This is a genomic window from Mycobacterium sp. RTGN4 (assembly GCF_033804635.1).
Classification (GTDB): domain Bacteria; phylum Actinomycetota; class Actinomycetes; order Mycobacteriales; family Mycobacteriaceae; genus Mycobacterium.
The window spans coordinates 343949-401435 of record NZ_JAPZLB010000001.1 but is presented as its reverse complement, the minus strand read 5'-3'; the positions used below and the strand labels follow the sequence as shown (position 1 = coordinate 401435).

Sequence of the window (57487 nt, the reverse complement as noted above, 5' to 3'; positions counted from 1 at the left end):
CCGGCGTCAAGCTGCACAAGATGCGCGAAGACATCTGGAACGAGACCATCGACGTCAACCTCGGCGGAGTCTGGAAGACCGTGAAGGCCGGGGTGCCGCACCTGCTCGCCGGCGGCCGTGGCGGGTCGGTCATCATCACCAGTTCGGTGGGTGGCACCAAGGCTTATCCCCATGTCGGTCACTACATCGCGGCCAAACACGGCGTCGTCGGCCTGATGCGGACGTTCGCGGTGGAACTCGGTGCGCAGAACATCCGCGTCAACTCGGTGCACCCCACGCACGTCAACACTCCGTTGCTGATGAACGAGCCCACCTACAAACTGTTCCGACCGGACCTCGAGAACCCGGGTCCGGACGACCTGGCGCCGATCTGCCAGTCGTTCCACTTCCTGCCGATCCCGTGGGTCGAGCCGGTCGACATCAGTAACGCCGTGCTGTTCCTCGCCTCCGACGAAGCCCGCTACATCACCGGCGTCACACTGCCCGTCGACGCCGGCAGCCTCCTGAAGTAGAGGGAACATGACCACCGCCAGTGAAACGGACCTCTACTACGACCCGTACGACCTCGACATCTCCTCCGACCCGTGGCCGACCTACGCAAGGCTGCGCGACGAAGCGCCGATCTATCACAACGAGAAGTACCGCTTCTGGGCCATCTCGCGGCACAGCGACGTCGAAAAGGCGCTGTCGGACTGGGAGACGTTCTCCAACTCCCGTAGCGACATCCTCGAACTCGTCAACTCCGAATTCGACATGCCCAAGGGCGTGATGATGTTCGAGGACCCACCCGTGCACACCATGCTGCGCGGGCTGATGGGCCGGGTGTTCACGCCGCGCCGGATGGCCGAGATCGAAGACCAGATCAGGGCGTTCTGCGTGAATTGCCTTGACCCGCATGTCGGTTCCGAGGGGTTCGACATCATCTCCGAACTCGCGTCGATGATGCCGATGCGCGTCATCGGCATGCTGCTCGGCATCCCCGAGTCCGAACAGGTCATGGTCCGCGACGCCAACGATGCGAATCTTCGCACCAAACCCGGCGCACCCATGAAGGTGTCCAACGCCGACAAGATCGCCGACGGGCGGATCTACGCCGACTACGTCGAATGGCGCTCGAAGAATCCCTCCGACGACCTGATGACGGCGTTGCTCAACGTCGAATTCGAAGACGAGGACGGCGTCACCCGCAAGCTGCACCGCAAGGAGGTGCTGCACTACACGCAGGTGGTCGCGGGCGCAGGCAACGAAACCACCGGACGGCTGATCGGATGGCTGGCCAAGGTGCTCGCCGAGCACCCGGACCAACGCGCCCAGGTTTATGGGGATCGCTCGCTGCTGAACCGCGTCGTCGACGAGACGTTGCGTTACCAGCCCACCGGCCCGCACGTCGCGCGGTATGCGTTGCGGGACTTCGAGATGTACGGCACCACGGTGCCCGCGGGCAGCGCGGTGCTCCTGCTCTTCGGCGCCGCAAACCGTGACCCGCGTCGCTACGACGACCCCGACACGTTCGACATCAACCGCAAACACGGAAGCCACCTCACGTTCGGCAAGGGCCTGCACTTCTGCCTCGGCGCCAACCTCGCGCGGCTCGAGGGCCGGGTGGCGGTCGATGAGCTGCTCAACCGCTGGCCGGAGTGGGGAATCGACTACGACACAGCCGAAATGGCGCCGACGTCGACCGTGCGCGGCTGGGAGCGGCTGCGGATCGTGTTGCCCTGACATGACGGATCTCCGCTTTGACGACCACGTCGCGATCGTCACCGGAGCAGGCCGCGGGCTGGGCCGCGAGCATGCGCTGCTGCTAGCCGAACGAGGGGCGCGCATCGTCGTCAACGACGTCGGCTCGTCGGTCACCGGCGACGGAACCGACCGCAGTGCAGCCGAATCCATGGCCGCCGAGATCCGCGCCAAGGGTGGCGAAGCGATCGCCAACGCCGACAGCGTCGCCACCGAACACGGTGGTGCGGCCATCGTGCAGGCCGCCTTGGACGCGTGGGGGCGGGTCGACATCGTCGTCAACAATGCGGGCTTCGTCGATGACGCCGCCTTCGACGACATGACGGCCGACCGTTTCGAGCCGCTCATCGACGTGCACCTCAAGGGTGCGTTCTTCGTGACCCGTCCTGCGTGGAAGGTGATGCGGGCACGCGGCTACGGGCGCATCGTCAACACCACGTCGGCTGCGGGCATCCTCGGCTCCCCGCGCATGAGCAACTACGGCTCCGCGAAGACCGGGCTCATCGGCTTCACCCGGGTACTGGCCGCCGAGGGCGCCGAACTCGGCATCAAGGTCAACGCCGTCGCGCCGATCGCCAACACGCGCATGCTCGAGCGGTCGATGGCCAGTGTCGCCGAACTGGCCGACGCCGAAGCGCTGGCCTACGCGCAGGAACTGATGCAGCCCTTCTTCGCCAAGATCGACCCCGCTCTGGTCGCACCCGTCGTGGCGTTCCTCGCGCACGCCGACTGTCCGGTCACCGGCGAGATCTACACCGTTGGCGCCGGCCAGGTTTCGCGGTTCTTCATCGGCCGCACGCGTGGCTACTTCAATCCGGCGCTGTCGCCCGAGGACGTCGCGGCGAACCTCGATGTCATTCGCGACGAGACGGGTTACACCGTGCCCGCCGGACCCGCCGACGAGATGGCCGAGTTGTTCGCGGCCATCATGCCGGGGTAGCCGCAGGCCGACGATCACCACGTGCGAACAATGGGATCGTGGTGAACCGCATCCAAGCCCTGCTGGGCGTTGAGTACCCCGTCGTCCAAGCCCCGATGACGTACATCGCCCGGGCCTCGTTGGCCGCCGCGGTCTCCGAGGCCGGCGGGCTGGGGATGATCGAAACCCTGACCCCGGAAGGTCGCGCTGACCTACTCCGGGTGTGCGAGCTGACCGACCGGCCCGTCGCGGCCAATCTGATGATCCAAGGTTGGAAGAGGGACCCGTCGATCGTCGACGTCCTGGCCGGTGCAGGTGTGCGCCACGTCTTCACCTCGGCGGGCGATCCGGCGTTGTTCACCGCACGGCTGCACGATGCGGGCATGACGGTCGTGCACGTCGTCGGATCGTTGAAGGGCGCCCAGAAGGCCGCCGACGCCGGAGTCGACGCGCTGGTGGTCGAAGGCGTGGAAGGCGGTGGGTTCAAGGCGCTGCTCGGCGCGTCGACGATGGTGCTGCTGCCGCTGGTCGCCGAACACATCGACCTTCCGATCATCGCCGCGGGCGGGGTGTGTGACGCCCGCTCCGCCGCGGCCGCCGTCGTGCTGGGCGCCGAAGGCGTTCAGATGGGCACGCGGATGCTGGCCAGCCAGGAGGCGGCCGTGCACGCGAACTTCAAGAACGCCATCGTGTCGGCCGACGATGCGGGCACGGTGATGCTCGACATCCCCGGCAACCCGACCATGCGCGTGCTGCGCACGGGTCTGGCGGCGCGGGTCGCCGCTCATGAGCCCGGCGCCCAACTGCTGGGCCGCATCACCGAGCTCTACTTCGACGGAGATCTCGACGCCAGCGTGGCCAACACCGGTCAGGTGTCGTCCCGGATCATCGATCTGCCGTCCGTGGCGGACATCGTCCACCAGACGTGGGGGGACATCGGGGCGGCCTTGGATTCAGCGCGGCCACGAGTGGGAACTCACTGACGATGAGCGACGGTAACGACTTCAACGCCAAGAACATCGCGGAGTTCCGGGCGAATCACGGACGGGTCGGCGGCCAGTTCGACGGGGCGCCGCTGCTGATCCTGCACACGGTGGGCGCCAAGAGCGGCCAGCCCCGGACCAACATCATGATGTACCTCGCCGACGGTGACCGATACCTGATCTTCGCGTCGAAGGCGGGTGCCGACACCAATCCGGCCTGGTACCACAACGCGATTGCCAACCCCGAGATCCGCATCGAGGTCGGTGACGACACGTTCGACGCCGTCGCCACCGAACTGACGGGCGCGGAGCGCGACGAGAAGTACGCCGAGCAGGTCCGGCGCTATCCAGGATTCGGCGACTACGAGCGGAAGACGACCCGGATCATTCCGGTCGTCGCGCTTGCACCCGTGTCCTGACCGGACTCAGCCGACCCGACCGCGTTACTAATATGGTGGTAACCGTAATACCGACATCGTTACCGTAAGGGGTTGTGTTGATCAAGGTGATGGAGGGCGTGCGCGTCCTGGAGATGGCCCAGTTCACGTTCGTGCCTGCCGCGGGGGCGATCCTGGCCGACTGGGGCGCTGACGTCCTCAAGATCGAGCACCCGGTGCGCGGAGACACTCAACGCGGCTTCATCAACATGGGCGGACTGGCGCTCGACCCCAACCGGCACCCGCTGATCGAGCACCCCAACCGCGGAAAGCGCAGCGTCGGCATCGACGTATCGACCGCCGATGGACAGGAGGTGCTCTACGAACTCGCCAAGACCTCCGATGTCTTCCTGACCAACTACATGCCCCAGGCCCGCCAGAAGAACAAGTTCGACCTGGAGCACATCCGCGCGGTCAACCCGAACATCATCTACGCCCGCGGCAGCGCGTACGGCGACAAGGGTCCGGAGCGGCTGTCCGGCGGATTCGACGGCACCGCCTTCTGGACGCGCAGCGGCGTCGGCCACGCGTTGACCCCCGAGGAGCTCGGCGGCGCACTGTCCCAAGGGATCCCGGCTTTTGGCGATTCGATCGGCGGAATGAACATCGCGGGCGGAATCTCCGCGGCGCTGTTTCATCGCGAACGCACCGGCGAGGCCGTCGAATTGGACGTGTCGCTGTTGAGTACCGCATGGTGGGCGGCCGGAGCCAGCGTGACGCAGGGCATGGAGACCGGAGAGACGATGCGGTCACCGATGCCGAATTCGGTTGGTCCGACGGTGAATCCGTTCCTCGGAAACTATCTGACCTCCGATGGCGGCACCATCAACCTGTGCATCGTCAGCCCGACCGGGTACATCCGCGACGCCTTCGAGCACCTTGGCTTGCCCGAGTTGGCCGACGACCCGCGGTTCTCGGACGTGATGCCACTGATTACGAACGCCGCAGCTGCCGCGGAAATGATCGCGGACTCGATCCGCAGCAAGCCATTCGACTACTGGCGCCAGCACCTCAAGACGATGAGGGGCCAGTGGGCGCCGTTCCAGAGCCTCATCGACCTGGCCTCCGACGAGCAGGCCATCGCCAACGACATGATTGTCGAGGTCGAGGCGAACGACGGGGGAGCGCCGTTCAAGGTCGTGCGCGGCCCCGTCCAGTTCAACCACGAACCGCTCGAAACCACCCGTGCGCCACAAGCTTCCGAGCACACCGAGTTGGTGTTGATGGAGCTCGGCATGGACTGGGACCGCATCGAAGCGCTCAAGGAGGCAGGCGCGATCGCCTAGTCCAGCAGGTTCAAGTCGCCGTAGAGGTTCGGACGCTCGGCTCGCGCGTCGGGCAGCGGTGCGTATATCGGGTAGTCGTGGAGCAGTCCTTGTCGCATCCGGAAGCCGATGTGCGGAATTCCTTCGGCGCGCACGCGATCCTGCAGGCGCAGCGCATCGATGGTGAGCAGGTCGCGGGAGGAACTGTAGACGGAGGTCGGCGGTAAGCCCTCGAGCGAACCGAACAACGGGCTTACCAACGGGTCTCGCGTGTCCAAGTTGCCTGCCCAGGACTTGCCGTACCTCACGCTGTGTGCGACGTCGAGCAGCGGGTCGTCGACCTCCGCAAGGCGGGCGTCGCTCATCGACACGTCGAGCCATGGTGCCAGCAGCACGAGCCGACTGGGCGTCGTCGAACCCCTTCGGACGAGCTCTTGGACCGCGAGTAGCGCCAACCCGCCGCCCGCCGAATCGCCGAGGACGCTGACGTTTTGATCGCCGTGCTCGCCGATCACGTCGGAGATGAAGTCGGCGATCCGCGGCACCTCGGTGTCGGCGCTGCCGACGGGAGTGAGCGCGTAGTCGGGTACGACGACCGTCGCGCCCGTTTGGCGAGCCATGTCGGTATAGGTCCACCAATGAAAGATGGTCGCTGCGCCGGCGTATGACCCGCCGTGGACGGCGACGACGACCTTGCCGCTGGGTTCGGGGGGTGTGAAGACCCGGACTGGCAGCCCGTCGGAATCGACGTCCGTCAGCACCAGTCCGTGCTTGAGGAAGAACGGCGGAACGCCATCTGTCAATAAGGGAATCTTCAACGGGACGAAGGCGAGCACGCCTCCGACGGGCGTCAACAACGTTCCCAAGCCCTTTGCGCCAAGCGCGACGATCGCGTGACGGAGCGACGGCTTGCCTGTGTACACGATGCCCCCATTCTGCGTCAGCTACGGCTGCAACGACTCCATCGCACGAACCACCCGGGGATACAAGATCGCGGGGCCCAACCAGCGCGCCACGAAGCGCCGCAGCGCTGGGCCATCCCGCGGGGGCTGCCCCGGGTCGATGAGAATCGAATGCAGCGTGCGCAGACTCAATTCCGCGAGCTCGGAGAGCGCCGCGTCGTCGAACCCTTCGCGCTCCCAGTCAACATCGAATCGGTGCAGGACTGATCGGCCAAATGCCAGTGCCGTAGGGGAGGCCAACGATGCGAAGCCCTCGCCCGGGGCGTTGAGCATGTCCTCGAATTGGCGGTCCCCACCGAGGACTTCGGCCGCGTAGGCCACGCTTTCGATCAATGCCGCGGCTGGCTCCGTGTAACCGCTCATGTGGGCGGCCAGCCGATCGATGAACCCGTCGGCGGAGCGCATTCTGCTCGCGACGAGTAGCTCTTCGGAGCCACGGAAGTAGCGATAGATCGTTTGCCGCGTGACCCCGAGATGGCTGGCGACGTCGGTCAGTCGTAGCGCGGCACCTCGTTCGGCGACGAGATGGTCCGCCGCGTCCAGAATCCTACGGACGGCTTCCTCGTCCGACTTTGGTGCATTGCCGGACCATCCGTGGCTACGCACGTGATCGAACGCTGAACTCGATGGGCAGGCTCATTGGCCCGGTCATGCCGAGAATCGGCTTCCATGGAGCAGGTCCGGTGCGGCGCGGTGCCGAGGGAATCCGCTGAGTGAGGATCTTCAGCGCTTCGGCGAGTTCGCGCCTGGCAAGGTTGGCGCCAAGGCAGTAGTGCACACCGCCGCCGAAGGTCAGGATGGCGGGTGGCGCCTCACGGGTGATGTCGAAGCGGTCCGCATCCGCGTAGATGATCGGATCGCGATTTGCGGCGAACGTGTTCACGTACACGAACGTTCCTGCGGGAAAGGTAAATCCGCCGAATTCGATGTCCTCGAACACCATGCGAGGTGCGGCGCAGACCGCTGGCGAATGCCGCATGGTCTCCTCGACCGCGGCCATGGCGAGTTCTGGATGGTTGTGCAATTTCGTCCACTGCTCAGGGTGATCGCACAGGACGTCCACCGATGCGGCCAGTTGGTTGCGGGTGGTATCCGTGCCCGCCATCAGCAGGCTCGCTGCCAGCATGCGTAGCTCGTCGGAGTCGAGCCGATCGCCGTCGTCCTCGGCGCGGATGAGGTCCGAGAGGAGGTCGTCGGTGAGCTGGTTCCGACGCTGAGCGACCATGTCGTCGACATAGTCGTCGAGTTCGGACCACGCTCGCATGATGTCGTCGACTTCGTCGACGAGCTGAGGATTGAAGCCGAAGGCCTTGAAGATGTCGCCCGCCCACAGCGAGAACTGTTGCCAGTCTTCGCTCGGCGCGCCCAGGAGCGCGCAGATGATCGGAACGGGGTACAACAGCGCGACGTCGGTGACGAAGTCGCAGTGTCCGACGTCGGCGACTCGGTCGACGAGTCCGTTGAACACGGTTTCCATCGTGTCCTCCAATCGCGCGGTCGCCCGCGGAGTGAAGGCCTTGGAGACAAGGCTCCGAAGTCGTTGGTGCGCTTCACCTTCCACGCAAAGCAAGGAGGTGACCACCTTGTCCCACAGCGGTCCGGCGCTGACGCCCTGGGCCGTCAGATGAAGCCCCGGCGGGATGCCGAACCGAGTATCTCGCAGCACGGCACGGGTCAGTTCGTAGCCGAGGATCTCGGGTCCGAGTGGGCCGATGGCGATGGGGGAGTCCCGCTGCGCAAGCCGAATCCGCGGATAGACCTCGGCCGGACTCTCGGTGTGGTCGTAGCGCAGTGTCGGCAGTCCTGCGTCGAAGACGCTGGGCAATGCGGTACCTACGGCCACGATGAACTCCCTACGTGCACGTTTCCTCGAGTGAACAGAGATGTCAAGAATGTATGGCCACGTTTGGGCACTGTCAACGAATTAGCGGATCCTGTGGTCGCGGCACCAACGATCACCATACGTTGAACGCCGATGCGTAAAGCGACAGAAGTTGCTATCTCATCCAGCCAGTCGCCGCCGCAGGATGGGCAAACCCGGCCCGTCCAGCTGGTGGACGAGGGCATCCCGCCCCAACACCGTCATCATCAATGCGGCCGCCGATCCGTGAACCTCCGGACGACGTCCCCACGTTCGATCAATGTCGTTGGCGTGCAGGGTTATCCCATGCAGCCGTGACCTTGGCACGAAGCCGAATGGGCTGGGGCCCGTCAGGAAGTCGAGTGTCAGCGCAACGAGCTGGGGGTCGGGGTCGAACGGCAGGCCAAGGGGGATGCGGATGTCGCCACCGTGCGCCAGCACGTCGGTCAGCCCGGAGCGCGACCCGGTGACCGGAGGACTCAACCGATGGTCGGCGTGCTCGCGCAGGGTTCGCGCGATGTCGGTGGCGGGCTGTTCAGCGCGCCGTCGGGCAAGGTCGTCGATCCCGCGATGCACACTGCCGCGGCGAATCGCTGCCCGCTGAAATCCCCAGAAGCCATCGGTGAAGTCGCTGACCAGATGTGCGAACACCGTCTTGACGTCCCACCCCGCGCACAGGCTCGGAGTCGCCAACTGAGTTTCGTCCAGGGACTCCAGCAAGGTCGCCAGCCGACGGCGCTCGTCGGCGACGGCGGCAAAGACGAACTCGCGATCCACTCGCATGCGATGCTTCAGGGCTGGCTGGTGGCTACCGCGTCGGCCAACAGCGTGGGGTCGTGTGCTGACACGATCAACAGGTCCGGTTCCTTGCGTGCGTAGAGCTCAGCGAGCCGGGAATGGTTGTCGCGCACACGCTTCCGGTCGAATGCAACCATCATTTCGGGCAGCTTGATGGCCAGCGGGACGGGCGTGTGCCCATCCACGGTGCCGCGGTAGTAGAAGGCATCCCCACAATGCAGCACCCAACGGTGACCGGCATCGACCGCGATGCACGCGTGCCCGCGAGTGTGGCCGGGCAGCGACACGAGGACGATCCCCGGCGCGATCGCGTCGAGCTCCTTTGCGGCTGCGAAGCCCCGCCACTGTTCGCCATCGGGCTGGTGTTCGACGAGTTTTGGGCCATGCGCCCACTGTCTCGGCTGAAAGCGGAACCGCTCCGATCGGGTGGGCGGCCTCGTCGCGCCGAGCACCTCGGCGGCGGTCACGTGCACCTGAGCGTCGGGGAAGTCGGAGAGTCCGCCGATGTGGTCGATGTCGAAGTGCGTGGTGATGACGTGGCGGACGTCGTCGCGATGGAAGCCGAGCCGCTCGACCTGGTGGGCGGCGGTCTCCTCCACGTCGAATATCGGGTTCAGCACATGCCGGCTCGGGCCGATGCGCGACGGATCGGCGCAGTCCTCCAGCCCGTACCCCGAATCGACCAGCACGAGTCCGTTGTCGGTCTCGACCAAGAGCACGTGGCACACCGCCGGCGCCCCGGGGAAATTCATGGTGCCGCAGTTGAGGTGGTGGACCTTCACGGCTGAATCCTCTTCGTCAGGACGTCCTCGATCTCGATGCGGCATGCGTCGAGATCAAGCTCGTCGTCGAGCATTGACTGCAGAGCGACTCCGCGCAACATTCCGATGATCACCGTCGCGGCCGCTCCGGCGTCGGACGATAGCGCGAACTCGCCCGTGGCGTGCCCACGTTGAATGCGTTTCGCGAGTTCTTCCCGGAACGCGCGATCCGACGCGAGCATTGCGCTGCGCACGTCGGGCGCGCCCGTGGCCACCGCGTCGGCCCACAGCACCAGGCGTGCGCGGTTCGCGGGCCGGGCCTGCGCGAGCTCGTGAAAGTAGGCCCGCACCAGGCCCAGCGCTTGGTCGAGCACGGTGTCCGACGTGCTCTCGAGGAACACTTGCTCGCGAAACTCGGTCGTCACGGAGTCGACGAGCCGCTGCATCATGGCGCCCTTGGACCCGAAGTGGTGCGTGGCCAAACCTCGGCTGTAGCCCGCGCGCTCGCCGATGGCGGCGAGCGTGACCCCGGACGGCCCTGCCTCCGCGATGAGCTCCGCAGCGGCCGCGAGTAGGCGCTGCTCGGCCTCGGTGCGGCGCTCCTCCTGGGTGCGCCGGTGTTCGCTCACGAATCGAGTTGGCCGACGAGCGCGAGCAGTTCGCCACGACCGATTTGGGTCACCAGGCTGGCTGAGTCGAAGTAGATCCGTTCGTTGACGACGCGGTCGCCGTCGAAGAAGAACACCGCGATGATCGGGACCCGAAACGACTTGCCGGTCGGCGGCAGGCCGTAGAACTCGCCGAGATTGGTTCCCAGTAGGTCGAATTCGACAATCACTGCGTCATCGGTGACGTGAAACCTGGAGTTGTCGTGGCGCTGATCCGGGAACGCCGTGCGAGTGGTGCGGTAGTAGGTCATCACTGCGTCGTCGCCGTCGTAGACCTGCCCGGTCGCCATGATCTCGTAGTGGGGATGGCCGTTGAACGTCGCGAGCGTGCGGTCGAATTCATGGGTGACTTCGGTGTCCATGTGCTCGCGGATCACCGCGAGGCGGCGCTGCCGGAGGTCGTCGTCGATCATGCGGTCCACTCCCTGTCTGGTCACTAACTTGTCAACCAACAAGTTAATAGACCGGCGATGGATCGTCAATGGCCGTGTTCATCCGCTGTTCGCCCGCCGACGGTACGAACGAGGCGTGGACGAATCAGAAGGTGACGACACCACCGGCCGCACCGTCTCGCGTCGTGTCGCCATCGGCGCGGGCCTCGCGGCCGCAGTCGGTGGCGCTGCACTCGGCGCGGGTGGCGTGGCATTGACCCGATCGCCGGGACCATCGGACGTCGATGCGTGGACCAGGACCGACCGCGGGGGCGCGCCTCGAGTAGGCGGTCTGCACCTTCAATTCGGTGCCGACGCGGCGACCGAAGTCGTCGCTTCGTGGCACACCGCCGAGGCGATCAGCAATCCGCGCGTGCTGTTGGGCACCCCGGACGGCGGCTTCGGCAAGACAGTACCGGCTCAGACCCGCACCTACCGTGATGCGAAGTCGGGCAGCGAGATTCGGATCAACCACACGCGCCTTGCGGGGCTGACGCCCAATACCGACTACGTGTATGCAGCCGTCCACGACGGCGCGGCGCCAGAATTGGGGACCTTCCGCACGGCGCCGCGGGGGCGTGCGGCCTTTACCTTCACCAGTTTCGGGGATCAATCGACGCCGACGTTGAACACGCCGCAGGGCCCGACGTCGTTCACCAGCGACCACCGTGGGTCGCCTGCGGCGGGTGACGTCACCACCGGCGTCGAACGCATCGCGCCGCTGTTCAACCTGGTCAACGGCGATCTCTGCTACGCCAACCTGGCCGCGGACCGGATCCGGGCGTGGTCGGACTGGTTCGACAACAACAGTCGATCGGCACGCCACCGACCGTGGATGCCAGCTGCGGGCAATCACGAGAACGAACTCGGCAACGGGCCAGTCGGTTACGGCGCCTATCAGGCGTACTTCGCGCTGCCCGAGTCGAACTCGGACCCCGAATTGCGCGGGCTCTGGTACGCGTTCACCGTTGGCGCCATGCGGGTGATAAGCCTGAACAACGACGACATCTGCTATCAGGACGCCGGAAACTCCTACGTGCGGGGCTATTCCGGGGGAGTGCAACGCCGCTTCCTTGAATCCGAACTGGCTGCGGCCCAACAGAACACCGCGATCGACTGGATCGTGGTCTGCATGCACCAGACGGCGATCTCCACGGCGGCCAAGGCCAACGGCGCCGACCTTGCCATCCGCGAGGAGTGGCTGCCACTGTTCGACCGCTACGGCGTGGACCTCGTGGTCTGCGGCCACGAGCACCACTATGAGCGCTCCCATCCGATCAGAGGAGCGCAGCCGACCGACACGATGACGCCGATCCCGGTCGACACCACGCCAGGAGGGATCGACACCACGAAGGGCACCGTGCACCTCGTGATCGGGGGCGGTGGGACGTCGGTCCCGACGAATGGTGTGCTGTTCGGAGATCTTCGTTGCCGCGTGCTGACCGGCATTGGGGGCGTGGACCCGGCCACCGGCCAGCGCACGCCGATCTACGTCACCGAGGCTGCGCCGTGGTCAGCCTTCCGCGATCCGGTGAATCCCTATGGCTTCGTGGCCTTCTCGGTGGATCCGGGTAGCGGGCCGGGCGCTCAGACGTCGATCGAGGCCACCTACTACGCGGTGAAGGGCGGCTACGGCGCCATCGAGCCGGTCGACACGTTCAGGTTGGTCAAGCCGCGGCGCGACTAGTGCCGCGGGCCCCGCATCAGCGATGCGAGCGCCGCCAGCCCGGCCAGAATGGCCGAGGCAATGAACACAACCGCCAGCCCGTGCTCGAACGGCGCCGCGATCAGATGGGGAAAGAACTCGCGGCCGATGATCGTCTGCTGATTCGCCTCGGGCAGCGCCGCCAGCGCACCCGTGGGTGCCAAGAGGTGCTCAAGCGGGTTCACGCCGAGCACGGCCGAGAACAGGGTGGATACCGGAGGTAGCGCACCGACCTGATGGGCGACGTCGGGCGGAATGCCCTGTTGGATCAAACCGCCCGACATTGCTTCGGGCAGCCGGGTGGAGAGGCCGACGACCATCAGCGAGAAGAACACCCCGATGGACAAGGCCGTGCCCGAGTTCTGGAACGTCGCGCGCATACCCGATGCGACACCACGCTGCTCGGCGGGAACGCTGCTCATGATCGACGACGTGTTCGGCGCGGAGAACATGCCGCTGCCAATGCCATTGGCCGTGATCAACAGTGCGAATGCCCAATAGGGAAAGTCGATGGGCAGCATCATCAGGCCGATGAACGTCAATCCGAACAACGTCATCCCCGCGGTCGCGAGCCCGCGCGAGCCGAAGCGGTCGGACAGTGTGCCCGCGACCGGTCCAGACACCAGGAAGCCTGCCGTCAGCGGCAAAAGGAAGATGCCCGCCCACAGGGGAGTGTCTTCGTAGTCGTAGCCATGCAACGGCAGCCAGATGCCCTGCAGCCAGATGATGAGCATGAACTGCAACCCGCCCTGGGCCAGCGACGAGGCCAGCGTGGCGGCATTGCCCGCCGCGAACGCCCTGTTGCGGAACATCGCCAGCTGCACCATCGGGTCGGCCACCCTGGATTCGACGACGAGGAACGCAATCAGCAGCAGCACCCCAACGGCCAGCACGATGTGGACGACCGGGTTGTTCCATCCGGTGGGATGGCCGCCGTGCGGCTGCAGACCCATGGTGATCGCCACCAAGATCGCGCTGAGGCCGATGGCGAACGTCGCGTTGCCCCACCAGTCGATCCGCCCGGAGTGACGTGCGCCTGCGGGCTCGCGCAACTTGCGGTACGCCCATATCGTCCCGAAGATCCCGACGGGCACGTTAACCCAGAACACGGCACGCCAGTCCCACGCCGCGAGGAGTCCGCCCGCCACCAGCCCGATGAACTGGCCGGCGAGCGCGGCAACCTGGTTGAAGCCCAACGCGAAACCGCGTCGTTCAGCCGGAAACGCGTCGGTGAGGATGGCCGCCGAGTTCGCGGTGAGCATCGAGCCGCCGGTGGCCTGCAGCACCCGCCACCCGATCAGCCACAGGGCGGCCTGGCCACCGCTGAACGGATCGAACGACAACATGATCGACGCGAATGTGAAGACCGTGAAGCCGGAGTTGTAGACCCGGACCCGGCCGAACATGTCGCCGAACCGACCGAGCGACACGACGAGCACGGACTGCACCAACCGGTAGCCCATGATCATCCAGAGCAGGTAGCCGATGTTCGACGGTGCCAGCGGATCGAGGTGGATGCCGCGGAAGATCGCGGGCAGCGAGATGATGACGATCGAACCGTCCAGCGCCGACATGAATACCGCGGCGGTGGTGTTGGTCAGGACCACCCATTTGTAGCGGTCGCCGGTGGCTGCTTTCGGTGGCGTCGAGACCTGAGTCATCTAGAGGGTGTCGGCCAATCGCTCGATCAGCGGTGTGGTGGCCAGAATCCGCTGCACCTCGCTCTTCGTGAATCCCTCGAGGGCAGTGGCGATTTGCTCGACGCGCACACCCCGCCGCTTGTTGACGAGATGGAGGCCGGCGTCGGTGACGGACATGACGACGCGGCGTCCGTCGGCGGGATCGGCGCTGCGCGTGACGAGTCCGCGGGCCTCGAGCCCGGCGAGGGTGGCGCCCATCGACTGGGGGCTGATCTGTTCAGCGCGGGCCAGTTCGGCCGATGTCGCAGGTCCGCCACGTTCCAGCCGTGCGAGCGCGGAAACCTCGGGAAAGGTCAGTTCGGCTGGCGAACCCGACGCCCGAAGTCGCCGTCGCAGTAGGCCCATGGACACGAACAACGCACGCGCGGCGCGCTCGCGATCGGATTCTGCCGGGCCGGACGAAGTCATCAGGGTTAACTTATCAGTTTCAACTGATGGGTGTAGAAGTCGGCGGCAGCGTCCTCGACGCGTACTGGTTCTGTGGCTGTCCGCCAACGCACTGGAAGGACCGGCCTGGGTCCGACGCGAGCGCGATGAATGAAACCGAGGTCATCGCGCGGCTTATCGTGAGAACTGTGGGACTACCCGACGAGGTCTATGCACGACTGCTGATGCTGCGGACGGACTTACGCCGCTTCGAGCGGTGGAGTGCTGAACAAGCGCAGTCAGCGGGACTGACTCCCATGCAGCACCAGTTGCTGCTGGCCATCCGCGGACACGCCGACCGCCGTGGCCCGACGATCGGCGAGGTCGCCGAGTATCTCCTGCTGAAGCACCACAGCGCTGGCGGATTGATCGAACGGGCCGAAGCGGCTGGGCTGGTTGACCGGACGCGCGACGGCCAGGATCACCGTGTGGTCCGTTTGCAACTCACCGATGCGGGGGCGCACTGTCTCGAGTTGCTGACCGCCGCTCATCTCGACGAGTTGAGCCGGCTCGCCATCCAGTTGCCTGCGCCGCCCCAGGACGATCGAGGCTGAATGGGCGGCGGCTCATTGTGCGGAGCCGCGCCGTCGAAGGGGGAGCGACCGAAGTGGGTGCAGAAGGACGGGATGGCGACAGCGGGCGCACGAAGCCAGTGGTTGGTTCGACGACGAGCTCGCGGCATGACCGCAAGATTCGCATCGGACGATGAAGAACTGGCCGATCATCCCGAGTAGTCCGTAGTAGATCGCCGCCGTGGTCGCTGCCGCCAAGACGACGACTAGGGCAACGGTAAGGACCTCGTAGACCTCCACGATGAGACACCTCCACGCTCTGAGTTGGGCGGTCAAGCCCTCCCACCATATATCGTATTGCGATATATTTCAGCTTGACCACCCGCCTCCGATTGACGGGGTGCCGTGCTCTCGTCGGCGTGGCCCCTCCGTGGAGAGCTTCGCGCCGAAGCGGCTATCGAAAAACCCTGCGCTAGTTCATAATTCGGTATGACTAGACCGCTTTCACGTACCGCTTGCTGACGACCCGTTGAACCAGCCCGGTGAACGGTCCGGCGAGCCGGCTCCACCACGTGCCGTGCCGCGAGAACGCGATCACCTCCGCGGTCACGGCATCGCTCGTCGGGTCGTATCGGACGGCGAACAGTTCCTCACCCGTCTCGGCGTGGCCCGGCAGCGTGCCGTAGGCGAACCCGCGGTGGTTCGGTTCGTCGACGACGTAGACGACACGACACGGCACGCGAACGGGACCCAGCCGCACGATCACCTCCGAGCCGACATCGGCGACCTCCGTCGTCGCCTCGACGCGGGCACCTGCGCCGCGCAACATGCCCCAGCGCATCACGGCCCGCGCAGCCTCGTCGAACCGCTTGCGGCCGTGGCCGATCACCGCTGATTCGTGAACGTGGTGATAGCCCTGCGGCAGTACCCCCGCGGTGGCGCCAACTTCGCTGTACGTCAAGGGGAGTGCGGCAAGGTCACTGAGCTTCACCTGATCACCTTCGCATCATCGGAGTAGGTTCGATCGGGTGACTACGTCATCCATCGCACACGAATCGGGAACGTTCGCCATCGGCGGCGACCTGACCGTCAACCGGTTGGGCTACGGGGCCATGCGCCTAACCGGAAAGGGCGTGTGGGGTCCGCCGGCCGATCACGATGAGTGCATCCGCGTACTGCGCCGCGCAGTCGAACTGGGCGTCAACTTCATCGACACCGCCAATTCCTACGGGCCGTACGTATCCGAGGAACTGATCCGCGAGGCGCTGCATCCGTACGCCGACGGGCTCGTCATCGCCACCAAGGCGGGCCTGGTCCGGACCGGTCCAGACGAGTGGCCGGTACTTGGCTTCCCGCCCTACCTTCGGCAGGAATGCGAACTGAGTCTGCGCAGGCTCGGAGTCGATCGCATCGACCTGTTCCAACTGCATCGCATCGACGACAAGTTCCCGCTCGAGGACCAACTCGGCGAACTCGTCGCGTTGCAGCAGGAAGGCAAGATTCGGCACATCGGACTATCCGAGGTGAGTGTCGAACAGCTTGCCGCCGCGCAGAAGGTGGCAACCATCGTCTCGGTGCAGAACATGTACAACCTCACCGTGCGCTCCTCGGAGGCGTTGCTGGACAAGGTCGCCGAGGAGGGCATCGCGTTCATCCCGTGGTTCCCGCTCGCGGGCGGACCGCTGTCGGCACCCGACGGGCCGCTGCAGCGTATCGCCGCGGACCATGACGCCACCCCGTCGCAACTGGCGCTCGCGTGGCTGCTGAAGCGTTCCCCGGTCGTGCTGCCGATCCCAGGCACGTCGAGCGTGGCTCACCTGGAGGAGAACGTGGCCGCCGCAGGCATCACGCTGTCGGACGCGGAGTTCGAGACGTTGAGCAAAGCCGGTGCGGCCGGCTGAACGAGCGGGCCATACGGTAGTTGGCGTGGCCGCTGAACGAGACGACGTCGACGAGCCGGTCGGTGGCGGCTTCAATCCGCCGGTACCGACCAAACGCGGTGGACCCGACTACGGGCGCTTCGTCGAGGCGGTCCGAACGCTGCAGGACCTGACGCGCGGGGCCGACGCCCCCGACGACGTCGTCACGCGCGTGGCCGAACTCGTCGAGTCTGCAAACGAGTTGCTCGGACCATATGAGACCGACGAATGGCACGCTCCCTCCGGACGGCGGTTCGATCTACCCAACCGTGGCAGCATCCTGTCGATCCCGATGGACTTGACCGTCACCGAGGACGGCCGCATACGCGGTACCGCGTTGTTTCGCCGCTTTCATCTCGGACGAAACGGGGCCGTTCACGGCGGTTCCTTGTCCCATCTGTTCGACTCATTGCTGGGCTTCACGGCGTTCAAGCTCAGCGAGAGTCGGAAGCAGCGCACCGCCTACCTGCACGTCAACTACCGAAAGATCGCACCCATCGACAAGGAGTTGCAGGTCGAGGCAGGGATCGACCGCATCGAGGGCCGCAAGATCTTCGTCGTTGGCCGCTTGCTCGACGGCGACGATGTGCTGTGCGATGCCGATGCGCTTTTCGTCATGCTGAAGCCGGGACAGCCGTGAGCAAGGCCAGCGTCCTCAAGCGACGCTGGGCGCGGTGGCGGGATCGCCTGCGCGAAAAGCGGGCGGCAGATCTGACCTACCGCGTGGTGGTGGGAGTCGTCGGACTGGCGGTGCTTGGCGTCGGGATCCTCGCGATCCCGTACCCAGGCCCCGGTTGGGCGATCGTGTTCGTGGGCCTGGCCATCCTGGCCACCGAGTTCGAATGGGCACACCGACTGTTGAAGTACACCCGCCAGCGCTACGACCGCGTGATGACCTGGTTCAAGGCTCAGGGGCTGTGGGTTCAAGCCCTGGGATTCGTGCTCACTGCGGCGGTCGTGGTGGGCACACTGTGGTTGCTGGGCGGGCTGTCCTGGTTTGCCAACCTCGTCGGTGTCGAGCAGTCGTGGCTCAAGAGCCCCGTCGGCATAGGGTCCTAGCGGCCCTCACAGATAGCATGGTCGCGTCCCGAACGCCTGATTGGCTTGATCCCCCTGTCGAGGAGACCCACCGATGACCGCCGTCGCCAGCCCCGCCTCAGTAGCCCCGATCCGGGTCGCTGCCGGGACCACCGCGGGCGCTGCCGTGCGTGACGCCGGGTTGCCCAGTCGCGGCGCCTCCGACGCGGTGGTCGTCGTGCGGGATTCCGAAGGTCGATTGCGCGATCTGTCGTGGGTACCCGAGGCCGACGCGGAGGTCACGCCCGTCGCCGCCGACACGGAGGACGGCCGAAGCGTCATCCGGCACTCGGCCGCGCACGTGCTGGCGCAGGCCGTGCAGGGGCTCTTCCCGGAGGCCAAGCTCGGCATCGGCCCACCGATCACCGATGGCTTCTATTACGACTTCGACGTGCCGCGGGCGTTCACCCCGGAAGACCTTGCCGCGCTGGAGAAGCGCATGCGGCAGATCGTCAAGGACGGCCAACTGTTCGATCGGCGGGTCTACGAGTCGAAGGATCAAGCGCGCGAGGACCTCGCCGACGAACCCTTCAAACTGGAGTTGGTCGACGACAAGTCGGGCGACCCCGACGTCATGGAGGTCGGCGGTGACGAGCTGACCGCGTATGACAATCTCAACCCCCGTACCCGGGAACGGGTTTGGGGCGACCTATGTCGGGGCCCGCACATCCCGACCACCAAGTACATTCCCGCCTTCAAACTGACCCGCAGTTCGGCCGCCTACTGGCGGGGCAACCAGGACAACGCCAGCCTGCAGCGCATCTACGGCACCGCGTGGGAGTCCCAGGAGGCGCTCGACGCCTACCTCGAGCTTCTCGAGGAGGCGCAGCGGCGCGACCATCGCAAGCTTGGCGTCGAATTGGACCTGTTCAGCTTTCCCGACGAACTGGGGTCCGGGCTGCCCGTCTTCCACCCCAAGGGCGGCATCATTCGGCGTGAGCTCGAGGACTACTCGCGCCGCAAGCACGAGCAGGCGGGCTACGAGTTCGTCAACACTCCGCACATCACCAAGGAGCAGCTGTACATCACGTCCGGCCACCTCGAGTGGTACGCCGACGGGATGTTCCCGCCCATGCACATCGACGCGGAGTACGACGCGGATGGCACGGTGCGCAAGCCTGGGCAGAATTACTACCTCAAGCCGATGAACTGCCCGATGCACCATCTGATCTATCGGGCTCGCGGGCGGTCCTATCGCGAACTTCCGTTGCGGCTCTTCGAATTTGGTTCGGTGTACCGCTACGAGAAGTCCGGTGTGGTCCACGGTCTGACCCGGGTTCGCGGCATGACCCAGGACGACGCCCACATCTACACCACCCGCGACCAGATGCGCGGCGAGCTCACCTCGCTGTTGCGCTTCGTGCTCGACCTGCTCGCCGATTACGGCCTCGACGAGTACTACCTGGAGTTGTCGACCAAGAATCCTGAGAAGTACGTCGGCTCCGATGACGTGTGGGACGAGGCCACCGAAACGCTGCGCGAGGTCGCCGAGGCGTCTGGCCTTGACCTGGTGCCCGATCCGGGTGGCGCGGCGTTCTATGGGCCGAAGATCTCGGTGCAGGTCAAGGATGCGCTGGGACGGACCTGGCAGATGTCGACCATCCAGCTGGACTTCAACATGCCCGAACGCTTCGAGCTGGAGTACACCGCCGCCGACGGCACCCGGCAGCGGCCGGTGTTGATCCATCGCGCGTTGTTCGGCTCGATCGAACGCTTCTTCGGCGTGCTGACCGAGCACTATGCGGGCGCCTTCCCGGCCTGGCTGGCGCCGGTGCAGGTCGTTGGCATACCGGTGGCGGAATCTCACGTTGCCTACTTGGAAGACGTTGCTGCACAACTGAAGACGCGAGGCATCCGGGTCGAGGTCGATGCCAGTGACGATCGGATTGCCAAGAAGATCGTCAACCAGACCAACCAGAAGGTGCCGTTCATGCTGCTCGCGGGCGACCGCGACGTGGAGGCCGGTGCCGTGAGCTTCCGGTTCGCCGACCGCACCCAAATCAACGGGGTGTCGCGCGACGACGCGGTGCAGGCCATCGTGGACTGGGTGGGCCGCCGGGAAAATGCCGTTCCCACAGCGGATCTAGTCGAGGTGGCTGCTTCGTCGTGACCGAGCCTGACGACCAGACGATCATCGACCATGGGGCCGGCGACGCCGACCACCTCCAGCGGTTGTGGACGCCGCACCGGATGACCTACATCGCCGGGGCCATCAAGGGTGGTCCGGGTTCCGCCGGGTCGTCGGAACCATTCACCGACATTCCCAACATGCCCGACGAGGAGGGGTTGGTGGTCGCGCGCGGCGAACTCGTCTACGCGGTGCTGAACCTTTACCCGTACAACCCCGGCCATCTGATGGTGGTGCCCTATCGCAGGGTGGCCGAACTGGAAGAGCTCACCGACGCCGAGAGCGCCGAGCTAATGGCGTTCACGCAGAAGGCGATTCGCGTGATGAAGGGCGTGTCGCACCCGCACGGTTTCAACGTGGGGCTGAACCTCGGAACCTCGGCAGGGGGATCGCTGGCGGAGCACCTGCACATGCACGTGGTCCCGCGCTGGGGTGGGGACGCCAACTTCATCACCATCATCGGCGGCTCCAAGATCATCCCGCAGTTGCTGCGCGACACCCGCGAGTTACTCGCCACGGAATGGGCACGGACGACATGAGCGACGTCTACCTGTTGACGCGGGCGGCGTACGCGAAGTTGAGTCGCCCGGTGGCCAAGGTGGCGCTGCGCCTGGGGTTGACCCCGGACAGCGTGACGATCCTCGGCACGGCAGGCACCGTGATCGCAGCACTGACGCTGTTCCCGATCGGCCAGCTGTGGTGGGGAGCATTCGCGGTATTCGTCTTCGTGCTCGCCGACATGCTCGACGGGGCGATGGCCCGTGAACGCGGCTTCAGCACCCCGTTCGGCGGCGTGCTCGACGCCACCTGCGACCGGATCAGCGACGGCGCGGTGTTCTGCGGCCTGCTGTGGTGGGCCGCCTTCGGCATGCACAGCACCGCGCTCGTGGTGGCGACGATGATCTGCCTGGTCACATCGCAGGTGATCTCCTACATCAAGGCCAGGGCGGAGGCCAATGGCCTCAAGGGCGACGGCGGAATCATCGAACGCCCCGAACGGCTCATCATCGTGCTGGCCGGTGCCGGGCTCTCCGGGGTCGGATTCCTGCACGTGCCGTGGCTGGTGCACGTCGCGATGTGGCTGCTGGCCGTCGCGAGCATCGTGACTCTTGGTCAGCGCCTGCACTCCGTTCGGACCTCACCGGGCGCCATGGACCCCTTGACGACGAACGCCAAACCCGCGAAGGACGACGCGGAGCCGGGCGAGCAGTGAGCACGCCAACTTCGGGACTGCCGAGCATCCGAGGTATTCGCGTCCCGTTGGGTGGCCAACTCGCCGATCTGGGCTACGCCGCGGGCTGGCAGCTCGTGCGCGCCATGCCGGAGTTCGCTGCCCGCAACGCCTTTGATGCCGGTGCGCTGTACGCGGCGCGCGGCGGCGGGCCGGATCAGCTGCGCAAGAACCTGGCGCGGGTGCTCGGCGTGCCGCCGGCCAAGGTGCCGGCCAGCCTGATTCGTGCTTCGCTGGCCTCCTACGCCCGATACTGGCGGGAGGCGTTCCGATTGCCGTCGATGAATCACGAAGCGGTGGCCCGTCAGGTCCAGGCGACGAGCAACGGCAGCGAGCACGTCGTCGAGGCCCTACGCGCAGGTCGTGGCGCGATCCTCTCGCTGCCGCACAGCGGAAACTGGGACATCGCGGGCGTGTGGCTGACCAACACCTACGGCAAATTCGCCACCGTCGCCGAGCGTCTGAAACCCGAATCGCTCTACAACCGGTTTCTCGCCTACCGTGAGAGTCTTGGCTTCGAGGTGATCCCGCTGACCGGCGGGGAGCGGCCACCCTTCGAGATCCTCGCCGAGCGACTGCGCGGCAACGGACTGGTGTGCCTGATGTCCGACCGTGACCTGACGCGCTCCGGCGTCCAGGTCGACTTCTTCGGCGAGCCGACCCGGTTTCCCGCCGGACCGGCCAAGCTCGCCTTGGAGACAGGTGCCGCCCTGTTGCCCATTCACAGCTGGTACGAGACTCGCGACTCGCGACTCGACCTCTACGCACCGCTCGACACGTCTTCGGGCGACGTCGGGGTCATCACCCAAGCTCTGGCCGACCGCTTCGCCACGTGCATCGCCGCGCACCCCGCCGACTGGCACATGTTGCAGCCGCAGTGGCTCGCCGACCTCTCCGACGAACGCCGGGCCCGGCTCGGGGAGGGCTAATGCGTATCGGCATGGTCTGCCCCTACTCGTTCGACGTGCCCGGCGGCGTTCAGGCGCACGTACTGCAACTCGCCGAAGTGATGCTCGGCTACGGGCACGAGGTCAGCGTCCTGGCGCCGTCCTCGCCGCACGTGACCCTGCCCGACTACGTCGTCTCTGGGGGCAAGGCCGTGCCCATCCCGTACAACGGGTCCGTCGCGCGGCTGCGATTCGGGCCCGCCACGCATCGCAAGGTGAAGAAGTGGATCTTCGAGGGCGCCTTCGACGTCCTGCACGTGCACGAGCCCAATGCGCCGAGCCTTTCGATGCTGGCCCTCATGGTCGCCGAGGGACCGATCGTCGCAACCTTCCACACGTCGACCACGAAGTCGTTGACCCTCAGCGTCTTTCAAGGCATCCTGCGGCCCTGGCATGAGAAGATCGTCGGCCGCATCGCCGTTTCCGACTTGGCGCGGCGTTGGCAGATGGAGGCGCTCGGTTCGGATGCCGTGCAGATTCCAAACGGGGTGGACGTCGCGTCGTTCGCGTTGGCGCCGAAGCGCGACGGTTATCCGCGAGCCGGAAAGTCCGTGCTGTTCCTCGGCCGGTTCGACGAACCGCGCAAGGGCATGGAAGTGCTGCTCGGTGCGCTACCTGCGTTGGTCGAGGCGTTTCCCGACGTCGAGGTCCTCGTCGTGGGACGCGGTGACGAGGACTCCCTGCGCGAAGAAGCCGGTGAGTTGGCCGGACATCTGACGTTCCTCGGGCAGGTCGACGACGCGGCGAAGGCCTCCGCGATGCGCAGTGTCGACGTGTATTGCGCCCCGAATACCGGCGGCGAGAGCTTCGGCATCGTGCTGGTCGAGGCGATGGCCGCCGGTACTGCGGTGGTGGCCAGCGACCTGGACGCCTTCCGCAGGGTGCTCGAGGACGGTACGGCGGGCCGGCTGGTGCCGGTCGACGACGCGCCCGCGTTGGCCACCGCGCTGGTCGAGATGCTGTCCGACGACGCGATGCGGCAGCGCTACGTCGACGCCGCGTCCGCCGCGGTCCATCGCTACGACTGGTCGGTCGTCGCGCGCGAGATCCTGCGGGTATACGAGACGGTCGCAGGTGCGGGCGTGAAAGTGCGGGTGGCTGGCTCTACCAGCAAGAGCGAAGCGGCTAGGGGCACGGCGTGATCACCTGGATCGTCCTCGGTGCCCTGGTCGGGCTTCTGGTCGCCGTCGTGGTCGTGACGGGCGCGTGGGCGCTGCAGACCGCAAGCAGGCTGAACCGACTACACGTCCGATACGACCTGTCGTGGCAGGCGCTCGACGGCGCACTGGGGCGACGCGCGGTGGTGGCGCGGGCAGTCGCCACCGATGCCTACGGCCGCACCCCGCCAGGCAAGCAGTTGGCCGCGCTTGCGGCGGCCGCCGAACGGGCGCCCAGATCGGGTCGCGAAGCCGCGGAGAACGAGTTGTCGGCGGCCCTGGCACAGGTCGATCCCGCATCGCTTCCTGTCGCACTGGTGGCCGAGGCGGCCGACGCCGAAGCGCGTGTGTTGCTGGCCCGGCGGTTTCACAACGACGCCGTCCGTGACACCCTCGCGTTGCGCGAGCGACCGCTGGTGCGCTGGTTCCACCTCGGCGGAACCGCGGCGATGCCAACCTATTTCGAGATCGCCGAGCTCGCGGCCCAAGACACCGTCGGGCAGGTGAGCCGCCGCACGTCAGCGCGCGTCGTGCTGCTCGACGAGGACGGGCACGTGCTGCTGTTCTGCGGTTCGGACCCGGCCGCGGAGTCCGACGAGGCGCCGCATTGGTGGTTCACCATCGGCGGTGCCGTCCAGCCGGGGGAGCAGCTGCCGCAGGCCGCCGCCCGCGAGCTCGCAGAGGAGACCGGCTTGCGAGTCAGTCCGGCCGACCTGATCGGGCCGGTGTGGCGACGCGATGCGGTGATCGACTTCAACGGATCGGTAGTGCGCAGCGAGGAGCTGTTCTTCGTCTACCGCGTCGCGCGGTTCGAGCCGTCGACGAGCGGCCACACGACGCTGGAACGCAGCTACATCCACGGCCACCGTTGGTGTGACGCGTTGGCCATCCGTGCCCTGGTCGACGGCGGCGAAGCGGTGTATCCGGTGCAGCTTGGCGAGTTGCTCGCCGACGCCGTGGCCATGGCCGACCAGCGGCTAGGGCAGCAACCACGGCAACTGCAATCGATTCGGTGAGCTGCGGATTAAAGCGATTTGGACCGGCTACTAGACTGGTTCAGTACTTATTTGGAGGAGTTAGCAGTGGATATCGGCGGGCAGGAGCGCAGCGACCGGGGAATCAGCGGCGCCGCTGACAGGAACGGGTCCGCAGAGGGCAACCAGACCGGCACCGCGCGTGTGAAGCGTGGCATGGCCGAGATGCTCAAGGGTGGCGTCATCATGGACGTCGTCACCCCCGAGCAGGCCCGCATCGCCGAGGGTGCGGGCGCGGTGGCGGTGATGGCACTCGAACGCGTGCCCGCCGACATTCGGGCCCAGGGTGGCGTTTCGCGGATGAGCGATCCGGACATGATCGAGGGCATCATCGCCGCGGTCACCATCCCGGTGATGGCCAAGGCCCGCATCGGTCACTTCGTCGAGGCGCAGATCCTGCAGAGCCTCGGTGTCGACTACGTCGACGAGTCCGAGGTGCTCACCCCGGCTGACTACGCCAACCACATCGACAAGTGGAAGTTCACCGTGCCGTTCGTCTGCGGTGCCACCAATCTCGGTGAGGCATTGCGGCGACTCACCGAGGGGGCGGCGATGATTCGCTCCAAGGGTGAGGCGGGTACCGGCGACGTGTCGAACGCCACCACGCACATGCGCAAGATCGGCGGGGAGATCCGCCGGCTCACGTCGCTGTCGGAGGACGAATTGTTCGTTGCGGCAAAGGAACTGCAGGCGCCTTACGAGCTTGTGGTCGAGGTCGCGCGGGCGGGCAAGTTGCCGGTGACGCTGTTCACCGCCGGTGGTATCGCCACTCCTGCTGACGCCGCGATGATGATGCAACTCGGCGCCGAGGGCGTCTTCGTCGGATCGGGCATCTTCAAGTCCGGTGACCCTGCTGCGCGTGCTGCGGCGATCGTCAAGGCCACCACGTTCTTCGACGACCCCGACATGTTGGCCAAGGTGTCGCGCGGATTGGGTGAGGCCATGGTCGGCATCAACGTGGAGGACATCGCGCAGCCGCATCGCCTCGCCGAACGCGGCTGGTAAGCCAAACGGATGGCGATCGAGCAAATCCTCGATCTCGAGCAGCTCGAGGTCAACATCTATCGCGGTGGTGTGTTCAGCCCCGAATCCGGCTTTCTGCAGCGCACCTTCGGCGGACACGTCGCAGGACAGTCGCTGGTGTCAGCGGTGCGGACGGTGGACCCGAAGTACCAGGTGCACTCGCTGCACGGCTACTTTCTGCGGCCCGGCGATGCCAGGGCGCCCGCCATCTATCTCGTCGAGCGACTTCGCGACGGTGGCTCGTTTGCCACCCGACGGGTGAACGCCATTCAGCATGGCGAGACCATCTTCTCGATGTCAGCGTCGTTTCAGACCGACCAGAGCGGCATCGAACACCAGGACGCGATGCCGGCGGCGCCGCCGCCGGACGATCTTCCCGGCTTTCGGTCCGGTGCGGCGTTCGACGACGCCGGGTTCGCTCAGTTCGCGGAGTGGGACGTGCGGATCGTCCCGCGCGACCAGGTGGCGCTGCTGCCAGGCAAGGCCAGCCAGCAGCAAGTCTGGTTCCGGCACACCGATCCGCTGCCCGACGATCCGGTGCTGCACATCTGTGCGCTGGCGTACCTCAGCGATCTGACGCTGCTCGGCTCGGCGCAGGTCAACCATCCCGACGAGCGCAAGCATCTGATGGTCGCGTCGCTGGATCACGCGATGTGGTTCATGCGACCGTTCCGCGCCGACGAGTGGCTGCTGTATGACCAATCGTCGCCGTCGGCGTGCGGCGGGCGCGCCCTGACCCAAGGCAAGCTGTTCAACCAGTACGGAGAGCTGGTCGCGGCGGTAATGCAGGAAGGGCTGACTCGCTACCAGCGCGACTTCACGCCCTCCACCAAGTGACCGTCCGCGTCGGAGTCCTTGCGCTGCAAGGGGATACCCGTGAGCATCTTGCGGCGCTGAGCGAAGCGGGCGCGGACGCCGTTAAGGTGCGTCGGGTATCGGAACTGGATGTCGTTGATGCCCTTGTCATTCCCGGTGGGGAATCGACGGCGATGAGCAAGCTACTGCGAGAGTTCGAATTACTGGAGCCGCTGCGCACCCGGCTGGCCGACGGCATGCCCGCGTACGGGTCATGCGCAGGCATGATCCTGCTCGCCACCGAGATCGTCGATGCGGGCGTGCCGGGTCGCGAGGCGTTGCCGTTGGGTGCCATCGACATGACCGTACGACGCAATGCCTTTGGCCGACAGGTCGATTCATTCGAGGGTGACATCGCATTCGACGGACTCGATGAACCCGTGCATGCGGTATTCATCCGGGCTCCGTGGGTGGAGCGGGTCGGACCCGAAGTCGAGGTGCTGGCGCGGGCGGCCGGCCACCCCGTTGCGGTGCGGCAGGGTCGCATGCTGGCGACGTCGTTCCATCCGGAGATGACCGGCGACCGCCGCGTGCACCAGTTGTTCGTCGCCTCCCTCTGAGTGATTTCGGCGCGCTTTTCCGGGCTCACCTCTGAAAAGCGCGCCGAAATCGCTAAGGGGTGGCGAGGGTGGGGAGCAGCAGCCGGGAGCTCGAGCGGATGGTGTTCAGGCTGCTGGTGCCAACGCTGGCATGCCGGAAGTTCATGATGGCCGGCGTCTCGGGGTTCTGATCGTCGCTGGTGATGACCAGCCGGATCCGATCGCCGGCAGCGAAACGACGTGCATTGCCCACCAAAGGAATTCGGTATTCGACGTCCTCGCCGATCGGCACGGCCACGGCGGCGCGGCATGGCAACACGGGCGCACCGGGCACGCTGGCGGGCTCGTCGACCCCGCGAAGGCTGGCCCGCAGCCAGCCGGCGGTGACGTCTTCGACGGTGCCGTCGGCAGCGACGTGTTGCAGTGTGGCCATCCACGCGGTGTCGGCCGCGGTGGCCGAGGCGATCAATCGCAGTTCGACGTCGCCGACCACGTCGAGCGTCTCGGTCAGTGGGGCGGTGGTCCACGTCAGCAGCGCGGGCGGATCGATCGGGCTCGGCTTCACCCGGCCAAGGCCCCCGCCGAGCACCATGAACTCTTGCGAACCAGGTGCGCCCTCATCGGTGGACAACACGCCATCGGCACGAAGTGCCCACTCTGTCAACGATGTTCCCGTAGGCGGCCACTGATCGGCAGTGTGCCAGGTCGCTTCGCTGGACCTTCCCGTCGCTTCGCTCGCCCCACTACCAGGCAGCACGTAGCGGATCGGCGGCCCGTCCATGATGCCGGTGTCGCGGCCCTTGAGCCAGTGGTCGTACCAGGCCAGCGCTTCGGTGTGCAGGCTCTCCCACGGCCAGGTGAGCCCGAATTGCCCGAGCATCCCCATCCGCGCGTTCGGATTGTGTGCCAAGCCCTTCCACGCGATGAACGTCGACGGCAGGTGAAGCGGGACGTTCTCCCAGTCGCAGCCGAGGTAGACCGGAATGTCGATTTGGTCGAGCAGGCCTGTGAGATCCCTTTCGTCCCACCATGTGTCGCGTACCGGGTGCTTGACCATGGCATCGGTCCACAGATCGTCCCACGGGTGTGGGTCGTGGGGGAGCTTGAGCATCAGGCGCAGCCCGGTAACTGCTGCCTCGCCGTTCATGGTGCCGAACTTGCGGTGCAGTGGCGGGGCGTTCAGCACCTTGCGGGCCACCTCGACGGGCAGGCTCCGCCAGAAGTCATCGCCGCGGCCCGAGGTCAGGCCTGCCATCGACAGGAAGGGCGTGATGAACGATGCGCTGGCCAACCCATGGTGGGTGGCCGCCTCGTACAGGTCGGCGGTGACGGCGACCGGGAAGATCGCCTTGAGGTGTGGAGGGCGCTCGACGGCGGCCTCGAGCTGCGTCATGGCGAAATAGCTGATGCCGATCATGCCGACGTTGCCGTCGCACCACGGCTGCGCCGCGGCCCACTCGACGAGGTCGTACATGTCCGTGCGTTCCTGCGCGTCGAAGAAGCCGAACTCCCCGCCCGACCCGCAGGTGCCACGCACGTTGGCGATGACGTGGACATATCCGCGCGACACCCAGAAGGGAGTGTTGCCCGCCTCGATGAATCCCATTGGTGCGCCGAGATCCTGGATCTGACGCGGGTAGGGCGAGGCGGCGATGAGCGCCGGGAAACGGCCTTCGGTGTTGGGCCGGTGGACGTCGGCGAGCAGCGTCGTGCCGTCGCGAACGACGATCTCGACGTTGTTCTCGCGCCGGACGCGATGTTGCGGCTCACTCAGATTGCGGTAGTCACGCCCCGTCGTTTGCGGCCCGTTGAGAAGCTTCGTGTTCATGAGTCTCACGCTACGGTGAAATTAGTTTCAACGCAAGATGAGACTCACGCTATGATGAGATTCATGGTGAAGAAGTCGATCACACCGGGTCCCCGAGACGAACGTGGCGTGTTGGCCGCGCGAATACTGACCGCGGCGCGCGCCGCCTTCGCCGATACCGGCTTGGCGGGCACCACAATTCGGGCCGTGGCGCGCGAAGCCGACGTCGACCCTGCGCTCGTCTATCACTACTTCGGGTCGAAGGAGGGTCTGCTCGAGGCGGCCACTGCTCCGCCGCAACGGTGGCTCGAGAGTGTCGCGCAGACGTGGACGACACCGGTGCCCGAGCTTGGCAGTGCGCTGTTGCGCTTGATGCTGGGCGCCTGGGCCGACGACGAGATCGGTCCGGTGCTGCGTGCGATCCTGCAGACCGCGGCCCACGACCCGGGCACTCGCGAGAAGCTCCGCAAGGTCGTCGAGGGAAGCCTGATGGGCGTCTCGCATCTGGGGACGGACGAACGTGACCGCCTCGTGCGCAGCGGCCTCGTCGCCTCGCAGCTCATGGGGCTGGCGATGATGCGCTACGTGTGGCGGATCGAGCCGGTCACCTCGATGCCCGACGACGAGCTAGTGGCGGCCATCGCGCCCAACCTGCAGCACTACATCGAGGGTGACCTCGAACAGCGCTAACGTCCCCGTAGACTGGTCGATCGGACTTTCGCAGTAGTGAAGAAGTAGGGAAGAAGAGGTAGTACCTGCATGAGCGGCCATTCCAAATGGGCGACCACCAAGCATCAGAAGGCCGTCAAAGACGCGCGCCGAGGCAAGGAGTTCGCCCGGCTGATCAAGAACATCGAGGTCGCGGCGCGCACTGGCGGTGGCGACCCGTCGGGTAACCCGACGCTGTACGACGCGATCCAGAAGGCCAAGAAGACGTCGGTCCCCAACGACAACATCGAGCGGGCCCGCAAGCGTGGTGGCGGCGAGGAAGCCGGTGGCGCCGACTGGCAGCCCATCACCTACGAGGGCTACGGCCCAAACGGCGTCGCGGTGCTGATCGAGTGCCTGACCGACAACAAGAACCGGGCTGCCAGTGAAGTGCGCATCGCCATGACCCGCAACGGCGGCAACATGGCCGATCCCGGCTCGGTGTCCTATCTGTTCACCCGCAAGGGCGTGGTGACGCTGGACAAGAACGGCCTCACCGAGGATGACGTGCTGACCGCCGTGCTTGACGCCGGCGCCGAGGACGTCGTGGACCAGGGCGAGAGCTTCGAGGTCATCTCGGAACCCACGGACCTGGTTGCCGTGCGGACCGCGCTGCAGGACGCCGGGATTGACTACGAGTCAGCCGAGGCCAACTTCCAGCCGTCGGTCAGCGTGCCCGTCGACCTGGAGGGTGCACGCAAGGTGCTGAAGCTGATCGATGCGCTGGAAGACAGCGACGACGTGCAGGACGTATGGACCAACGTCGATATTTCCGACGACGTCGCCGCGCAACTCGACGAGGACTGACCGACGGGCTCAAGCCTGCTCGACGTTAGCGGTGCCCGCCGCCATGGTGGAAGATGATCGGCCCGCCGAAGTCGCCGAAGAGGAACGGGTACTGCTGCGGATAGGTGACAGGCGGCGGGGTAGAGCTGAGTTGCACGTTGCCTGGTGTTTCGCACGTGGTGCTGTTTCCCGAGACGTTCGTGCATTCCAGATGATTGTCGGATGCGGCTGCCAGCGGTGCTCCAAGGATGGCCGTGGCGGCGCCTGCTGCCAGCAATGGTGCGGCGAGGCGAAGGGCGATGCTCATTTTTGCTCCTATAGAAACTGAACGTACAGTTTCTAAATAGAGCAGCGTCGCAGCTGGAGCGGATCATCCCGTCGCAGATGTGAGGTGGGTCACACCATGAGGCCCTGCATTACTCCGTCGATCACCGCATCGGCAGCTGCTTCGTCAAACGGCGCGTAGCCGGTCATCAGCCGATACATAGCTGGCCCGAACACGATGTCGATGCCCACCTCGGGATCGACGTCGCCGCGTAGTTCACCGCGCACCACGCCGCGGTCCCAGATGGTCCGGCTGACGTCTCGCCGGGAGTGGATGAGCCGGTCCTGCAGTTCGGCGGCCACCACCGGATCGAACTGCGCCTCGCCGACCAGCTGCGCGAAGACGCGCCCGCTAGCGCTGGCGTAGAAGTGCGCCAGCCCGCGAAGCGTTATGCGGAAGTCCTCGGCTGCCGAGCCGGTATCCGGGTCAGGCGACTCGACGCGAAGCTCGGAGAGGAATGCCTCCACTGCCACCGCGTACTTGTTCGGCCACCATTTGTAAATCGTGGCCTTGCTCGCTCCGCTCCGGCCGGCGATCTCCTCAGTCGTCATGGCCCGCAGGCCGACCTCGTGCATGAGCTCGGCGGCGGCCCGAAGGACGGCCGTGCGCGATCGCTCGCTGCGCGGACGGCCCACCCGCGACTGTGATTCATTGGCCACGGATCCGGTCTCGATCATCGGTCATCTCCCGGTTTTCTGAACGTGACGTTCAGTATGGCCCAGGGTGCTCGATTCAGCTGGTTAAGAACTCGCCGATTGCGTGGGCGGTTTGCTGGGGCTGATCCAGCATGATCAGCACGTTCGCGTCATCGACATAGCGCAGTTCGCCCGCCGTCAGATCGGCCAAGCGGATCGCATGCTCGTCGGGCATGACGGGGTTGTGACTCCACAACACCAGCACGTCGCCGTGAAAGTCCTTGAGCCGGTTGGTCGCCCGAGTCAGCTCCGCGTCGACGAACTTCGTGCGCGTGTACTTGATCAGGTCTGTGCGGATGCGCTTGTCGCGCAACCCCACATCGAACCAGGCGTCCACGAGGTGTTGGGGAATCGGCTTCTTGGCCATCATTCCGAACATCAGATACTGCCTGCGTAGCCAGCCGATTCGCATTTGTCGCATGGCCACCGCGACGGTCCACGGGGTCCGGCTAGCCAGCCACGTCACCTTGCCGGGAAACCCGGGCGGAAAGTTCTCGAAGGCCTCGGACGGGCAGATCACCATGCGTGCGACGCGCTTGTCGCGGCCCATGTCGGTGAGGAAAAGCGGTCCGCCCCAGTCGGTCACGATGAGCGTCACGTCGGTGAGGTCCAACCCGTCGAGGAAGTCCGCGACGATTCCGACCATGCCCGGCATGGTCAGGTCGGCGTCGGCACGCATGGGCAACCGATGGCCGCCCAACGGCAGGACCGGCCTCAGGTAGCGAAACCCCGCAGGGGGAAGTGGCAGCACCGCGTCCCACACGTTCTCGTTCATGAACAGCCCGTGCAGGAGCACGACGGGCGCTCCGGCCGGATCGCCTTCCTCGCAGTATTCGAGGGTGCCCGCGGTGACGTCGACCGATTTCATTGCCCAACCTCCACTAGAACATAGATTCTAGAACGTATGCTCTAGTGTGTCGGGAGGAGGCGACGTTGGCAAGGTCGACGAGAGAATCGATCCTGACCGCTACGGCGGAACTGATGCGGCGAAACGGCTACGCCGCCGTCGCGATGAAGGACGTCGTCAAGGCGTCGGGCGCCCCCATCGGCTCGCTCTACCATCACTTTCCCGGCGGCAAGCTCCAGCTGGCGCGGGAGGCGCTGATCAACGCGGGGGCGGCGTACGGACTGCTCATCCCCACGCTCGTCGACCCCTACGGCGACCTCGGCGAGGCCATCGAGGCCGTCTTCGGCCAGGCGGCCGAAGACATGGCGCAGACCGGGTTCGCCAACATGTGCCCGGTGGCCAGCGTGGCGGCGGAGGTCGCCGATACCGTCCCAGAATTGCGCGATGCCACCGCCGACATCTTCACGGGCTGGCTCGACGGCGCGACCGCATACTTCCGCGCCCGCGGGCTGCAAGAGCCGATGGCCCGCGACTTCGCGGTCGTGCTGATAGGTGCACTCGAAGGCGCGTTCGTACTGGCCCGGACGCTGCGCAGCACCGAACCACTGCTCGCGACCGGCCGGGTGCTCGCTCCGCAATACCGCGGCGTGGCGCTTGCGGACTCGAGCCCCCTGCAAGCAAGTGCCGGTGGCGTGTCCCTACCCGGTCCCGTCCCTGGCGAAGGCTAAGGTATCGAACAGCTGTTCGGGAAAATGACGGGATGTGAGGAGCCGCAGTGCGCGTGATGGGCGTCGACCCCGGTTTGACGCGTTGTGGGCTGTCGGTCATCGAGAGCGGACGCGGTCGACAGGTGATTGCGCTGGATGTCGACGTGGTCCGCACGCCGGCCGACCAGCCACTGCAGAAGCGGCTGCTGGTCATTAGCGAAACGGTCGAGCACTGGCTGGACACCCATCACCCGGACGTCCTGGCGATCGAGCGGGTGTTCGCCAACCAGAATGCGAACACGGTGATGGGTACTGCACAGGCGGGCGGGGTCATCGCACTCGCCGCGGCACGGCGTGACATCGACGTGTACTTCCACACGCCAAGTGAGGTGAAGGCGGCCGTCACCGGCAACGGCCGCGCCGACAAGGCCCAAGTCACCGAGATGGTCACCAGAATCCTTGCGCTGCAAACGAAACCGACTCCGGCGGATGCCGCCGACGCGCTCGCGCTGGCCATCTGTCACTGCTGGCGCGCCCCGATGATCGCGCGGATGGCCGAGGCCGAGGCCATGGCTGCAGAACAGCAGCGCAAGTACCGCGCCAAGCTCAAGGCGGCCAGATGATCGCGTCAGTTCGTGGCGAGGTGCTCGACATCGCGCTCGATCACGTCGTCATCGAGGCGGCCGGGGTGGGCTACAAGGTCATGACGACACCGGCGACGCTCGCGACGCTGCGGCGTGGCAGCGAGGCCCGACTCATCACCGCGATGATCGTGCGCGAGGACTCAATGACGTTGTACGGCTTCGCGGATGGGGAGTCGCGGGACCTGTTCAGCACACTGCTCGGGGTCTCCGGCGTCGGCCCGAAGATCGGGCTTGCCACGTTGGCGGTCTACGACGCCCAAGCGCTTCGGCAGGCGCTCGCCGACGGCGACGTCACCGCACTGACGCGGGTGCCCGGCATTGGCAAACGTGGCGCCGAGCGCATGGTGCTCGAGCTGCGCGACAAGATCGGTGCGGTGACGCCGGGGGGACTGGCTGGCGGTGGCGGGCACGCGGTGCGCACCCCAGTCGTGGAAGCGCTTGTCGGACTTGGGTTCGCGGCGAAGCAGGCCGAGGAGGCCACCGACAAGGTGCTGGCGACCGAGCCCGACTCCACCACGCAGAGCGCGCTGCGCGCCGCGCTGTCGATCCTGGGTAGGAAGTAATAGCGTGGGCCGCTTCGACGACGACGACGACCACGAGGACACCACCGATCGCGAGGTCTCGGCAGCGTTGACGGTCGGCGAGGGCGACGTCGACGCAAGCCTGCGGCCGCGCTCGCTCGGCGAATTCATCGGTCAGCCACGTGTCCGCGAACAATTGCAACTCGTCATCGAGGGCGCCAAGAACCGCGGCGGCACACCGGATCACATCCTGCTGTCAGGGCCGCCGGGGCTCGGCAAGACGTCGCTGGCGATGATCATCGCCGCCGAACTTGGAACCTCGCTGCGGGTCACCTCGGGCCCCGCGCTCGAGCGCGCGGGCGACCTCGCCGCGATGCTGTCGAACCTCGTCGAGCACGACGTGCTGTTCATCGACGAGATTCATCGGATCGCCCGGCCCGCTGAGGAAATGCTGTACCTGGCAATGGAGGACTTCCGCGTCGACGTCATCGTGGGCAAGGGCCCTGGGGCGACGTCGATTCCGCTCGAGGTAGCACCCTTCACCCTCGTCGGGGCGACCACGCGCTCAGGCGCACTGACGGGCCCACTGCGCGATCGGTTCGGATTCACGGCGCACATGGACTTCTACGAACCGGCGGAACTGGAACGCGTGCTGTTCCGCTCGGCGGGCATCCTGGGCATCGAGCTCGGCGCCGAGGCCGGGGCCGAGATCGCGCGCCGCTCCAGGGGGACGCCTCGCATCGCCAACCGGCTGTTACGCCGGGTCCGGGACTTCGCAGAGGTGCGCGCCGATGGCGTCATCACACGCGACATCGCGAAGTCCGCGCTCGCGGTCTACGACGTCGACGAGTTGGGTCTGGACCGGCTGGATCGCGCCGTGCTGTCAGCGCTCACGCGCAGTTTCGGTGGCGGTCCGGTCGGGGTATCGACGCTTGCCGTCGCGGTCGGCGAAGAGGCCACGACGGTCGAGGAGGTATGCGAGCCTTTCCTGGTGCGGGCCGGCATGCTTGCCCGCACCCCGCGTGGTCGGGTCGCAACCGCGCTCGCGTGGACGCACCTCGGCCTGACGCCACCCAGCGGAGCGAGTGGTATGGGGCAAGTCGGTTTGTTCGAATAGAAGGACACCAAATGATTACTGCCGGACTGATTTTCGCGGGGCTCGCCGCCGCGCTTCACGTGTACATCTTCGTGCTCGAGTCGTTCCAGTGGACGGCGCCGCGAACGCGCGCGACGTTCGGTACGACACCCGAAGAGGCCGAGACCACGAAACTGCTGGCCTTCAATCAGGGCTTCTACAACCTGTTCTTGGCGATCGTGACCGTGGTGGGAGTGGTCTGGATGAGCTCGGGCGGAATCTTGGTCGGCGCGGCCCTCGTCTTCGCAGGCGTCGGGTCGATGCTCGCGGCCGCCGTCGTGCTCGTTGCGTCGTCACCGGACAAGGCTCGCTCCGCACTAATCCAAGGTGCGCTGCCGTTGGTGGCCGTGGTGCTGCTCGCGATCGGATTGTCGACGGCGTAGTCGATGTCGGGCTGCCCGACGACGTACACCTGGTGGCCGCCCGAACGCTTGGCTTTGTACATGGCCCGGTCGGCCGAATGAACGAGGGACTCGGCGAACGTTCGGACGTCTGAGTCGGGGACCCAGGCGCACGGCGCACTGTCGATGCCGATGCTCGCCGTGATGCCGCCTGGCAACAGCGCGATCTCGCTGCGTAACCATTCTGCGAGGCTGATCGCGTATTGCTCGCTTCCGACCACTGCGATGACGAACTCTTCGCCGCCGATCCGAGCTATCACGGAATCGACGCTTCTGGCGTGACGCAGAATGTCGGCGACCGCCACCAGGGTGCGGTCGCCCGCTGCGTGGCCCGCGGTGTCGTTGATGCGCTTGAAGTCGTCGAGATCGATCATGACGATCGCCAGCCGGGACGGGGTGATACCGAGCGGAGCGATGATCAAACCGCGCAGCGACCGGTGGAAGCCGCGTCGGTTGGGCAGTCCCGTCAGCGGATCGGTGTCGGAGTTGAGCGCGTCGACGCCAAGGACGTGGATGAGCACCTGCGCGGAGAACGGCACCGCCAAGACGCTCACCAGGAGCACGATGAGCTTGCTCGACGCCAGCGCGAAGTCCACCTGGGAACTCACCCGGAAGCTGCAGACCGCCGCCGTGAGCATGGCCACCGTCAGGGTGAAGGCAAGGAGTCGGGTGCTGTGAAAGAAGGCGACGTAACCCGCGAGGGCCGCGAATGCGGCACAGGTCTGGAGGCCGGATCCGGGGTATGGCTGCGCCAGGCACGTCGCGGCGATGCACGCACTTGCCACGACAGCGAACAACGTGGACTGGCCGCGAGTTGGCCAACGCGCCATCCATAGCGTGGCCATCACCGCACACGACGTCGCGACGGCGACCGCAGTCGCGGTGAAGGCAACGCCGCGTGGGCCCGTGGTGCTCCACAACATGAGCAGCGGTACCGCGCCCATCAAGATGGCGATGACAGCCATCATGTAGCGGGTGAATCGTTGTAAATGGCGGGTAGCAAGGTATGTGGACAGCCAGACATAGTGATCAGGTTGTCGCCACCAACGACACATCCAGTCCACTCTCGGGCGCTCACCTTGCGATCGATGGCCGAAGACTCGTAACGGCACGGGAATTATTATGCTGACGTCGGCGTAGACCGACATGCAGGATTTGAATAGTACATGGAACTAGTAGCGTTTGCTGCGCTAATTTGCAGACCTACCGAATGACAGGTAGTGGTGCCAATTGCAGCGCCTCGTTCCCGGCCACGTCGACGGCGGTGTCCTTGTCGCCGATTGCAGGTCGCGGTCGGCTGCGATACGGGTAAAGCGCACATCCGCACCGCCCAGGGGGTTCGCCTCGTCGCGCTTCGTCTTGGCAGGTGAGCTACGCCGACGACCGTGCGAGGTTGGTGCATCGGCGAAGTGGGTAAGCACTTCGTTGACCAGGGAGGTTGACGTGAACGATATTGATACCCGTACCCGTCTAAGAGGTGGACGCTTGCGAATGCCGAGGAGTCGCGGCGCCGCGACGGGGGTCCTGCTGATCGTGCTCGGCGTCTGGGGCGCGGCGGCGCCGTTCGTCGGCCCACACCTCGACTTTTCGTTCAGCCCCAGCCAAGAATGGTCGGCCGCCCGCGGCTGGCTCGAGGTGTTGCCCGGGGCCGTAACGGTAATCGGAGGAAGTTTGCTGGTTCTTTCTAAGAACCGGATGACAGGGATGCTCGGAGGTTGGCTCTCGGTGATTGCTGGAGCCTGGTTCGTGATCGGCAGGGCCGTTGCCGGTCCGCTTGAACTCGGCAACGTTGGCACGCCCGTAGCGTCGACCGACACTCGACGACTGTTGCTCGAACTGTCGTACTTCCACGGGCTGGGTGCGCTGATCGTATTCCTGGGCGCGGTTGCTCTGGGTCGGCTCTCGGTTCGCTCGTTCCGCGACGTCGAGTACGCACGCGGACCGGTCGCACACTCTGCCGAACTGCCTGAGTCGGACGTCGAGCCTTCGTCGCGGCGGCGGCAGTGGGCGATGCCGTTCGGGCGTCGCGGAAGTCACGCTCACTAGCGGCGGATCAGCTCGTCAGGTGTCGGCGACGGGGTCGCCTAGCCGGTGTAGACCATCACGTGCTTGACGCGGGTGTAGTCCTCAAGCCCGTACATCGACAGGTCCTTGCCGTGCCCGGACGACTTGAAGCCGCCGTGCGGCATCTCGGCGACCAGCGGGATGTGGGTGTTGATCCACACGCAACCGAAGTCCAGTGCATTGGACATACGGATCGCGGTTGAGACGTCCTTCGTCCATACCGACGACGCGAGGGCGAACTCCACGCCGTTGGCCTTCTCCAGCGCGTCGTCCTCCTCGGTGAAGGACTGCACCGTGATGACCGGACCGAAGATCTCGGTCTGGATCATTCGGTCGTCTTGCCGCAGCCCGCCGACAACCGTCGGCTCGATGTAGAACCCCTTGCCGCCCTGGCGGTTTCCGCCGACGACGACCTTGGCGTGGCTGGGCACGTCGGCGAAGAAGTCCAGCACCCGCTCCATCTGATTCACGTTGTTGACGGGCGGCACCCACGCGTCCTCGTCGTCGGCGGCCTTGCCGAACGTCGTCTGGGCGCCCTTGGCTTGTTCGGCCAGCGCGGCCGTCAACTCGTCGACCACCGATGCGTGTGCGAGCACCCGGGTGGCGGCGGTGCAGTCCTGCCCGGCGTTGAAGTAGCCGGCGGTGGCGATGCCCTCTGCCGCGGCAGCGATGTCGGCGTCACCGAACACGATCACCGGGGCCTTGCCGCCGAGCTCGAGGTGTGTGCGCTTGAGGTGACCGCCTGCGCTGACCGCCACCGCGCGCCCCGCCGCCACCGATCCGGTGATCGACACCATCTGCGGGGTGGGATGAGCAACGAGGGCTGCGCCGGTCACGCGATCGCCGGTGACGACGTTCAGTACGCCCGGCGGAAAGTGTTTGGCGGCCAACTCGGCGAGCATCACCGTGCTGACCGGAGTGGTGTCACTCGGCTTGATGACGACGGTGTTGCCCGCGGCCACCGCCGGACAGAATTTCCAGATCGCCATCATCATCGGGTAGTTCCACGGCGCAACCTGGCCGATCACGCCCACCGGCTCACGCCGGATCCACGACGTGTGATCGGCCATGTACTCGCCGGCCGACTTGCCCTCCAAAACCCTTGCGGCTCCGGCGAAGAAGCGGATCTGGTCGACCATGGGCGGAATCTCTTCGGCCATCGTCACGTGGTTGGGCTTGCCGGTGTTGCGACCTTCTGCCGCGACCAGGTCCCCGGCCGCCTGCTCGACCTCGTCGGCGAAGTCGAGCAATGCCTTCTGCCGCACCGCCGGCGTGGTCTTCTTCCAGTCCTTGAACGCCGTGGCGGCCGACGCGTACGCGTTGTCGATGTCCTGTTCGTTGGATATCGGCGCGGTGCCGTACTGCTCGCCCGTAGTCGGATCGACCAGAGGCATCGTCGCCCCGGTGACTGAATCGACCAGCTCGCCGCCGATGAAGTTCTTGACGGTGGTCACGAAAATCAACTCCCGTTCAGTTGAGCCTTAGAGGTCCTTGAGCACCAGGGCAAGCACGTCGAGACCTTCGTCGAGCAGTTCGTCGCTGATGCTCAGCGGAGGGAGGAAGCGCAAGACGTTGCCAAAGGTGCCGCAGGACAACACGATCACGCCTGCGGCATGGGCGCCCGCACACAGCGCCTTGGTGAGGTCGGCGTCGGGCTCGGTGGTGCCCGCCTTGACCAGCTCGACGGCGATCATGGCCCCGCGACCCCTGACGTCGCCGATGCGGTCGTCGTCGGCCTGCAGCCGGCCCAGGCGGTCCTTCATCAGGACCTCGATCTCACCGGCGCGCGCCACCAATCCGTCGGCCTCGATGGTCTCGATGGTCGCGAGCGCCGCAGCGCAGGCAACTGGATTGCCGCCGTAGGTGCCGCCGAGCCCGCTGACGTGCGGCGAGTCCATGATCTCCGCGCGACCCGTCACCGCCGAGAGCGGCAAGCCGTCGGCAATGCCCTTAGCCGTCACGATGAGATCGGGATCGATGCCCTCGTGCTCGCACGCGAACATCGCTCCGGTGCGCGCGAATCCGGTCTGCACCTCGTCGGCGATGAACACGACGTTGTTCTTGCGGCACCAGTCCAGCAGCGTGGGCAGGAAGCCCTCGGCGGGCACGATGAAGCCGCCCTCACCTTGAATCGGCTCGATGATCACCGCGGCGAGGTTGTCCGCTCCGACCTGCTTGTCGATGACGCTCAAGGCGCGTCGTGCGGCGAGTTCGCCGTCGGTCGCGAGTTCCTTGCCGAACTCCGCATCGCGGAACGGATATGACAGCGGGGCTCGGTAGATCTCGGGCGCGAACGGGCCGAAGCCGTGCTTGTAGGGCATCGACTTGGCGGTCAACGCCATGGTGAGGTTGGTGCGACCGTGATAGGCGTGGTCGAACGCCACGACGGCCTGCTTGCGGGTATAGGTGCGGGCGATCTTGACGGCGTTCTCGACGGCTTCGGACCCGGAGTTGAACAGGGCTGAACGCTTTTCGCCCTTCACCGGCGTGAGTCGGTTCAGCTGCTCGCAGACCGCGACGTACTCCTCGTACGGCGTGATCATGAAGCAGGTGTGCGTGAAGTTGGCGGCCTGTGCAGCCACCGCCTCGACCACGCGCGGCGAGGCGTTGCCGATGGTGGTGACCGCGATGCCGGACCCGAGGTCGATGAGTCGATTGCCGTCGACGTCCTCGACGATGCCTCCGCCTGCTCTGGCCGCGTACACCGGCATGGTCGTGCCGACGCCGCTCGAGACGGCAGCGCTCTTGCGCTCGATCAGTGCCTTGGACTTCGGACCGGGAAGGGCAGTAGCCAGGTAGCGGCTCTGTTCCAACGTGCTCACTTCTGACTCCTGCGAGATGGACAACGGGGTGGCCTGGGGGAGTGCAATTCGATGCGTCGACTTCGTGTCAGAGCCTAGTCGCCGGGCCTAGAGGTGCGACCGGAATCGTCGGCGCATTCCTGGAAGCGCGATGGAATGCGAACTAGACGAGCATGAATTCTTCGCAATCGGTCGTGTTCGAGACGCGCCGTGCCGTTCACTCGCGGGCCGGTGAATTCGAGCAACGGCGACAGTGCGTCGGATTACGTCTGCGCTGCCCTCAGACCGGCGACAGTGACGTCGAGGTGACCAAGCACTTTGGGGCGCTAACAGCCGTTCCAGGTCAAGGGTGCAATCGGTTGCCATGTGCCGTGATGGCACACTGGACCCCGACGAGGCAGCCCAGTGACCCAATATCGTTCGGGGCTGCCGTGACCACATACCGACGAAAGACAGTGACGTGGACCTGTTTCTGCCCCTTCTCCTGCTCATCGTCCTTGGCGGCTTCATGTTCATGGCCCAGCGCCGCCAGAAGAAGGCCATGCAGGCCACCATCGACCTTCACGATTCGCTGACGATCGGCGATCTCATACACACCAGTTCGGGGCTGCAGGGCACGATCGTCGGCATCGGAGACGACACCATCGACCTCGAGATCGCTCCCGGTGTGGTCACCACGTGGATGAAGCTCGCGGTTCGCGACCGCATCGAGCCCGACGACGATGATGATGACGACGAGCACGGCGAAGACCACTACGACATCGAGTCCAGTGCCCGGGACGAGGCCGACCCGGCCTCGCCACCGAAGACTGACAGCTGAGGGCTGCGTTCCACCACGTACCCTGTGCTCTTTGCGGACCTGACGTACTGACCTGAGGAGACTCAAAAACCGTGGCATCGTCTTCGTCGCCGGTGCACCCCTACCGCTACCTGACGCTTTTCCTGGTTCTGCTCATCGGCGTGTACGCGCTGGTGTTCCTGACCGGGGACAAGCAGGCCAAGCCGAAACTCGGCATCGACCTTCAGGGCGGGACTCGGGTCACCCTCACCGCACGGACCCCCGACGGATCGCGACCGACGCGCGACGCGTTGATTCAGGCCCAGGACATCATCACCGCGCGCGTCAACGGCCTCGGCGTCTCGGGCTCCGAAGTCGTCGTCGACGGTGACAACCTGGTCATCACGGTGCCCGGCAATGACAGCAGTGAAGCTCGCGACCTCGGGCAGACGGCGCGGCTCTACATCCGCCCGGTGATTCACGCCATTCCCGCCCAGGCCCCAGGGCAGCAGGCCCCGCGGGGTCAGGCCCCGCAGGGTCAGGTACCTGGGCAGGCCCCGCCCGGACAGGTTCCACCCGGACAGATTCCGCCGGGCCAAGCGCCGCCGCTTGGCGTGCCCGGGCTCGCGCCTGCCGCACCTGAGCCGGCCCCCGGAGCGCCGCAAGCGCCCGAGGCAGTCCCCGTCGCCCCAGACGCGCCTGCCGCACCGCAGCCGCGGCCCTATCCCGAAGAGCCGCCTCCCACCCCAGGGCCGACGCCCGCGCCTGGCCCGGCTCCAGGTCCGTCACCCGCTCCCGCCCCACCGGGCGGCAAGGCCGATCTCGTTCAGCGCATCGCCGAGGAGAAGGCGCTCCGCCAGAGCACCGATCAGAGCATTCAGGTGCTGGCCCTTCAGTTCCAGGCGACCCGTTGCAACGAAGAAGACGTGCTCGCGGGCAACGACGACCCCAACCTGCCACTGGTGACCTGCTCGCAGGACCACAAGACGGTGTATCTGCTGTCCAAGTCGATCATCAGCGGCGAGCAGATCGCGAATGCTTCCTCTGGGATGAACCAGCAGAGTGGCGAGAACATCGTCGACGTGGAGTTCAAGAGCGACGCCGCCAGCATCTGGGCGGACTTCACCGCGGCCAACATCGGCACTCAGACCGCGTTCGTGCTCGACTCCCAGGTGGTCAGCGCCCCGGAGATCCAGGAAGCCATCCCGGGTGGTCGCACGCAGATCACCGGACGGTTCACCGCGGACACGGCGCGCGACCTCGCCAACGTGCTCAAGTACGGTTCGCTGCCGCTCTCGTTCACCTCCAACGAGGCGCAGACCGTCTCCGCGACGCTCGGGCTGTCATCGCTGCGGGCCGGCCTGATCGCCGGCGCGATTGGACTGGCCCTGGTGCTGCTGTACTCGCTCTTGTACTACCGAGTGCTGGGTTTGCTCACCGCGCTGTCGTTGATCGCCTCGGGTGCGATGGTGTTCGCGATCCTCGTACTGCTCGGCAGATACATCAACTACACGCTCGACCTGGCGGGTATCGCCGGTCTGATCATCGGCATCGGCACCACGGCGGACTCGTTCGTCGTGTTCTTCGAGCGCATCAAGGACGAGATCCGAGAAGGGCGAACCTTCCGTTCGGCGGTGCCCCGCGGTTGGGCGCGAGCGCGTAAGACGATCATGTCCGGGAACGCGGTCACGCTACTGGCCGCCGTGGTGCTCTACGTGCTGGCCATCGGCCAGGTGAAGGGTTTCGCGTTCACGCTCGGGCTCACCACCGTCCTCGACGTGGTCGTGGTGTTCCTGGTGACGTGGCCGCTGGTATTCCTGGGCTCGAAGACGACGCTGCTGTCGAAACCAGGGCTCAACGGGCTGGGTGCCGTCCAGCAGATCGCACGTGAACGTCGGGCCGCAACGGTCGTGACGGCGGAAGGGAGGTAGGACATGGCAAAGCACGGAACTGACGTCGACGCCGCCGACCTCGCACCGACAGGCGAGGAGCTGACCGCCGCGGCGCCGCGGCACGGCTTCTTCGTCCGGCTGTACACGGGCACCGGAGCGTTCGACGTCATCGGCAAGCGCAAGATGTGGTACGCCATCAGCGGGCTCATCGTGCTCATCGGGATCATCAGCATCGTCGTGCGCGGCTTCACGCTCGGTATCGACTTCGAGGGCGGCAACGTGATATCGCTGCCCGCCGCCGGCACGGGCGGCTCCGTGTCCACCGAACGCATCGAAGAGGTGTTCACAAAGGCCATCGGCAAGGCTCCCGAGTCCGTCATCGTGGTCGGCAGCGGCGACTCGGGGTCGGTGCAGATTCGTTCCGAGAAGCTCGACAACGGGCAGATCGAGAACCTGCGGACACAGCTGTTCGACGCGTTCCATCCCAAGGGCGCCGATGGCCAGCCGAGCAAGCAGGCCATCAGCGACTCGGCGGTGTCGTCGACGTGGGGCGGCCAGATCACGCAGAAGGCGCTCATCGCGCTGGTGGTGTTCCTGGTGCTTGCCGCTGTCTACATCACCGTGCGCTATGAGCGCTATATGGCGATGTCGGCGCTGACGACAGTGGTGTTCGACTTGTTGGTCACCGCAGGGATCTACTCATTGGTCGGGTTCGAGGTCACCCCTGCCACGGTCATCGGCCTGCTGACGATCCTGGGGTTCTCGCTGTACGACACCGTCATCGTGTTCGACAAGGTCGAGGAGAATACCCACGGCTTCGAGCACACCACCCGACGGACGTTCGCCGAACAGGCCAACCTGGCGATCAACCAGACGTTCATGCGGTCGATCAATACCAGCCTCATCTCGGTGTTGCCGATCGTTTCGCTGATGGTGGTGGCCGTGTGGCTGCTTGGCGTCGGCACCCTGATGGACCTGGCGCTCGTCCAGCTCGTCGGCGTAATCGTCGGTACCTATTCGTCGATCTACTTCGCGACCCCGCTGCTGGTGACCCTGCGCGAGCGCACCGACCTGGTCCGGACCCACACTCGTCGCGTCAACAACCGGCGCAAGACGGCAGCGAAGCCCAGTGGCGAACTGCAGCAATCGGATTCCGACAGCGAGCCGGTCACCGCGTCGGCGCTGACGGCCCCCGTCGTGGCGCCCGACAAGCCGGTACCCGGAGCGAAGCCCACCCGTCCGACCGGTCGGCCATCGGGTAAGCGGAATTCCCGGCGGTAAGGCCTGATGCCTGCCCGATCCCGGCGAGCCGCGATCCTGGCGGCCATCCTGTCGCTTGTCGGCTCCGTGGCGCTATCCGCATGTTCGGGCAGCGCGGACACCATCGACTACGCGGTCGACGGATCACTGGATACGTACAACACCAACACCGTGGCGGGCGCGGCATCGGGCGGCCCGCAGGCGTTCGCCCGCGTGCTCACCGGGTTCAACTATCACGGACCCGAAGGGCAAGTCGTCGGTGACCGCGACTTCGGCACCGTCCTTGTGGTCGGGCGGGCCCCGCTGATACTCGACTACCAGATCAGCGACAACGCGGTCTTCTCCGACGGCAAGCCCATCACGTGCGACGACATGGTGCTGGCATGGGCCGCGCAGTCGGGGCGATTCCCCGGATTCGACGCCGCCAGCCGGGCCGGCTACGGCGACGTCGCCTCGGTCGACTGCGCGCCGGGGCAGAAGAAGGCCCGTGTCTCGTTCGCACAGGACCGTTCGTTCGTCGACTATGGCCAGCTGTTCGCGGCGACGTCGATGATGCCGTCCCACGTGATCGCCGACGAGCTGGGACTCGGTGACGGCGGAGTGACCACCGCGCTGCAAAGCGGCGACCAGGCCACCGTCGGCCGGATCGCCGCCGCCTGGAACACCATCTGGAATCTGACGCCCGACCTCGATCTCAAGAGATTTCCGTCCTCAGGCCCGTACAAGCTCGACTCGGTCACCGATGACGGTGCGGTCGTCCTCGTCGCCAACGACAAGTGGTGGGGGCCCAAGGCCCTCACCGGACGGATAACCGTCTGGCCGCGCGGCGCCGACATCCAGGACCGCGTGAACACGGGTGCATACGATGTCGTCGACGTCGCCGCGGGTTCGACGGGCACCTTGAGTCTGCCGGACGACTATCTCCGCACGGACTCGCCGTCGGCGGGTATCGAACAGCTCATCTTCGCCCCGCAGGGCCCGCTTGCCGGCCCGGCCGCACGTCGCGCCCTGGCGCTGTGCACGCCCCGGGACGTCATTGCCCGCAACGCCGAGGTGCCGATCGCCAATACCCGGCTGAATCCGGCAGCAGAGGATTCGATCACGGCCGCCGAGGCGCAGGCCGAGGCGGGGCAGTACAGCGTCGCGAACCCCGGTGCCGCGCGCGACGCGATTGGTGGACAGCCGCTCACCGTGCGCATCGGGTACCAGAAGCCCAATGCGCGGCTGGCCGCCGCGGTGGGAGCGATCGCCAAGTCGTGCGCAGCGGCCGGCATTACCGTCCAGGACGCCGCGTCCGATTCTGGAGGCCCACAAGCGTTGAAGGACAACCAGTTCGATGCCTTGCTTGCCAGTACGGGCGGCGCCACGGGTAGCGGATCCAGTGGTTCGTCGGCCATCGACGCCTACGCCCTGCATAGCGGGAACGGCAACAATCTCTCGGGCTACTCGAACGAAGTGATCGACGGCGTGATCGGAGCGCTCGCGGTGACGACGGACCCCAAGGAGTTGGCGCGGCTGCTGGGGGAGAGCTCGCCGGTGCTCTGGGGCGACATGCCAACGCTTCCGCTCTATCGTCAGCAGCGGACCTTGCTGACGTCGAAGAAGATGATCGCGGTGAGCAGCAATCCGACGCGCTGGGGTGCGGGGTGGAACATGGACCGATGGGTGTTGAACCGGTGAGTGATGCCAGCGCAGCGGCAGCCGTGATTGCGTCGTTGATGCGGGAAGTGCCCGACTTCCCCGAGCCCGGAATCCAGTTCAAAGACCTCACCCCCGTACTGGCCGACGCACATGGGTTGGCGGTCGTCACCGATGCGCTGGCCGAGGTGGCCGCGGGTGCTGACCTGGTCGCGGGCGTCGACGCCCGCGGCTTCCTCCTCGGTGCGGCCGTCGCCACCAGGCTTGGCACCGGGGTGCTGGCGGTCCGCAAGGGCGGCAAGCTGCCGCCGCCCGTACACAGCCAGAGCTACGCACTCGAGTACGGCACCGCGACGCTGGAGATCCCGGCCGACGGCATCTCCATCGCGGGCCGCAACATCGTCGTCATCGACGACGTGCTGGCCACCGGCGGAACATTGGCCGCGGCGGTGCGACTGCTCGAACTCGGCGGCGCCAACGTCGTGGCGGCGGGCGTCGTGCTGGAGCTCACTGCGCTTGGCGGGCGTGGACAGTTGCAATCGGTGCCGGTCACCAGCCTCTACTTAGTGTGAAGGATATCCTCGACTGGGCACACGCATTGGGTAGGAGGTGGAGACGTTGGCCGACGATCAGGCGTTGACGCAGACGCAGCCCATGCCCATCGTGCCGCCGGACGTGCTGCCGACGGATCTGCCCAAGCCCTCGTCGAGCGCGTCACGCCGGGTACGGGCGCGGCTAGCCCGCCGAATGACCTCCCAGCGCAGCACGGTGAACCCGGTGCTCGAGCCGCTCGTCGCGGTGCACCGAGAGATGTATCCGAAGGCCGACCTGGCGATCCTGCAGCGGGCCTACCAGGTCGCCGAGGCCCGCCACGCCGACCAGATGCGCCGGTCCGGCGATCCGTACATCACACATCCGCTGGCGGTGGCCAACATCCTGGCCGAACTCGGCATGGACACCACCACCCTGGTGGCCGCGCTACTCCACGACACCGTCGAGGACACCGGTTACACGCTCGAGGCGCTGACGGCTGAATTCGGCACCGAAGTGGGCCATCTCGTCGATGGCGTCACCAAGCTCGACAGGGTCGAGCTCGGCAACGCTGCCGAAGGCGAGACCATCCGCAAGATGATCATCGCCATGGCGCGGGATGGGCGCGTACTGGTCATCAAGGTGGCCGACCGCCTGCACAACATGCGCACCATGCGGTTCCTTCCGCCGGAGAAGCAGGCCCGCAAGGCCCGCGAGACGCTGGAAGTCATTGCGCCGCTTGCCCATCGGCTGGGCATGGCGACCGTCAAGTGGGAACTCGAGGATCTGTCCTTCGCAATCCTGCACCCTAAGAAGTACGAGGAGATCGTGCGCTTGGTGGCGGACCGGGCGCCATCTCGCGACACCTACCTGGCCAAGGTGCGCGCCGAGATCGGCGCGGCGCTGGGCGCCATGAAGATCGATGCGTTGGTGGAGGGCAGGCCCAAGCACTACTGGTCGATCTATCAGAAGATGATCGTCAAGGGCCGCGACTTCGACGACATCCACGACCTGGTCGGCGTGCGCATCCTGTGCGACGAGATCCGCGACTGCTATGCCGCTGTGGGCGTGGTGCATTCGTTGTGGCAGCCCATCGCAGGCCGGTTCAAGGACTACATCGCACAGCCGCGGTACGGCGTGTACCAGTCGCTGCATACGACGGTCGTCGGGCCGGAAGGCAAGCCGCTGGAAGTGCAGATCCGTACCAACGACATGCACAAGACGGCGGAGTACGGCATCGCCTCCCATTGGCGTTACAAGGAGACCAAGGGGCGCAACGGGATTCCCGCCGGGCATGCGGCGGCCGAGATCGATGACATGGCGTGGATGCGCCAACTCCTGGACTGGCAGCGGGAAGCTGCGGATCCCGGCGAGTTCCTCGAGTCGTTGCGTTACGACCTTGCGGTGCAGGAGATCTTCGTCTTCACCCCCAAGGGTGACGTCATCACCTTGCCCACCGGGTCGACACCGGTCGACTTCGCCTATGCCGTGCACACCGAGGTCGGTCACCGGTGTATCGGGGCCAGGGTGAATGGGCGACTGGTGGCGTTGGAGCGCAAGCTCGAGAACGGCGAAGTCGTCGAGGTCTTCACCTCCAAGGCGGCCAACGCGGGTCCGTCGCGCGACTGGCAGGGCTTCGTGGTTTCGCCGCGGGCCAAGGCGAAGATCCGGCAGTGGTTTGCCAAGGAGCGCCGCGAAGAGGCTTTGGAAGCGGGCAAGGACTCCATCGCGCGCGAGGTGCGCCGCGGCGGGCTTCCGTTGCAGCGCTTGATGAATGGCGACTCAATGGCGTCGCTGGCCCGCGAACTACGCTACGTCGACGTCTCGGCGCTGTACACCGCGGTCGGGGAGGGGCACGTCTCCGCCCGTCACGTCGTCCAGCGGTTGCTGGCTCAGCTGGGCGGTGACGACGAGGCCGAGGACGAGATCGCCGAGCGGGCCACCCCTGGCACCATGCCGGTGCGGCAACGCACCAACGACGACGTCGGAGTGGCGGTGCCTGGCGCGCCAGGTGTGCTGACCAAACTTGCCAAGTGCTGCACGCCGGTCCCCGGCGACAACATCATGGGCTTCGTGACCCGCGGCGGCGGTGTGAGCGTGCACCGCACCGACTGCACCAATGCCTCGTCGCTGCAAGAGCAGGCGGAACGGATCATCGAAGTCCTGTGGGCGCCGTCGCCGTCGTCGGTCTTCCTGGTGGCCATCCAGGTGGAGGCACTCGACCGACACCGGCTGCTGTCCGACGTGACGCGGGTGTTGGCCGACGAGCGGGTGAACATCTTGTCCGCATCGGTGACGACGTCCAACGACCGTGTGGCGATCAGCCGCTTCACGTTCGAGATGGGCGATCCCAAACACCTTGGCCACGTGCTGAGCGTGGTGCGCAACGTCGAGGGCGTCTACGACGTCTACCGGGTGACGTCCGCGGCTTAGCCCGCCGAACGTGGATTACCGCAACGGTATTCGGATCGACGCCGTGGCAAAGTCCACATCCGGCCAACGTTCAAGCCGGCAGGGCGCGCGGGCGCGTGGTGACCGCGCCGACGCCTGCGGCGATCAGGCACGCGACGGCCACCGCGCCCGCGAACCACGGGAACACCGACCCGAGCGGCCATTTCGTTGCCGCCCAGCCCGCAACGATGGTGGGCACCGCCATGGCGGCGTACGCGATCAGGTAGAAGGCCGACATTGTTTCACCACGCCGGTCGGCGGGCACGACGTGCGACAGGTGCCGCAGCGAGCCACCGAAGCCCAGGCCGAACGACGCGCCTAGTGCGGCAGCGGCCGCGAGCACCAAAGGCCAACTGTGCGTTGCCAATACCGGAACGGTGAGAATGAGCGCGATCGCCATCCCGACGTCGCCGACGATAGCCGACCGGCGTGCGGGCAGCCGGGTCGAGAGCAGCTGGGCGATCGCCGCCGAGAACGCCGTCATTCCGACCACGGCGCCGCCGAACACCAGATTGTGGACATGCGTCTGCTGGGCCGCCAGCGAGGGATAGAGCGAGAGCAGCACGCCGAGCACGGACCAGGACGCCGTCACCCCGAGCGCGGCGAACCAGAAGTCACCGCGTATCTCGGCGGGCACGGCGGGTTTGGCGATCCGGATCGGTCCGCGGGTCCGCGAGAGATGCGGTTCTCGCAGCGCGAGCACTCCGACACCGAGCACGGCGCAGATCACCGCGACGATCGCGTAGGGCGTGCGCATCGGGTGCGGCGCGTACTGGGCGAGCAGCGCCGAGCCGAGGATCGCGACCGTCATCCCGATGTTGAAGCTCACTCCGCTGAGCTGACCGGACCGGACCCCGTGGTCGGGGCGCAGGTCCAGCAGAGCGGCCGCGCCTGCCACCACGATCGAGCCAACGGCGGCACCGTGAATGATCCTGGCGACCATCAGCATCGCCATGTTGTCGGCGACCAGGAACACGCCGAGCCCGACGATCATCGCCACCAGGGCACCGAGCAGAACCGGCTTGCGACCGACGACGTCGGAGATCTTGCCCGACACCAGCACCGCGCCCAGTGCGGCGACCGCATAGACGGCGAAGACCAGGGTGGTGGCCAGCGGGGAGAGGTGCCACTGCTCCTCGTACATCCCGTACAGCGGCGCCGGCAGGCCGGAAACACCCAACGCCACCCCGCTGAGCACGAGCAGCAGCGAGTAGGCGCCGCGCTGGGTCTCGCCGGTGATTCGGTCGACCGCGACCGCCGTCACGGGGCCTCCTAGCGAGGTAGGTTTGATGAACGTCGAACCCGGTTGAGCGTACGCTCGGTTCGATGGTCATCAAACTTACGGTGATGGAGGGCACAGCGTGACGGCACCGCAGGCCGGCGAACTCACCGCGCCCGTCGTGGCCCGCGTGCAGCAGGTGCTCGTCGCCCTCGCCGACCCGGTCCGCCTGGAGATGGTCCGGCGGTTGCAGAACGCCGCGGTGCCGGTGTCATGCGCGTTGCTGTACGACGGCATCAACAAGTCGACGGCCACCCATCACTTCAAGGTGCTCCGCGAAGCGGGGCTCACCGAGCGGGTGGTGATCGACGGGCACACCCATCAACGGCTGCGGGCCGACGAGGTGGACGCGGTTATGCCAGGACTACTGAATTCCATTGTGGCAAAGGCGAACCAGGAAATGGAATCGAGTTAGCCCCACCCAAGGTCAGTTGAGTTGCACGGACTCGATGGTGACGCCCGTGACCGGCTTACCGTCGTCCCCGCCGCCCTGCACGCCGCCCGTGGCGACCTTGTCCAGCGCGGTCAGTCCCGCGCTGTCGATCGAACCGAACACGGTGTAGCTCGGCGGCAGTTGCGAGTCCGCGTAGACGAGGAAGAACTGGCTGCCATTGGTGCCCGCGCCCGAGTTGGCCATCGCCAGGGTGCCCCGCGGGTACAGCACCGGCTGCTCCAGCGCGGGATCGGTGATGCGGTACTGGTTGGTCGGATACTCGTTGGGGAAGCGGTAGCCCGGGCCACCTGTCCCACTTCCGGTCGGGTCACCACACTGCAGTACCCCGAGCGTGGCCGACGTGGTCAGCCGATGGCATGTCGTGTTGTTGAAGAAGCCCTGCCGCGCCAGGCTGGTGAAGTTGTTGACCGTGCACGGCGTCTTGGCGTTGTCCAGCGTTAGCCCGATGACGCCGACGTTCGTGGTGATCTTCGCGGGGATCGTCTGCGGTGTGGTGGCCGAGGCGCCGGTCTTGGGCGGCGTGACGGGCTTGCTGGCCGGTTCCGTGGTGGACGGGTACTGACAGTTGGAGCCCAAGGTGGCCGGCGGCTTGAACGGCGGCAGGTTTTCCCCCGGCGCCGGAAAGGCCGTGGCACTGGGGTTGCGCGGGTAGGGGGAGTCGTATCTGGTCAGGTCGTCGGCCCAGCGCATCATCGCGAAGGTGAAGACGATGCCGATGACCAGGGCGATCACCGACAGGATCGTCACCACGTAACCGATGGCCAGGCCGGCGATGGCGAGGCCCTTGCCCTCCTCGTTGGTCCGCTTGAGCTGCGACAGCGAGATGTGTCCGAAGACGATGCCCAGCGGTGGGAACAGAAAAGCCGAGACCAGCGAGACGATCGCCATGGTGTTCGTCCCCCGCGCTTGCGGGTAGCCCGGAAAGCCGCCGTAACCCGGGTATCCACCCTGGCCCGCCCCGTACGACGGCGGGGTCGGGGGGAACTCGCCGTATGGGGGTGGGTTGGTCACGGCGGCCGGCCGTCAGTCCAGCTGAATCGTCTTGATCTGAACGGGAAGCTTGGGCTTGCCGTCACCTTGGCCGGAGGCCGGATCCACGCCCGCCGCTGCGATCTTGTCCAACGTCGCGAGCCCGGTCTGGTCGATGGTGCCAAACGCGGTGTAGTTCGGCGGCAGCGTGGAGTCCTTGTAGACGAGGAAGAACTGGCTGCCGTTGGTACCTGGTCCGGCGTTCGCCATCGCGAGCGTGCCGCGCGGATAGATCACCGGGTTCTGCAGGTCGGGGCTGTCCGGCTGGTACTGGTCGGAGGGGTACTCGTTGGCGAACTGGTAGCCCGGGCCGCCGGAGCCGTCGCCCTTCGGGTCGCCGCACTGCAGCACGGACAAGCCTTCACCCGTGGTCAACCGGTGGCAGGTGGTGTCGTTGAAGTAGCCCTGCTGGGCCAGGCTGGCGAAGCTGTTCACCGTGCACGGCGCCTTGGCGTTGTCCAGCTGAAGGCCGATGTTGCCCTGATTGGTGGCCATGCTGACGCTGACCTGAGCGGGATCCGTCGGCACCTTGCCCGCGCGGGGTGGAGTCGCCTTCTTCGCGGCCGGATCGGTCGAGGCCGGGTACTGGCAGTTGTCGCCGAGTCCGGCAGGTGCCGCAAACGCCGGCAGCGGCTTGGGTGCCGCGGGCTGCCCTGGCGCAGGCGGAGCATCTTGCGCCGCCGACGTGCTGGTGGCCGCCGACGCCGCGTTGGTGCCGGAGCCCTTGTTGAAATACAACACGGTCGCCACGACGGCTCCGATGACCAGGAGGGCGCCGACGCCGGCGCCGATGATGGTGAAGAGTCGCTGTCTGCGCGCCTGGGCCGCCCTGCGCTCGAGCTGCCGCTCGAGTTTCCGCTTGGCCGTCTCTCGCCGTTGCTCGTTGGTCGGCACCGCCGCTGTCCTCCTCGTGGTCATCGCTTTCGTGACACCGACACCGCCGGGAGGCGACGTCGCTCACAGTCGGCAACGAGTGTGCCAGGAATGGCTGAGTGTGGGCGCCGCGACCCACGTGAACGCGAGATGGGAAACTGGTCGGTGTGTTGATCAAGGGGTTCCCAGCGGGCGTGTTGCAGTGCAACTGCTATGTGCTGGCCCCGCACGACGGTGCTGACGCAATCATCGTCGATCCAGGTCAGCGGGCCATGGGGCCGCTGCGACGCATTCTCGACGAGCATCGCCTGACCCCTGCCGCGGTGCTGCTCACCCACGGACACATCGACCACATGTGGTCGGCGCAGAAGGTGTCCGACACGTACGGCTGCCCGACCTACATCCATCCCGAGGATCGGTGCATGCTGACCGACCCGATCAAGGGCTTCGGCCCGAGGCTGGCGCAGATGGCGTTCGGCGCGCTCTTTCGCGAGCCCCGCCAGGTGGTCGAACTGGACCGCGACGGCGACAAGATCGAGTTGGGCGGCATCACGGTCGCCGTCGATCACACCCCAGGCCATACCAGGGGCTCGGTCGTCTTCCGGGTCACCGATGGCCCATCGGAGTTGGCGTTCACGGGTGACACCCTGTTCAAGCAGTCGATCGGGCGCACCGACCTCGAAGGCGGCAGCGGCCGCGACATACTCACGTCGATCGTGACCAAACTATTGGTGCTCGACGACGACACCGTGGTACTACCGGGACACGGCCCGAAGTCCACGATCGGCGCCGAACGACGCACCAACCCATTCATCGAAGGCCTCAGTGACTGACTTCAAGGCGCCCAAGGGCGTCCCGGATTACCTGCCGCCGGACTCCGCGCAGTTCGTCGCCGTCCGCGACGGCCTGCTCGAGGCTGCCCGCCGCGCCGGCTACGGCTATGTCGAGCTGCCCATCTTCGAGGACACCGCGTTGTTCGCACGCGGGGTCGGCGAGTCGACCGACGTCGTATCCAAGGAGATGTACACGTTCGCCGATCGCGGCGATCGGTCCGTCACCCTGCGGCCCGAGGGCACTGCCGGCGTCATGCGTGCGGTCATCGAACACGGCGTCGACCGCGGGCCGCTGCCGGCCAAGCTGTGCTACTCGGGACCGTTCTTCCGCTACGAGCGCCCGCAGTCGGGGCGCTACCGCCAGCTTCAGCAGGTGGGTGTCGAGGCCATCGGAGTCGACGACCCCGCACTGGATGCCGAGGTCATCGCGATCGCCGATGCGGGTTTCCGTTCGCTCGGGCTGGATGGGTTCCGCTTGGAAATCACCTCGCTGGGTGACGACACGTGCCGCCCGCAGTACCGGGAGTTGTTGCAGGAGTTTCTGTTTGGGCTGGACCTGGACGAAGAGACTCGACGACGGGCCGAAATCAATCCGCTGCGGGTGCTCGACGACAAGCGCGAAGAGGTCCGTGCGCTCACGGCAAACGCACCGTTGATGCTCGACCATCTGTCTGATGCGGCCAAGCAGCATTTCGACACCGTGTGCTCGCACCTCGATGCGCTCGGCGTGCCGTATGTCATCAACCCGCGGATGGTGCGCGGGCTGGACTACTACACGAAGACCACGTTCGAGTTCGTCCACGACGGACTCGGCGCGCAGTCCGGCATCGGCGGCGGCGGCCGCTACGACGGGCTGATGCAGCAGCTGGGCGGGCAGGATCTCTCGGGCATCGGATTCGGCCTCGGCGTCGACCGGACCATGTTGGCGCTGAAGGCCGAAGGCAAGACCGTCGGCGAGACGGTACGTGTCGAAGTGTTCGGAGTGCCACTTGGCGACGAGGCGAAGCTCGTGCTCGTCAAACTCGCCGGCCAGCTGCGGGCCAACGGCATACGCACCGACCTGGCTTACGGCGGCCGTGGGGTGAAGGGCGCAATGAAGGCGGCCGACCGGTCCGGGGCGCGCATCGCGCTGGTGGTCGGCGACCGTGACGTCGAGGCGGGCACCGTCGGCGTCAAAGACTTGTCGACGGGGGAGCAGGTCGACGTCGCCACCGACGCCGTCGTCGCCGAGCTCACCTCAAGACTGAGGTGACACCCGAGCGATGGCGGCAGTCAGCACCTGATCAACGTCGCCGATGCCTCCGTCGAACGGGTTGCCACGCTTGAGCACCCGGGTGCTGCGCGGCAACACCGCGACCAACTTCGGTGAGCTCGAACCGATTTGCATCCGGCGCTCGAAGCGAACCTGATCCAACGGCAGGATGGCTCCGCCTGCGTAACTGAACAAGCCGAGTTTGCGATCGATCACCGCGACGGAGTTGCAGGCGTTCAGCGGCTGCGCGCGCCTGCGCCGAAACGTCCGCACTGCCAGGCCGGTGCCGACGGCGCCCACGACGCCCACCGCGAGGAAGGCGGCGCCGACCGCGGCCGACAGGCCGAAGAGCGCGACTGCGCCGAATCCGATGAGGATGATGGCGACTATCCCGAGCACGAATGCCGTCACCGCCAACGCGCCGGTGCCGCGGTCGAAGACGAGCACCCGCCTGCCGTCGTCGGTCACGACGAGGCCGCCGGTGTCCGCCAGGATGCGTGGCTCTGTTGGCGTGGTCATCGGGGTAGCTTGTCACGCTGACCGTCCGCCGGCGGACGGTTCGGCAGGCCTGCCGTCAGCGGCGCCCGAACGTCATCCGGGACAGCATGCGGTCGCGCAGCGTCAGGGTGTGCAGTAGCACCGCACTAACGTGCGCTGCGATGACGGCCACCAGAAGGAAGGCCAGCACCGTGTGCGTTTGGCGCAGCCAGAAGAACAGGTCCGCATCGAATGGTGCGATGCGCGGCAGATGGTGCCCGCCAAGGATCACCGGTGGTCGCCCCGATGCCGAGATCATTGCCCACCCGACGAGCGGCTGAGCAAGCAGAAGCGCGTACATCGCACGCTCGGAGAGGGTGACGAGCTTGCCCTCGAGCCTGCCCACAGTGGGTGGCCAGTTGGGCGGATGCGAGGTGAACCGGTTGACGAGCCGCACGGCGACGACCAAGAGGATGGTCACGCCGAGCGTCATATGAATGGCGACCAGGGCGGCGTAGGAGTCCAGCGTGTTGACCATCGTGAAGCCGATCAGCAGTGCTGCGAAGACCAGGATTGCGGTGAGCCAATGCAAGATTCGCGACCGCACGGGGAAGCGGTTGACGCTCGTCACGAAGCCACCTCGTCGACTTGCACCGCAGAGGCCGACTTCGGTTCGCCAGTGCGCAGCCGATAGCTGGCCGCGTACACCGATGACCGGGCGCTCAGTATTGGATCGTCGGACGGCTCGATGCCGTCGGGCAGCGCGAGGGGATCGAAGTTGATGTCGCGCGCATTGCCCGCGGCTTCGGTTTCCACCGACGTCAACGTCAGAGTGCCTGCGTTGATGACGCGGCGGTCGGTCGGCCACGGCACCGTCGGATCGATGGGATCCTGCTCGGTGCCCACGTTGAGGTGCAGATCCCAGCTCACTGGGCCTGCCTTCAGCTGCCGCACCAGCGCGTCGAAGAGGACGTCGGGGCCACTGCTTGACGCGGGACGTGCGGCCTGGCGCGGGACGAACGCCCAGCGCACCGGGGTGGCGGTGCCGGAGTCTGCGATGAATCGGAACGTGTTGAGGCCGGAGAACGTGCTGTCGGCAAAGCCCGGCGTCGGCGGGTGCGCCTTGATCACCTTCATCGCGGCGGCGGTCGCCGGATACTTCGCGAGGAAGGCCGCCATGGTGTCGGGATCGGGCTTTCCGGTTTTCGGATCCGGCTTGGACGCGAGCAACTGGTCGTAGAACGCCTCGGGCGTGTTGACCGGGAAGACCGGCGCGTTGATCATCGCCGTGCGCCACTGCTGTCGGCCCGCAAAACCTATCGCGAGCCCCAACCCGCGCACCGTTGTCGGGTCATCGGGTGCGGCGGGATTGCCGCCACCAAGCGAGAACCGGCCGGCGACGGGGAAGGTGCCTGCGGCGAACACAGTGGCGGCGGACAGTTCGCGCCCGGCGCCGTTGCTCTCGAAGTGGCCCGACACCGCGACGCCCTTCGCGTGGTTGCGTCGGAAGCCGAGATGCAGGCCGAAGATCGACTGGAACCGGTCGATGATCGCCTGCCGGGAGAAGCGGTCGCTGCCGATCCAATTGTTCGCGTACGCGATCGCGCCGAGGTCGACGGCAAGGAACGCGCCGACGGCGCCGATTCCCAGCAGCATCGAACGTCGGGTAAGGCGAGTCCCGTGCCAATTCAGGCCGGTCGGTGGGGGCTGGTCCACGACTACCAGAGGTACCACACGCAGCCGAGTTCGACCGGGCGATACATGTGACGGAAGTGTGGCAACATCGGCGACCGTGCGTGTCCTGGTGCAGCGCGTGACGTCCGCTCGGGTGGTCGTCGAGGGCGAGGTGGTTGGTTCGATCGCGCCCGCACACCAGGGGCTTGTGGCGTTGGTGGGCGTCACGCACACCGACGACGGGGCGCTCGCCCGCAAGATGGCCGAAAAGCTTTGGCAATTGCGGATTCTCGACGGCGAGGCGAGCGCTGCTGACGTCGGAGCGCCGATCTTGGTCGTCAGCCAGTTCACGCTGTACGCGGACACCAGAAAGGGCCGCAGGCCGTCGTGGAACGCCGCGGCGCCGGGGCCCGTCGCCGAACCACTCGTCGAGCAGTTCTGCGCTGATCTGCGCGACCGCGGCGCGCACGTGCAGACCGGGGTGTTCGGGGCGGACATGCAGGTGGAGTTGGTCAACGACGGGCCAGTCACGGTGCTGCTCGAACTC

The 57487-nt window shown here is 66.3% G+C and carries 60 protein-coding genes and 1 pseudogene (2 of these 61 cut by a window edge); 38 read left to right on the top strand and 23 right to left on the bottom strand.

All coding sequences use genetic code 11. The features are described 5' to 3' along the window. From SLQ30_RS01940 to SLQ30_RS01915, 6 genes are all read left to right on the top strand, one after another. Positions 1-512: the 3' portion of a mycofactocin-coupled SDR family oxidoreductase gene (locus SLQ30_RS01940; protein ID WP_319445150.1), read on the top strand. It extends 325 nt beyond the left edge of the window; only the last 512 of its 837 coding nucleotides appear in the window; its start codon lies beyond the left edge, outside the window; its stop codon occupies positions 510-512. A gap of 7 nt (positions 513-519) precedes the next feature. Then, entirely contained in the window at positions 520-1722 is a 1203-nt protein-coding gene (locus tag SLQ30_RS01935; protein WP_319445149.1) for a cytochrome P450, read from the top strand. A gap of 1 nt (position 1723) precedes the next feature. After that, on the top strand, positions 1724-2680 hold the full coding sequence (locus tag SLQ30_RS01930) for an SDR family NAD(P)-dependent oxidoreductase (RefSeq protein WP_319445148.1): 957 nt from the start codon (positions 1724-1726) through the stop codon (positions 2678-2680). Between the two features lie 38 nt (positions 2681-2718). Next, positions 2719-3642: a nitronate monooxygenase gene (locus tag SLQ30_RS01925; RefSeq protein ID WP_319445147.1), complete on the top strand. Its 924-nt coding sequence runs from the start codon at positions 2719-2721 to the stop codon at positions 3640-3642. A gap of 2 nt (positions 3643-3644) precedes the next feature. Further along, positions 3645-4061 (top strand): nitroreductase family deazaflavin-dependent oxidoreductase, encoded by a 417-nt coding sequence (locus tag SLQ30_RS01920; RefSeq protein WP_319445146.1) that lies wholly within the window; start codon positions 3645-3647, stop codon positions 4059-4061. 89 nt (positions 4062-4150) lie between these two features. After that, positions 4151-5365 (top strand): CaiB/BaiF CoA-transferase family protein, encoded by a 1215-nt coding sequence (locus SLQ30_RS01915; RefSeq protein ID WP_319445578.1) that lies wholly within the window; start codon positions 4151-4153, stop codon positions 5363-5365. Here the strand turns inward: SLQ30_RS01915 and SLQ30_RS01910 are convergent. The 7 genes from SLQ30_RS01910 to SLQ30_RS01880 form a co-directional block, all read right to left on the bottom strand. Continuing rightward, entirely contained in the window at positions 5362-6267 is a 906-nt protein-coding gene (locus SLQ30_RS01910; protein ID WP_319445145.1) for an alpha/beta hydrolase, read from the bottom strand. The genes SLQ30_RS01915 and SLQ30_RS01910 overlap by 4 nt on opposite strands. Before the next feature lie 21 nt (positions 6268-6288). After that, positions 6289-6912, bottom strand: a complete 624-nt coding sequence (locus SLQ30_RS01905; protein ID WP_319445144.1) for a helix-turn-helix domain-containing protein — start codon at positions 6910-6912, stop codon at positions 6289-6291. Next, complete coding sequence (locus SLQ30_RS01900; protein ID WP_319445143.1) at positions 6905-8149, bottom strand: cytochrome P450; 1245 nt, start codon at positions 8147-8149, stop codon at positions 6905-6907. Before SLQ30_RS01900 ends, SLQ30_RS01905 begins: the two co-directional genes overlap by 8 nt. Positions 8150-8308: 159 nt before the next feature. Next, the gene (locus tag SLQ30_RS01895; protein ID WP_319445577.1) at positions 8309-8944 is read right to left on the bottom strand and encodes a maleylpyruvate isomerase family mycothiol-dependent enzyme; all 636 of its coding nucleotides are present in this window, start codon (positions 8942-8944) and stop codon (positions 8309-8311) included. Between the two features lie 14 nt (positions 8945-8958). Then, entirely contained in the window at positions 8959-9747 is a 789-nt protein-coding gene (locus tag SLQ30_RS01890) for an MBL fold metallo-hydrolase (protein ID WP_319445142.1), read from the bottom strand. After that, complete coding sequence (locus SLQ30_RS01885) at positions 9744-10355, bottom strand: TetR/AcrR family transcriptional regulator (protein ID WP_319445141.1); 612 nt, start codon at positions 10353-10355, stop codon at positions 9744-9746. The genes SLQ30_RS01890 and SLQ30_RS01885 overlap by 4 nt, the downstream gene beginning before the upstream one ends. Further along, positions 10352-10807 carry an ester cyclase gene (locus SLQ30_RS01880; protein WP_319445140.1) on the bottom strand — a complete coding sequence of 152 codons (456 nt, stop codon included), beginning with the start codon at positions 10805-10807 and terminating at the stop codon, positions 10352-10354. Before SLQ30_RS01880 ends, SLQ30_RS01885 begins: the two co-directional genes overlap by 4 nt. A gap of 115 nt (positions 10808-10922) precedes the next feature. On the opposite strand from SLQ30_RS01880, the gene SLQ30_RS01875 reads away from it, so the two are divergent. After that, positions 10923-12512, top strand: coding sequence for a metallophosphoesterase family protein (locus SLQ30_RS01875; protein ID WP_319445139.1), 1590 nt, complete (start codon positions 10923-10925; stop codon positions 12510-12512). Here SLQ30_RS01875 and SLQ30_RS01870 read toward each other — a convergent pair. Continuing rightward, the gene (locus SLQ30_RS01870; RefSeq protein ID WP_319445138.1) at positions 12509-14191 is read right to left on the bottom strand and encodes an MFS transporter; all 1683 of its coding nucleotides are present in this window, start codon (positions 14189-14191) and stop codon (positions 12509-12511) included. The two genes, SLQ30_RS01875 and SLQ30_RS01870, sit on opposite strands and share 4 nt — an antisense overlap. Continuing rightward, entirely contained in the window at positions 14192-14638 is a 447-nt protein-coding gene (locus SLQ30_RS01865; protein ID WP_319445137.1) for a MarR family winged helix-turn-helix transcriptional regulator, read from the bottom strand. It abuts the gene before it with no gap. A gap of 167 nt (positions 14639-14805) precedes the next feature. Between SLQ30_RS01865 and SLQ30_RS01860 the strand changes: the two genes are divergently transcribed. Continuing rightward, positions 14806-15210 (top strand): helix-turn-helix domain-containing protein, encoded by a 405-nt coding sequence (locus SLQ30_RS01860; protein WP_319445136.1) that lies wholly within the window; start codon positions 14806-14808, stop codon positions 15208-15210. Positions 15211-15661: 451 nt separating this feature from the next. Here SLQ30_RS01860 and SLQ30_RS01855 read toward each other — a convergent pair whose 3' ends face one another. Then, positions 15662-16159 carry a DUF1990 domain-containing protein gene (locus SLQ30_RS01855; RefSeq protein ID WP_319445135.1) on the bottom strand — a complete coding sequence of 166 codons (498 nt, stop codon included), beginning with the start codon at positions 16157-16159 and terminating at the stop codon, positions 15662-15664. Positions 16160-16196: 37 nt separating this feature from the next. Here SLQ30_RS01855 and SLQ30_RS01850 point away from each other — a divergent pair, with 37 nt between their 5' ends. From SLQ30_RS01850 to pdxT, 12 genes are all read left to right on the top strand, one after another. After that, the gene (locus tag SLQ30_RS01850; protein WP_319445134.1) at positions 16197-17069 is read left to right on the top strand and encodes an aldo/keto reductase; all 873 of its coding nucleotides are present in this window, start codon (positions 16197-16199) and stop codon (positions 17067-17069) included. A gap of 25 nt (positions 17070-17094) precedes the next feature. Further along, a complete protein-coding gene (locus SLQ30_RS01845; protein ID WP_319445133.1) occupies positions 17095-17727 on the top strand; it encodes a PaaI family thioesterase in 633 nt (210 codons plus the stop codon). After that, a complete protein-coding gene (locus SLQ30_RS01840; protein ID WP_319445132.1) occupies positions 17724-18146 on the top strand; it encodes a TIGR02611 family protein in 423 nt (140 codons plus the stop codon). Before SLQ30_RS01845 ends, SLQ30_RS01840 begins: the two co-directional genes overlap by 4 nt. A 73-nt stretch (positions 18147-18219) precedes the next feature. Then, positions 18220-20274 carry a threonine--tRNA ligase gene (gene thrS / locus SLQ30_RS01835; protein ID WP_319445131.1) on the top strand — a complete coding sequence of 685 codons (2055 nt, stop codon included), beginning with the start codon at positions 18220-18222 and terminating at the stop codon, positions 20272-20274. Continuing rightward, positions 20271-20831: an HIT domain-containing protein gene (locus SLQ30_RS01830; protein ID WP_319445130.1), complete on the top strand. Its 561-nt coding sequence runs from the start codon at positions 20271-20273 to the stop codon at positions 20829-20831. The genes thrS and SLQ30_RS01830 overlap by 4 nt, the downstream gene beginning before the upstream one ends. Beyond that, positions 20828-21505: a phosphatidylinositol phosphate synthase gene (gene pgsA, locus SLQ30_RS01825; RefSeq protein ID WP_319445576.1), complete on the top strand. Its 678-nt coding sequence runs from the start codon at positions 20828-20830 to the stop codon at positions 21503-21505. The genes SLQ30_RS01830 and pgsA overlap by 4 nt, the downstream gene beginning before the upstream one ends. A gap of 26 nt (positions 21506-21531) precedes the next feature. Then, a complete protein-coding gene (locus SLQ30_RS01820; protein ID WP_413467920.1) occupies positions 21532-22452 on the top strand; it encodes a phosphatidylinositol mannoside acyltransferase in 921 nt (306 codons plus the stop codon). Continuing rightward, on the top strand, positions 22452-23612 hold the full coding sequence (locus SLQ30_RS01815; RefSeq protein WP_319445128.1) for a glycosyltransferase family 4 protein: 1161 nt from the start codon (positions 22452-22454) through the stop codon (positions 23610-23612). Before SLQ30_RS01820 ends, SLQ30_RS01815 begins: the two co-directional genes overlap by 1 nt. Then, complete coding sequence (locus tag SLQ30_RS01810; protein WP_319445127.1) at positions 23609-24643, top strand: NUDIX hydrolase; 1035 nt, start codon at positions 23609-23611, stop codon at positions 24641-24643. Before SLQ30_RS01815 ends, SLQ30_RS01810 begins: the two co-directional genes overlap by 4 nt. Positions 24644-24745: 102 nt before the next feature. Continuing rightward, a complete protein-coding gene (gene pdxS / locus SLQ30_RS01805; RefSeq protein WP_319445575.1) occupies positions 24746-25666 on the top strand; it encodes a pyridoxal 5'-phosphate synthase lyase subunit PdxS in 921 nt (306 codons plus the stop codon). A gap of 9 nt (positions 25667-25675) precedes the next feature. Next, positions 25676-26521, top strand: a complete 846-nt coding sequence (gene tesB / locus SLQ30_RS01800; protein WP_319445126.1) for an acyl-CoA thioesterase II — start codon at positions 25676-25678, stop codon at positions 26519-26521. After that, positions 26518-27099 (top strand): pyridoxal 5'-phosphate synthase glutaminase subunit PdxT, encoded by a 582-nt coding sequence (gene pdxT, locus SLQ30_RS01795; RefSeq protein WP_319445125.1) that lies wholly within the window; start codon positions 26518-26520, stop codon positions 27097-27099. Before tesB ends, pdxT begins: the two co-directional genes overlap by 4 nt. A gap of 52 nt (positions 27100-27151) precedes the next feature. Here the strand turns inward: pdxT and SLQ30_RS01790 are convergent, their stop codons facing one another. Next, positions 27152-28906 (bottom strand): CocE/NonD family hydrolase, encoded by a 1755-nt coding sequence (locus SLQ30_RS01790; RefSeq protein WP_319445124.1) that lies wholly within the window; start codon positions 28904-28906, stop codon positions 27152-27154. A gap of 63 nt (positions 28907-28969) precedes the next feature. On the opposite strand from SLQ30_RS01790, the gene SLQ30_RS01785 reads away from it, so the two are divergent. Together SLQ30_RS01785 and SLQ30_RS01780 are read left to right on the top strand one after the other, a co-directional pair. Further along, positions 28970-29575 (top strand): TetR family transcriptional regulator, encoded by a 606-nt coding sequence (locus tag SLQ30_RS01785; RefSeq protein WP_319445123.1) that lies wholly within the window; start codon positions 28970-28972, stop codon positions 29573-29575. A 69-nt stretch (positions 29576-29644) separates the two neighbouring features. Further along, positions 29645-30400 (top strand): YebC/PmpR family DNA-binding transcriptional regulator, encoded by a 756-nt coding sequence (locus SLQ30_RS01780; RefSeq protein ID WP_319445122.1) that lies wholly within the window; start codon positions 29645-29647, stop codon positions 30398-30400. A 25-nt stretch (positions 30401-30425) separates the two neighbouring features. Here the strand turns inward: SLQ30_RS01780 and SLQ30_RS01775 are convergent, their stop codons facing one another. From SLQ30_RS01775 to SLQ30_RS01765, 3 genes are all read right to left on the bottom strand, one after another. After that, positions 30426-30686, bottom strand: a complete 261-nt coding sequence (locus SLQ30_RS01775) for a hypothetical protein (RefSeq protein ID WP_319445121.1) — start codon at positions 30684-30686, stop codon at positions 30426-30428. An 89-nt stretch (positions 30687-30775) separates the two neighbouring features. Beyond that, positions 30776-31381, bottom strand: a complete 606-nt coding sequence (locus SLQ30_RS01770) for a TetR/AcrR family transcriptional regulator (protein WP_319445120.1) — start codon at positions 31379-31381, stop codon at positions 30776-30778. 55 nt (positions 31382-31436) lie between these two features. Further along, complete coding sequence (locus SLQ30_RS01765; RefSeq protein WP_319445119.1) at positions 31437-32267, bottom strand: alpha/beta hydrolase; 831 nt, start codon at positions 32265-32267, stop codon at positions 31437-31439. Between the two features lie 65 nt (positions 32268-32332). Here SLQ30_RS01765 and SLQ30_RS01760 point away from each other — a divergent pair, with 65 nt between their 5' ends. The 5 genes from SLQ30_RS01760 to SLQ30_RS01740 are packed head-to-tail and all read left to right on the top strand — an operon-like array spanning position 32333 to position 35636. After that, positions 32333-32974 (top strand): TetR/AcrR family transcriptional regulator, encoded by a 642-nt coding sequence (locus tag SLQ30_RS01760; protein ID WP_319445118.1) that lies wholly within the window; start codon positions 32333-32335, stop codon positions 32972-32974. A gap of 47 nt (positions 32975-33021) precedes the next feature. Next, on the top strand, positions 33022-33576 hold the full coding sequence (gene ruvC, locus SLQ30_RS01755; RefSeq protein ID WP_319445117.1) for a crossover junction endodeoxyribonuclease RuvC: 555 nt from the start codon (positions 33022-33024) through the stop codon (positions 33574-33576). Beyond that, the gene (gene ruvA, locus SLQ30_RS01750) at positions 33573-34160 is read left to right on the top strand and encodes a Holliday junction branch migration protein RuvA (protein WP_319445116.1); all 588 of its coding nucleotides are present in this window, start codon (positions 33573-33575) and stop codon (positions 34158-34160) included. The genes ruvC and ruvA overlap by 4 nt, the downstream gene beginning before the upstream one ends. A 4-nt stretch (positions 34161-34164) precedes the next feature. Then, positions 34165-35235 (top strand): Holliday junction branch migration DNA helicase RuvB, encoded by a 1071-nt coding sequence (ruvB, locus tag SLQ30_RS01745; protein WP_319445115.1) that lies wholly within the window; start codon positions 34165-34167, stop codon positions 35233-35235. 11 nt (positions 35236-35246) lie between these two features. Beyond that, on the top strand, positions 35247-35636 hold the full coding sequence (locus SLQ30_RS01740) for a DUF1304 domain-containing protein (RefSeq protein WP_319445114.1): 390 nt from the start codon (positions 35247-35249) through the stop codon (positions 35634-35636). 32 nt (positions 35637-35668) lie between these two features. On the opposite strand, the pseudogene SLQ30_RS01735 reads toward SLQ30_RS01740, so the two are convergent. After that, positions 35669-36292 (bottom strand): annotated as a pseudogene (locus SLQ30_RS01735) (GGDEF domain-containing protein); the annotation flags it as partial. 853 nt (positions 36293-37145) lie between these two features. Here SLQ30_RS01735 and SLQ30_RS01730 point away from each other — a divergent pair. Then, positions 37146-37700, top strand: coding sequence for a hypothetical protein (locus SLQ30_RS01730; protein WP_319445113.1), 555 nt, complete (start codon positions 37146-37148; stop codon positions 37698-37700). A gap of 38 nt (positions 37701-37738) precedes the next feature. Here SLQ30_RS01730 and SLQ30_RS01725 read toward each other — a convergent pair whose 3' ends face one another. Then, positions 37739-39172, bottom strand: coding sequence for a gamma-aminobutyraldehyde dehydrogenase (locus tag SLQ30_RS01725; RefSeq protein WP_319445112.1), 1434 nt, complete (start codon positions 39170-39172; stop codon positions 37739-37741). Between the two features lie 27 nt (positions 39173-39199). Then, positions 39200-40540, bottom strand: a complete 1341-nt coding sequence (gene gabT / locus SLQ30_RS01720) for a 4-aminobutyrate--2-oxoglutarate transaminase (protein WP_319445111.1) — start codon at positions 40538-40540, stop codon at positions 39200-39202. A 439-nt stretch (positions 40541-40979) separates the two neighbouring features. Between gabT and yajC the strand changes: the two genes are divergently transcribed. The 6 genes from yajC to SLQ30_RS01690 all read left to right on the top strand — a co-directional run bounded on the left by yajC (position 40980) and on the right by SLQ30_RS01690 (position 49051). Next, positions 40980-41339, top strand: a complete 360-nt coding sequence (gene yajC / locus SLQ30_RS01715) for a preprotein translocase subunit YajC (RefSeq protein ID WP_319445110.1) — start codon at positions 40980-40982, stop codon at positions 41337-41339. Between the two features lie 71 nt (positions 41340-41410). Next, positions 41411-43228, top strand: coding sequence for a protein translocase subunit SecD (secD, locus tag SLQ30_RS01710; RefSeq protein ID WP_319445109.1), 1818 nt, complete (start codon positions 41411-41413; stop codon positions 43226-43228). Positions 43229-43231: 3 nt separating this feature from the next. Continuing rightward, on the top strand, positions 43232-44470 hold the full coding sequence (secF, locus tag SLQ30_RS01705) for a protein translocase subunit SecF (protein ID WP_319445108.1): 1239 nt from the start codon (positions 43232-43234) through the stop codon (positions 44468-44470). Between the two features lie 6 nt (positions 44471-44476). Then, positions 44477-46129 (top strand): ABC transporter substrate-binding protein, encoded by a 1653-nt coding sequence (locus SLQ30_RS01700; RefSeq protein ID WP_319445107.1) that lies wholly within the window; start codon positions 44477-44479, stop codon positions 46127-46129. Continuing rightward, entirely contained in the window at positions 46111-46659 is a 549-nt protein-coding gene (locus tag SLQ30_RS01695; protein ID WP_319445106.1) for an adenine phosphoribosyltransferase, read from the top strand. Before SLQ30_RS01700 ends, SLQ30_RS01695 begins: the two co-directional genes overlap by 19 nt. Before the next feature lie 82 nt (positions 46660-46741). Continuing rightward, a complete protein-coding gene (locus SLQ30_RS01690; RefSeq protein ID WP_319445574.1) occupies positions 46742-49051 on the top strand; it encodes a RelA/SpoT family protein in 2310 nt (769 codons plus the stop codon). 70 nt (positions 49052-49121) lie between these two features. Here SLQ30_RS01690 and SLQ30_RS01685 read toward each other — a convergent pair whose 3' ends face one another. Beyond that, positions 49122-50333, bottom strand: a complete 1212-nt coding sequence (locus SLQ30_RS01685) for an MFS transporter (RefSeq protein ID WP_319445105.1) — start codon at positions 50331-50333, stop codon at positions 49122-49124. A 97-nt stretch (positions 50334-50430) separates the two neighbouring features. On the opposite strand from SLQ30_RS01685, the gene SLQ30_RS01680 reads away from it, so the two are divergent. Continuing rightward, entirely contained in the window at positions 50431-50763 is a 333-nt protein-coding gene (locus SLQ30_RS01680) for a helix-turn-helix transcriptional regulator (protein WP_319445104.1), read from the top strand. 12 nt (positions 50764-50775) lie between these two features. Here the strand turns inward: SLQ30_RS01680 and SLQ30_RS01675 are convergent, their stop codons facing one another. Next, positions 50776-51813, bottom strand: coding sequence for a peptidylprolyl isomerase (locus tag SLQ30_RS01675; RefSeq protein ID WP_319445103.1), 1038 nt, complete (start codon positions 51811-51813; stop codon positions 50776-50778). 12 nt (positions 51814-51825) lie between these two features. Continuing rightward, entirely contained in the window at positions 51826-52725 is a 900-nt protein-coding gene (locus SLQ30_RS01670; protein ID WP_319445102.1) for a peptidylprolyl isomerase, read from the bottom strand. Positions 52726-52871: 146 nt separating this feature from the next. On the opposite strand from SLQ30_RS01670, the gene SLQ30_RS01665 reads away from it, so the two are divergent. Both SLQ30_RS01665 and hisS read left to right on the top strand, forming a co-directional pair. Then, positions 52872-53537 (top strand): MBL fold metallo-hydrolase, encoded by a 666-nt coding sequence (locus SLQ30_RS01665; RefSeq protein WP_319445101.1) that lies wholly within the window; start codon positions 52872-52874, stop codon positions 53535-53537. Beyond that, positions 53530-54789 carry a histidine--tRNA ligase gene (gene hisS, locus SLQ30_RS01660; protein ID WP_319445100.1) on the top strand — a complete coding sequence of 420 codons (1260 nt, stop codon included), beginning with the start codon at positions 53530-53532 and terminating at the stop codon, positions 54787-54789. Before SLQ30_RS01665 ends, hisS begins: the two co-directional genes overlap by 8 nt. Here hisS and SLQ30_RS01655 read toward each other — a convergent pair. Genes SLQ30_RS01655 through SLQ30_RS01645 form a run of 3 tightly spaced genes read right to left on the bottom strand, consistent with a single transcriptional unit; the run spans position 54775 to position 56922 of the window. Then, complete coding sequence (locus SLQ30_RS01655) at positions 54775-55308, bottom strand: hypothetical protein (protein WP_319445099.1); 534 nt, start codon at positions 55306-55308, stop codon at positions 54775-54777. The genes hisS and SLQ30_RS01655 overlap by 15 nt on opposite strands. Before the next feature lie 55 nt (positions 55309-55363). Further along, on the bottom strand, positions 55364-55897 hold the full coding sequence (locus SLQ30_RS01650; protein ID WP_319445098.1) for a cytochrome b: 534 nt from the start codon (positions 55895-55897) through the stop codon (positions 55364-55366). Beyond that, positions 55894-56922: a catalase family peroxidase gene (locus tag SLQ30_RS01645; RefSeq protein ID WP_319445097.1), complete on the bottom strand. Its 1029-nt coding sequence runs from the start codon at positions 56920-56922 to the stop codon at positions 55894-55896. The genes SLQ30_RS01650 and SLQ30_RS01645 overlap by 4 nt, the downstream gene beginning before the upstream one ends. A gap of 136 nt (positions 56923-57058) precedes the next feature. Here SLQ30_RS01645 and dtd point away from each other — a divergent pair, with 136 nt between their 5' ends. Beyond that, a protein-coding gene (gene dtd / locus SLQ30_RS01640; RefSeq protein WP_319445573.1) for a D-aminoacyl-tRNA deacylase crosses the window boundary here: on the top strand, positions 57059-57487 show its 5' portion. 3 nt of this gene lie beyond the right edge of the window; 429 of the gene's 432 nt are visible here — the first part of the coding sequence; its start codon is at positions 57059-57061; the stop codon falls past the right edge of the window.

Coding starts and splice junctions, on each gene's coding strand:
- SLQ30_RS01935 (WP_319445149.1), top strand. CDS start 520: ATGACCACCGCCAGTGAAACGGACCTCTACTACGACCCGTACGACCTC.
- SLQ30_RS01930 (WP_319445148.1), top strand. CDS start 1,724: ATGACGGATCTCCGCTTTGACGACCACGTCGCGATCGTCACCGGAGCA.
- SLQ30_RS01920 (WP_319445146.1), top strand. CDS start 3,645: ATGAGCGACGGTAACGACTTCAACGCCAAGAACATCGCGGAGTTCCGG.
- SLQ30_RS01915 (WP_319445578.1), top strand. CDS start 4,151: ATGGAGGGCGTGCGCGTCCTGGAGATGGCCCAGTTCACGTTCGTGCCT.
- SLQ30_RS01880 (WP_319445140.1), bottom strand. CDS start 10,807: ATGATCGACGACGACCTCCGGCAGCGCCGCCTCGCGGTGATCCGCGAG.
- SLQ30_RS01870 (WP_319445138.1), bottom strand. CDS start 14,191: ATGACTCAGGTCTCGACGCCACCGAAAGCAGCCACCGGCGACCGCTAC.
- SLQ30_RS01865 (WP_319445137.1), bottom strand. CDS start 14,638: ATGACTTCGTCCGGCCCGGCAGAATCCGATCGCGAGCGCGCCGCGCGT.
- thrS (WP_319445131.1), top strand. CDS start 18,220: ATGACCGCCGTCGCCAGCCCCGCCTCAGTAGCCCCGATCCGGGTCGCT.
- pgsA (WP_319445576.1), top strand. CDS start 20,828: ATGAGCGACGTCTACCTGTTGACGCGGGCGGCGTACGCGAAGTTGAGT.
- SLQ30_RS01815 (WP_319445128.1), top strand. CDS start 22,452: ATGCGTATCGGCATGGTCTGCCCCTACTCGTTCGACGTGCCCGGCGGC.
- tesB (WP_319445126.1), top strand. CDS start 25,676: ATGGCGATCGAGCAAATCCTCGATCTCGAGCAGCTCGAGGTCAACATC.
- SLQ30_RS01790 (WP_319445124.1), bottom strand. CDS start 28,906: ATGAACACGAAGCTTCTCAACGGGCCGCAAACGACGGGGCGTGACTAC.
- SLQ30_RS01785 (WP_319445123.1), top strand. CDS start 28,970: ATGGTGAAGAAGTCGATCACACCGGGTCCCCGAGACGAACGTGGCGTG.
- SLQ30_RS01780 (WP_319445122.1), top strand. CDS start 29,645: ATGAGCGGCCATTCCAAATGGGCGACCACCAAGCATCAGAAGGCCGTC.
- SLQ30_RS01775 (WP_319445121.1), bottom strand. CDS start 30,686: ATGAGCATCGCCCTTCGCCTCGCCGCACCATTGCTGGCAGCAGGCGCC.
- SLQ30_RS01770 (WP_319445120.1), bottom strand. CDS start 31,381: ATGATCGAGACCGGATCCGTGGCCAATGAATCACAGTCGCGGGTGGGC.
- SLQ30_RS01765 (WP_319445119.1), bottom strand. CDS start 32,267: ATGAAATCGGTCGACGTCACCGCGGGCACCCTCGAATACTGCGAGGAA.
- ruvA (WP_319445116.1), top strand. CDS start 33,573: ATGATCGCGTCAGTTCGTGGCGAGGTGCTCGACATCGCGCTCGATCAC.
- SLQ30_RS01740 (WP_319445114.1), top strand. CDS start 35,247: ATGATTACTGCCGGACTGATTTTCGCGGGGCTCGCCGCCGCGCTTCAC.
- SLQ30_RS01730 (WP_319445113.1), top strand. CDS start 37,146: ATGCCGAGGAGTCGCGGCGCCGCGACGGGGGTCCTGCTGATCGTGCTC.
- secF (WP_319445108.1), top strand. CDS start 43,232: ATGGCAAAGCACGGAACTGACGTCGACGCCGCCGACCTCGCACCGACA.
- SLQ30_RS01700 (WP_319445107.1), top strand. CDS start 44,477: ATGCCTGCCCGATCCCGGCGAGCCGCGATCCTGGCGGCCATCCTGTCG.
- SLQ30_RS01695 (WP_319445106.1), top strand. CDS start 46,111: ATGGGTGTTGAACCGGTGAGTGATGCCAGCGCAGCGGCAGCCGTGATT.
- SLQ30_RS01690 (WP_319445574.1), top strand. CDS start 46,742: ATGCCCATCGTGCCGCCGGACGTGCTGCCGACGGATCTGCCCAAGCCC.
- SLQ30_RS01655 (WP_319445099.1), bottom strand. CDS start 55,308: ATGACCACGCCAACAGAGCCACGCATCCTGGCGGACACCGGCGGCCTC.
- SLQ30_RS01645 (WP_319445097.1), bottom strand. CDS start 56,922: ATGCTGCTGGGAATCGGCGCCGTCGGCGCGTTCCTTGCCGTCGACCTC.